This is a genomic window from Idiomarina sp. OT37-5b (assembly GCF_002968395.1).
GTDB lineage: Bacteria > Pseudomonadota > Gammaproteobacteria > Enterobacterales > Alteromonadaceae > Idiomarina > Idiomarina aquatica.
In genome coordinates, this window is sequence record NZ_CP027188.1 from 2,684,559 (window position 1) to 2,742,229 (window position 57,671).

Annotated in this window: 52 protein-coding genes (2 of these 52 cut by a window edge); 23 read left to right on the forward strand and 29 right to left on the reverse strand. The window is 48.3% G+C overall.

Annotation, left to right across the window (positions count from 1 at the left end):
• Nucleotides 1–351 carry the 5' portion of an AAA family ATPase gene (locus C5610_RS12625; protein WP_105307471.1) on the reverse strand. It extends 912 nt beyond the left edge of the window, so only the first 351 of its 1,263 coding nucleotides appear in the window; its start codon is at nucleotides 349–351; its stop codon lies off the left edge, out of view.
• A gap of 82 nt (nucleotides 352–433) precedes the next feature.
• Nucleotides 434–1,123, reverse strand: a complete 690-nt coding sequence (locus C5610_RS12630; RefSeq protein ID WP_158682699.1) for a serine protease — start codon at nucleotides 1,121–1,123, stop codon at nucleotides 434–436.
• Nucleotides 1,124–1,907: 784 nt separating this feature from the next.
• Between C5610_RS12630 and C5610_RS12635 the strand changes: the two genes are divergently transcribed.
• Nucleotides 1,908–2,360, forward strand: a complete 453-nt coding sequence (locus tag C5610_RS12635; protein WP_105307473.1) for an antitoxin Xre/MbcA/ParS toxin-binding domain-containing protein — start codon at nucleotides 1,908–1,910, stop codon at nucleotides 2,358–2,360.
• Nucleotides 2,361–2,433: 73 nt separating this feature from the next.
• Here the strand turns inward: C5610_RS12635 and C5610_RS13635 are convergent, their stop codons facing one another.
• Both C5610_RS13635 and C5610_RS12640 read right to left on the reverse strand, forming a co-directional pair.
• On the reverse strand, nucleotides 2,434–2,580 hold the full coding sequence (locus tag C5610_RS13635; protein WP_187346272.1) for a hypothetical protein: 147 nt from the start codon (nucleotides 2,578–2,580) through the stop codon (nucleotides 2,434–2,436).
• Nucleotides 2,581–2,928: 348 nt separating this feature from the next.
• Nucleotides 2,929–3,480, reverse strand: coding sequence for a hypothetical protein (locus C5610_RS12640; RefSeq protein ID WP_158682700.1), 552 nt, complete (start codon nucleotides 3,478–3,480; stop codon nucleotides 2,929–2,931).
• Between the two features lie 825 nt (nucleotides 3,481–4,305).
• Between C5610_RS12640 and C5610_RS12645 the strand changes: the two genes are divergently transcribed.
• The 7 genes from C5610_RS12645 to C5610_RS12675 all read left to right on the forward strand — a co-directional run bounded on the left by C5610_RS12645 (nucleotide 4,306) and on the right by C5610_RS12675 (nucleotide 14,413).
• A complete protein-coding gene (locus C5610_RS12645; RefSeq protein ID WP_105307830.1) occupies nucleotides 4,306–5,199 on the forward strand; it encodes a WYL domain-containing protein in 894 nt (297 codons plus the stop codon).
• Between the two features lie 27 nt (nucleotides 5,200–5,226).
• The gene (locus tag C5610_RS12650; RefSeq protein WP_105307475.1) at nucleotides 5,227–6,942 is read left to right on the forward strand and encodes a type I restriction-modification system subunit M; all 1,716 of its coding nucleotides are present in this window, start codon (nucleotides 5,227–5,229) and stop codon (nucleotides 6,940–6,942) included.
• Nucleotides 6,932–8,350, forward strand: coding sequence for a restriction endonuclease subunit S (locus C5610_RS12655; protein ID WP_105307476.1), 1,419 nt, complete (start codon nucleotides 6,932–6,934; stop codon nucleotides 8,348–8,350). The genes C5610_RS12650 and C5610_RS12655 overlap by 11 nt, the downstream gene beginning before the upstream one ends.
• Before the next feature lie 19 nt (nucleotides 8,351–8,369).
• The gene (locus C5610_RS12660; protein ID WP_158682701.1) at nucleotides 8,370–9,419 is read left to right on the forward strand and encodes a DUF4917 family protein; all 1,050 of its coding nucleotides are present in this window, start codon (nucleotides 8,370–8,372) and stop codon (nucleotides 9,417–9,419) included.
• A complete protein-coding gene (locus C5610_RS12665) occupies nucleotides 9,419–10,012 on the forward strand; it encodes a DUF6933 domain-containing protein (RefSeq protein WP_105307478.1) in 594 nt (197 codons plus the stop codon). Before C5610_RS12660 ends, C5610_RS12665 begins: the two co-directional genes overlap by 1 nt.
• A gap of 136 nt (nucleotides 10,013–10,148) precedes the next feature.
• Complete coding sequence (locus tag C5610_RS12670) at nucleotides 10,149–11,114, forward strand: Abi family protein (protein WP_105307479.1); 966 nt, start codon at nucleotides 10,149–10,151, stop codon at nucleotides 11,112–11,114.
• 128 nt (nucleotides 11,115–11,242) lie between these two features.
• Nucleotides 11,243–14,413 carry a type I restriction endonuclease subunit R gene (locus tag C5610_RS12675; protein WP_105307480.1) on the forward strand — a complete coding sequence of 1,057 codons (3,171 nt, stop codon included), beginning with the start codon at nucleotides 11,243–11,245 and terminating at the stop codon, nucleotides 14,411–14,413.
• A 28-nt stretch (nucleotides 14,414–14,441) separates the two neighbouring features.
• Here C5610_RS12675 and mcrC read toward each other — a convergent pair whose 3' ends face one another.
• From mcrC to C5610_RS12690, 3 genes are all read right to left on the reverse strand, one after another.
• On the reverse strand, nucleotides 14,442–15,551 hold the full coding sequence (gene mcrC / locus C5610_RS12680; RefSeq protein WP_222842998.1) for a 5-methylcytosine-specific restriction endonuclease system specificity protein McrC: 1,110 nt from the start codon (nucleotides 15,549–15,551) through the stop codon (nucleotides 14,442–14,444).
• Entirely contained in the window at nucleotides 15,544–17,760 is a 2,217-nt protein-coding gene (locus C5610_RS12685; RefSeq protein ID WP_105307481.1) for an McrB family protein, read from the reverse strand. Before C5610_RS12685 ends, mcrC begins: the two co-directional genes overlap by 8 nt.
• Before the next feature lie 230 nt (nucleotides 17,761–17,990).
• A complete protein-coding gene (locus tag C5610_RS12690; RefSeq protein ID WP_105307482.1) occupies nucleotides 17,991–20,000 on the reverse strand; it encodes a hypothetical protein in 2,010 nt (669 codons plus the stop codon).
• Nucleotides 20,001–20,195: 195 nt separating this feature from the next.
• Here C5610_RS12690 and C5610_RS13765 point away from each other — a divergent pair, with 195 nt between their 5' ends.
• Together C5610_RS13765 and C5610_RS13605 are read left to right on the forward strand one after the other, a co-directional pair.
• Complete coding sequence (locus C5610_RS13765) at nucleotides 20,196–20,327, forward strand: hypothetical protein (protein ID WP_262339882.1); 132 nt, start codon at nucleotides 20,196–20,198, stop codon at nucleotides 20,325–20,327.
• Complete coding sequence (locus tag C5610_RS13605) at nucleotides 20,308–20,562, forward strand: helix-turn-helix transcriptional regulator (protein ID WP_158682702.1); 255 nt, start codon at nucleotides 20,308–20,310, stop codon at nucleotides 20,560–20,562. Before C5610_RS13765 ends, C5610_RS13605 begins: the two co-directional genes overlap by 20 nt.
• 43 nt (nucleotides 20,563–20,605) lie before the next feature.
• Here C5610_RS13605 and C5610_RS12695 read toward each other — a convergent pair whose 3' ends face one another.
• From C5610_RS12695 to smrA, 3 genes are all read right to left on the reverse strand, one after another.
• The gene (locus tag C5610_RS12695; RefSeq protein WP_262339883.1) at nucleotides 20,606–21,817 is read right to left on the reverse strand and encodes a tyrosine-type recombinase/integrase; all 1,212 of its coding nucleotides are present in this window, start codon (nucleotides 21,815–21,817) and stop codon (nucleotides 20,606–20,608) included.
• A gap of 197 nt (nucleotides 21,818–22,014) precedes the next feature.
• Nucleotides 22,015–22,878 (reverse strand): YicC/YloC family endoribonuclease, encoded by an 864-nt coding sequence (locus C5610_RS12700; protein ID WP_105307484.1) that lies wholly within the window; start codon nucleotides 22,876–22,878, stop codon nucleotides 22,015–22,017.
• Nucleotides 22,879–22,887: 9 nt separating this feature from the next.
• On the reverse strand, nucleotides 22,888–23,475 hold the full coding sequence (gene smrA, locus C5610_RS12705; RefSeq protein ID WP_105307485.1) for a DNA endonuclease SmrA: 588 nt from the start codon (nucleotides 23,473–23,475) through the stop codon (nucleotides 22,888–22,890).
• A gap of 127 nt (nucleotides 23,476–23,602) precedes the next feature.
• On the opposite strand from smrA, the gene rph reads away from it, so the two are divergent.
• Together rph and pyrE are read left to right on the forward strand one after the other, a co-directional pair.
• The gene (gene rph, locus C5610_RS12710; protein WP_105307486.1) at nucleotides 23,603–24,316 is read left to right on the forward strand and encodes a ribonuclease PH; all 714 of its coding nucleotides are present in this window, start codon (nucleotides 23,603–23,605) and stop codon (nucleotides 24,314–24,316) included.
• Nucleotides 24,317–24,334: 18 nt separating this feature from the next.
• Nucleotides 24,335–24,976: an orotate phosphoribosyltransferase gene (gene pyrE / locus C5610_RS12715; protein ID WP_105307487.1), complete on the forward strand. Its 642-nt coding sequence runs from the start codon at nucleotides 24,335–24,337 to the stop codon at nucleotides 24,974–24,976.
• Nucleotides 24,977–25,176: 200 nt separating this feature from the next.
• Here the strand turns inward: pyrE and C5610_RS12720 are convergent, their stop codons facing one another.
• Nucleotides 25,177–26,856 (reverse strand): cyanophycinase, encoded by a 1,680-nt coding sequence (locus C5610_RS12720; protein ID WP_105307488.1) that lies wholly within the window; start codon nucleotides 26,854–26,856, stop codon nucleotides 25,177–25,179.
• Between the two features lie 409 nt (nucleotides 26,857–27,265).
• Here C5610_RS12720 and C5610_RS12725 point away from each other — a divergent pair, with 409 nt between their 5' ends.
• Together C5610_RS12725 and yfcC are read left to right on the forward strand one after the other, a co-directional pair.
• Nucleotides 27,266–29,863: a TonB-dependent receptor gene (locus C5610_RS12725; RefSeq protein ID WP_105307489.1), complete on the forward strand. Its 2,598-nt coding sequence runs from the start codon at nucleotides 27,266–27,268 to the stop codon at nucleotides 29,861–29,863.
• Nucleotides 29,864–29,874: 11 nt separating this feature from the next.
• Nucleotides 29,875–31,221 (forward strand): putative basic amino acid antiporter YfcC, encoded by a 1,347-nt coding sequence (yfcC, locus tag C5610_RS12730; protein WP_105307490.1) that lies wholly within the window; start codon nucleotides 29,875–29,877, stop codon nucleotides 31,219–31,221.
• Nucleotides 31,222–31,263: 42 nt separating this feature from the next.
• On the opposite strand, the gene C5610_RS12735 is transcribed toward yfcC, so the two are convergent.
• On the reverse strand, nucleotides 31,264–32,796 hold the full coding sequence (locus C5610_RS12735) for an integrase catalytic domain-containing protein (RefSeq protein WP_105306620.1): 1,533 nt from the start codon (nucleotides 32,794–32,796) through the stop codon (nucleotides 31,264–31,266).
• A 207-nt stretch (nucleotides 32,797–33,003) separates the two neighbouring features.
• Here C5610_RS12735 and iadA point away from each other — a divergent pair, with 207 nt between their 5' ends.
• The gene (gene iadA, locus C5610_RS12740; RefSeq protein ID WP_105307491.1) at nucleotides 33,004–34,176 is read left to right on the forward strand and encodes a beta-aspartyl-peptidase; all 1,173 of its coding nucleotides are present in this window, start codon (nucleotides 33,004–33,006) and stop codon (nucleotides 34,174–34,176) included.
• Nucleotides 34,177–34,226: 50 nt separating this feature from the next.
• A complete protein-coding gene (locus tag C5610_RS12745) occupies nucleotides 34,227–35,582 on the forward strand; it encodes a transporter substrate-binding domain-containing protein (RefSeq protein ID WP_105307492.1) in 1,356 nt (451 codons plus the stop codon).
• Here the strand turns inward: C5610_RS12745 and trmL are convergent.
• Nucleotides 35,514–35,978 carry a tRNA (uridine(34)/cytosine(34)/5-carboxymethylaminomethyluridine(34)-2'-O)-methyltransferase TrmL gene (trmL, locus tag C5610_RS12750; protein WP_105307493.1) on the reverse strand — a complete coding sequence of 155 codons (465 nt, stop codon included), beginning with the start codon at nucleotides 35,976–35,978 and terminating at the stop codon, nucleotides 35,514–35,516. The genes C5610_RS12745 and trmL overlap by 69 nt on opposite strands.
• Before the next feature lie 78 nt (nucleotides 35,979–36,056).
• On the opposite strand from trmL, the gene C5610_RS12755 reads away from it, so the two are divergent.
• A complete protein-coding gene (locus tag C5610_RS12755) occupies nucleotides 36,057–36,971 on the forward strand; it encodes a cation diffusion facilitator family transporter (RefSeq protein WP_105307494.1) in 915 nt (304 codons plus the stop codon).
• Here the strand turns inward: C5610_RS12755 and C5610_RS12760 are convergent.
• From C5610_RS12760 to glnA, 6 genes are all read right to left on the reverse strand, one after another.
• Nucleotides 36,958–37,935 carry an alpha/beta fold hydrolase gene (locus C5610_RS12760; protein ID WP_262339885.1) on the reverse strand — a complete coding sequence of 326 codons (978 nt, stop codon included), beginning with the start codon at nucleotides 37,933–37,935 and terminating at the stop codon, nucleotides 36,958–36,960. The two genes, C5610_RS12755 and C5610_RS12760, sit on opposite strands and share 14 nt — an antisense overlap.
• A gap of 28 nt (nucleotides 37,936–37,963) precedes the next feature.
• Nucleotides 37,964–39,319: a sensor histidine kinase gene (locus C5610_RS12765; protein WP_105307496.1), complete on the reverse strand. Its 1,356-nt coding sequence runs from the start codon at nucleotides 39,317–39,319 to the stop codon at nucleotides 37,964–37,966.
• On the reverse strand, nucleotides 39,316–39,993 hold the full coding sequence (locus tag C5610_RS12770) for a response regulator transcription factor (protein ID WP_105307497.1): 678 nt from the start codon (nucleotides 39,991–39,993) through the stop codon (nucleotides 39,316–39,318). Before C5610_RS12770 ends, C5610_RS12765 begins: the two co-directional genes overlap by 4 nt.
• 79 nt (nucleotides 39,994–40,072) lie before the next feature.
• The gene (gene ntrC, locus C5610_RS12775) at nucleotides 40,073–41,485 is read right to left on the reverse strand and encodes a nitrogen regulation protein NR(I) (protein WP_105307498.1); all 1,413 of its coding nucleotides are present in this window, start codon (nucleotides 41,483–41,485) and stop codon (nucleotides 40,073–40,075) included.
• Nucleotides 41,469–42,551, reverse strand: a complete 1,083-nt coding sequence (gene glnL / locus C5610_RS12780; protein WP_105307499.1) for a nitrogen regulation protein NR(II) — start codon at nucleotides 42,549–42,551, stop codon at nucleotides 41,469–41,471. The genes ntrC and glnL overlap by 17 nt, the downstream gene beginning before the upstream one ends.
• Nucleotides 42,552–42,633: 82 nt before the next feature.
• On the reverse strand, nucleotides 42,634–44,043 hold the full coding sequence (gene glnA, locus C5610_RS12785) for a glutamate--ammonia ligase (protein ID WP_105307500.1): 1,410 nt from the start codon (nucleotides 44,041–44,043) through the stop codon (nucleotides 42,634–42,636).
• 381 nt (nucleotides 44,044–44,424) lie between these two features.
• Between glnA and typA the strand changes: the two genes are divergently transcribed.
• Nucleotides 44,425–46,263, forward strand: a complete 1,839-nt coding sequence (typA, locus tag C5610_RS12790) for a translational GTPase TypA (RefSeq protein ID WP_105307501.1) — start codon at nucleotides 44,425–44,427, stop codon at nucleotides 46,261–46,263.
• Between the two features lie 47 nt (nucleotides 46,264–46,310).
• On the opposite strand, the gene trhA is transcribed toward typA, so the two are convergent.
• Together trhA and C5610_RS12800 are read right to left on the reverse strand one after the other, a co-directional pair.
• Nucleotides 46,311–46,976, reverse strand: coding sequence for a PAQR family membrane homeostasis protein TrhA (gene trhA / locus C5610_RS12795; RefSeq protein ID WP_105307502.1), 666 nt, complete (start codon nucleotides 46,974–46,976; stop codon nucleotides 46,311–46,313).
• A complete protein-coding gene (locus C5610_RS12800) occupies nucleotides 46,973–47,254 on the reverse strand; it encodes a DUF3081 domain-containing protein (protein ID WP_105307503.1) in 282 nt (93 codons plus the stop codon). The genes trhA and C5610_RS12800 overlap by 4 nt, the downstream gene beginning before the upstream one ends.
• A 195-nt stretch (nucleotides 47,255–47,449) precedes the next feature.
• Here C5610_RS12800 and C5610_RS12805 point away from each other — a divergent pair, with 195 nt between their 5' ends.
• A complete protein-coding gene (locus C5610_RS12805; protein ID WP_105307504.1) occupies nucleotides 47,450–48,073 on the forward strand; it encodes a TetR family transcriptional regulator in 624 nt (207 codons plus the stop codon).
• 2 nt (nucleotides 48,074–48,075) lie between these two features.
• Here the strand turns inward: C5610_RS12805 and C5610_RS12810 are convergent, their stop codons facing one another.
• The 5 genes from C5610_RS12810 to C5610_RS12830 are packed head-to-tail and all read right to left on the reverse strand — an operon-like array spanning nucleotide 48,076 to nucleotide 51,227.
• Nucleotides 48,076–48,588: an NADPH-dependent FMN reductase gene (locus C5610_RS12810; RefSeq protein ID WP_105307832.1), complete on the reverse strand. Its 513-nt coding sequence runs from the start codon at nucleotides 48,586–48,588 to the stop codon at nucleotides 48,076–48,078.
• A gap of 47 nt (nucleotides 48,589–48,635) precedes the next feature.
• A complete protein-coding gene (locus C5610_RS12815; RefSeq protein WP_105307505.1) occupies nucleotides 48,636–49,277 on the reverse strand; it encodes a DUF2959 domain-containing protein in 642 nt (213 codons plus the stop codon).
• Nucleotides 49,274–49,516 (reverse strand): YqaE/Pmp3 family membrane protein, encoded by a 243-nt coding sequence (locus tag C5610_RS12820; protein WP_105307506.1) that lies wholly within the window; start codon nucleotides 49,514–49,516, stop codon nucleotides 49,274–49,276. The genes C5610_RS12815 and C5610_RS12820 overlap by 4 nt, the downstream gene beginning before the upstream one ends.
• A gap of 18 nt (nucleotides 49,517–49,534) precedes the next feature.
• A complete protein-coding gene (locus C5610_RS12825) occupies nucleotides 49,535–50,533 on the reverse strand; it encodes a carbohydrate porin (protein WP_105307507.1) in 999 nt (332 codons plus the stop codon).
• Nucleotides 50,511–51,227, reverse strand: coding sequence for an SDR family NAD(P)-dependent oxidoreductase (locus C5610_RS12830; RefSeq protein WP_105307508.1), 717 nt, complete (start codon nucleotides 51,225–51,227; stop codon nucleotides 50,511–50,513). Before C5610_RS12830 ends, C5610_RS12825 begins: the two co-directional genes overlap by 23 nt.
• Nucleotides 51,228–51,312: 85 nt before the next feature.
• On the opposite strand from C5610_RS12830, the gene C5610_RS12835 reads away from it, so the two are divergent.
• The 3 genes from C5610_RS12835 to C5610_RS12845 all read left to right on the forward strand — a co-directional run bounded on the left by C5610_RS12835 (nucleotide 51,313) and on the right by C5610_RS12845 (nucleotide 53,577).
• A complete protein-coding gene (locus tag C5610_RS12835) occupies nucleotides 51,313–52,167 on the forward strand; it encodes a virulence factor BrkB family protein (RefSeq protein ID WP_105307509.1) in 855 nt (284 codons plus the stop codon).
• 64 nt (nucleotides 52,168–52,231) lie between these two features.
• The gene (dtd, locus tag C5610_RS12840) at nucleotides 52,232–52,672 is read left to right on the forward strand and encodes a D-aminoacyl-tRNA deacylase (RefSeq protein ID WP_105307510.1); all 441 of its coding nucleotides are present in this window, start codon (nucleotides 52,232–52,234) and stop codon (nucleotides 52,670–52,672) included.
• Nucleotides 52,672–53,577, forward strand: a complete 906-nt coding sequence (locus C5610_RS12845) for a bifunctional GNAT family N-acetyltransferase/hotdog fold thioesterase (RefSeq protein WP_105307511.1) — start codon at nucleotides 52,672–52,674, stop codon at nucleotides 53,575–53,577. Before dtd ends, C5610_RS12845 begins: the two co-directional genes overlap by 1 nt.
• A gap of 9 nt (nucleotides 53,578–53,586) precedes the next feature.
• On the opposite strand, the gene hutH is transcribed toward C5610_RS12845, so the two are convergent.
• Genes hutH through hutC form a run of 3 tightly spaced genes read right to left on the reverse strand, consistent with a single transcriptional unit; the run spans nucleotide 53,587 to nucleotide 57,516 of the window.
• Nucleotides 53,587–55,116 (reverse strand): histidine ammonia-lyase, encoded by a 1,530-nt coding sequence (hutH, locus tag C5610_RS12850; protein ID WP_105307512.1) that lies wholly within the window; start codon nucleotides 55,114–55,116, stop codon nucleotides 53,587–53,589.
• A gap of 9 nt (nucleotides 55,117–55,125) precedes the next feature.
• Nucleotides 55,126–56,802 carry a urocanate hydratase gene (gene hutU / locus C5610_RS12855; protein WP_105307513.1) on the reverse strand — a complete coding sequence of 559 codons (1,677 nt, stop codon included), beginning with the start codon at nucleotides 56,800–56,802 and terminating at the stop codon, nucleotides 55,126–55,128.
• 9 nt (nucleotides 56,803–56,811) lie between these two features.
• Nucleotides 56,812–57,516, reverse strand: coding sequence for a histidine utilization repressor (gene hutC / locus C5610_RS12860; protein WP_105307514.1), 705 nt, complete (start codon nucleotides 57,514–57,516; stop codon nucleotides 56,812–56,814).
• Nucleotides 57,517–57,631: 115 nt separating this feature from the next.
• On the opposite strand from hutC, the gene hutI reads away from it, so the two are divergent.
• Nucleotides 57,632–57,671, forward strand: the start of a protein-coding gene (gene hutI / locus C5610_RS12865; RefSeq protein WP_105307515.1) for an imidazolonepropionase. It continues 1,181 nt past the right edge of the window; 40 of the gene's 1,221 nt are visible here — the first part of the coding sequence; its start codon is at nucleotides 57,632–57,634; its stop codon lies beyond the right edge, outside the window.

Consider the following 57,671-nt stretch of genomic DNA (forward strand, 5'->3'; position numbering starts at 1 on the left):
GCCAGCCCCTCTCGCCAACTCCAATTCGTAAGGTGACTGACTGTATTCGGCAAGCCTGTTAGAGTTGATCAGTCTTTTTTCATGGGGATACAGGCATATATGACCTGGATATTCTGAGGCATCGAAGGACTCAAGTATTTTTTCCTTTGGGATGTTTGAAAAAGCTCTGATATGAGGATTACCATCAACTCTGGCTGTCAGGATGTCATCTTCGATTCCTTTCCGAACCGACGTTTTAAAGGCTTCACCATTAATGTCGAAGTTGCCTTCAAGGCCGTAAATAGGCATTCCATTAAAGTCACCAGACGAAAAATATTTTTCTTCGACGGCTGTGTATATTTCTTCGATCATCTTAGTATTCCGATACTTCTTTGAGTGCTAACGCCCCAAACAGCGGAGAGCGTAGCAATCCGACTGATTTGGTTTGTTAGCACTAGCTTAAATCCTCTATGAACTGGATCAAATCTTTAGCAGAATGAGCCAATCCTAGCTCGATGATTCTATAAATACTCTCTTTAAATTGTTCACCATTATCTTCTACGTCCATAAAAGAGTGGACTTCTATAGATGACTCATGATTACTAAATAACATACCAACTAGCGCGCCATTCTCTTCGCTTACCAAAGGGCTACCGCTAAACCCTTTGAGGGAAGGAAACGAAAGCTCATTCGTAGTTCTTGCTTGAGGGTGTCCTGATTCGTCCGCATGACTGACAATATACCCCTTTAGCATACGAGCGTTTACTCTAACATTACTGCCTTCTCTTCCGATATTAGTAAAACCGAAAGCCCTTACATCATGTCCAGGGTTGTACTCTCTATCCAATAGTGGAAAGGTTTTGTATGAATGATGCTTTATAAAACTAGCTGTAGCAAAGTCGTATAAGGGATGTGTTTTGATATTGTATATAACATCTACTTCACCAGAAATAAGATTTTTGCCAAGTAAAACCTCTCCCTCTTGAACCATTTCAACAATATGCTTGCAAGTGACAATCTTACCGTGTTCACCGTCAATGAAAAATGCCACCCCAGCATATCGATCTACGTCGATATGTAGTGTGTTACCTTCGTCACGCCTTTTTCCTATCAATAGAGGAATTTCATACTCACCGTAATTCATATGCATCCTTGAGTGCTAACATTTGTATATTGTGCGTGCACAGTTAGAAACTCGTCCAATTGATAGTTTCCAGCCATTAACTTACTGATAAATCAGTGATTTATAACTTTACAGTTCCCGAGTTAGCAATGGCAGTTTGAGCATGCTCAGTAACACTCTAGCGAGCGCACAATATTTAACCTTTATTTTTTGTTATGTCATTGACAGTAAACGACTTAAATGCACAACACAACAACAAAACGCGCAATATTGCCGGAGTAAATGTGCCGTGCATCGCTAGCAACGCTCACACTTACTAATAACAAGACCGTTAATCAGGAAAGGTTCTTTATAACATGGTTAAAAATTAAGCCAAGTTGAGAGTTACACGCTGCCTTTGAGCTTTCAACGGGGCTAACAGACATTGCGTATTTTGAGTCCGTTAGTGTCTTTTTCTTCCGCTTACCATTTTGCTCTGTTAATATGCTCACATCGCTAGCCTCTCACACTTGGCAATCAGAGCCGCAATGTCATGCTATGCGATACTTCCTAGCCACCGTCACCGGTGGCTTTTTGTTTCTCTGCCACACGCGTCCGAGTTCTCGACCCCATAGTGGCTGTAAATCCAACAGAAAATGCTATTCTTAGTACCTGGTTAACTGGCTGGAGTATCTGATGGGCGACGAGTCATTATTAATTTGGGTAGCGGTGATGCCGGTCGTTATGCTGGGTGTTCACTTGCTTGTCACCTATATTCAAAGCAAGAAGAAAGGCTCTGAGTGAGCTTTCACTGTGAGGCACTCAAATGCACCACGAACACTACATCCCCAAGACTGCACAACAGCCTTTAAAGCTGACTTTAAAGCAAAAGCTAGGACTACCTGAAGACTACCCGGCAATGGGTGATGCGATTGTGCAAGGTTTCACTTTTGACGTCGTCGCTTCCCTCGCGCACGAAACGGAGCTGTCAGAAACCGAAATCTTGAATGCGCTTAATCTTCCTGACCGAAATAAAGTACAGAGAAGAAAGCACAGACGCTTTACCAGAGTAGAAAGCAACCGTATCTATGCGTTAATTGAAGCCATAAAGGCCTCTGAGTCGCTTTTCCAGGGCAAGGCATGCGACGCTATTAACTGGCTTAAAAAGCCTTGTAGAGGGCTCGGTGGGCGCTCGCCTATCGAAAACCTGAACTCATTCTTAGAGCTTCAGCAGGTACTCGCCCTAATTCATCGCCTGGAGTACGGTGTTTTCAACTAGCGGCAAACGTTAAAGTTGCGGACTAACATCAAGCCAGCCCGCAACAATGTTTCAGCCTAACAATTAAGACTGACTAATCCTCTTCGTCGGCTTGCCAGCCTCCACCATACTCGTCGTGATTCGGGTTCAACTGGTTAGCATGGTTGTCCAAACTATCCCAGTAGGCGTCGTTATTTGGGTTCATTGAATCTGAACGGTCATCATTTGATGTTCTGGCCATTTTTTTGTCCTCTAAGTCTTAAGTTAGTTAATTTGCTGAAACAGCAAAGAGGATGTTTTCACGGCAACTCACCTATGAGGAGGACACCTGAATGGAATTTTAAAGTTTAGCCGAATCAGCCAGTGAATCGCTCATAAATTCTCGGATAAACGGAAAACATTTTTTCAATGTCCACTGGCGTGCAATTATCTTTGAGCATCGCCACTTGCTTTTTCGTCATCACTTCACAGAACAGTGCAATCAGCTCAACCGACTGCATGGAGGCTTGCCTTAATTCGGTATCCAGGACGCGGAAATTATTCGCATAGTTTTTTCTGTTTAACCGAGTCTTACCAGCGCGAATTCTTTTTACCGCTTTTCGACAGCAGCTTTCGGGTCTTCACCCTCACTCGAATAAATAGAATCTTTCGCTTCCGTTATTTTTTCATAAAACGAGACCCAACTGCCTTCAGTGCCAACCCATTTTTGTTTTATCGCTGATACATATCGCTCATTACTCAATATCAATTTATTGTTTTCGACAACAGGCAAAAACATTTTCATCATACCCTGCTCTGGAAAGCGCTCATCAAAACTTTCTGTCGTTACACGAAGAAACTTTTCAAAAAAGGCGAGCCATAAAAGTATTTTTCTGATTTCAAATTGCAGCTCTGGCTGTTTCGATAAAAATAAATTCAGAACAACTTCTAAAAGCCACCAGGCACCCAGAATCTCCTTTTCGTCAGGCGTTTCAGAATTAATCCAAGAATTTTGCAACTCAGGCGTATACTTCAAACTCAACGCTTTCATTTTTTCCGGCGTTACCGCTTCTGGATTCGAGCGAAGCTCTTTAAATAATTGCAGGTCAGAAGTAATTGCCGCAGCACCATCTTTATTTTGCGTCCGCGGAAACTGCATCACCAAATCGCTGAAACTTTCAAACCAACCTGATTCAAACAGAAGTTCACTGGCATACCCGCCAGTAAGATAACTCTATTGGCAACTGAGTTAACATCCATTTCAACCCTCCTGTTTCAAAATCACCCCTCGCTAAAGCGCCGCAAAGCAATGCTCACGTTAACGGTATTTCGTACTAAATACCATCTGGTGTACGGCACATTGTGCTGGTTCGCAAAATACCATCGGCTTATATCGCCAGCGCAACTTGCCGTACACCAGACTATTGGTACGACACTTGTTCTTAATTTTTTGCGTATTTGTGACTGCCAAAGCGATAGGAGCCTGCCATTGCTAGCCAGTATCATTAAAAACGGTATCCGTACTAAATATCATCTGGTGTACGGCACATTGTGCTGGTTCGCAAAATCCTTTCGGTTTATATGGGCAGCGCAACTTGCCGTACACCAGACTATTAGTACTGCACTTGTTCTCAGTTGTTTGTGTGTTTGCGACTCCCAGTGCGACAGGAGCCTAACATTACTAGCCAGTATCAATAACTATGTTTAGTAATAAATACTATCTGTTGTACGGAACCTAGTATGTGGTGGCAAAATACCTGGTTACCGTAATTTGCCAATGCAACCATCTGTACAACAAAGTGGTGACTGATCCTTTTTTGGACACGTTGATGCCAGAGGAAGTGCTCGAAATCCCGCTTCTGTCACCACTCTGTTGTACAAATCCCCGTCCTGACACATTTTTACGCTCCACCACTCAACCACTTTACATGCACACCAAAATGAACCACACTAAGCCGAAAATAACGATAAAAAGTGGCCACGGATGATGCTGGAAAAACTCGCCTTTTCGCAAAAACAGCGCTTAGCGTACATCGATTTTTGTTTACTTTTTAAAGGCTCGATTTACCGCCAGGACTTAATTAAACGATTCGAAGTTGGGCTATCGGCAGGCTCCCGTGACTTTAATCTCTACAAAGAATTAGCACCGCAAAATCTTGAATACGACGTTAAGCAAAAACGTTACTTCCAGACCAGTGAATTTAAACCGCTTTTCGACCATGACGCCAAACGCAGTTTAATTAAATTAGCGAATGATATTTCCGATGGTTTTGACGCCATTGGCGATTTACATTTTCCTGTTGAAGCACCTTCCAGTTTGAATGTTCCGGACATTTTTGTTGTAGCAAAAACCGTGCAGGCCATACTTAATGAACGCGCACTCGAAATTAATTACACATCGCTTAGCAGCGGTTCCGGCAAACGAGAAATTGTACCGCACTCAATTGTTGATAATGGCATGCGCTGGCACGTTCGCGCGTTTGATCGAAAAACCGAAAGTTTTCGCGATTTTGTATTAACCCGAATCAGTAATGTGAAGCTCATCGGCAATTACGAATTTGGCGAAGACAGCGATTCCGATACCGAATGGCAACGGATGATTTCCCTGCAATTAACACCGCACCCTAACAACGTTAAATTTCCCAGGGCCATTGAAATGGATTATTGCAACGGAGGGGACATGAAAAACGGTTTACTAACCATTGATGTTCGCGCTGCCATGGCCGGTTATTTATTACGTCGCTGGAATGTCGATTGCACCGAAGACGCTGCCTTAAAAGGTCCCGAATATCAATTGTGGTTACGTAACCGCACAAGTTTAATGAACACCAGTAATTTAGCGATAGCGCCGGGCTTCGAAAACAATTCGCCCGCCCGCTAAAATTCATTTAAAAGGACGTCGTAAAACATGGACAACACCGAGCAAAAATTCTTAAAACAACTCGATGACAAACTCTGGAAAGCTGCCGATAAACTGCGTGCTAATTTAGATGCCGCCAACTATAAACACGTCGTGCTGGGGCTTATTTTCTTAAAGTACGTATCAGACGCCTTTGAAGAGCGTCAGGAGCAATTACTTGAGCTTTTCAAAACCGACGACGAAGACAACCTTTACTACCTGCCGCGCGATGACTTCGACAGTGACGAAGAGTACCAGGAAGCCTTAACCGAAGAGCTGGAAGTGCTCGATTATTACCGTGAAGCCAACGTGTTTTGGGTACCCAAAGCGGCCCGCTGGAGCACATTAAAAGAAAAAGCCGTACTGCCTATTGGTAGTGTTTTGTGGCAGGACGATGCCGGTAACGACGTGAAATTGCGCTCTGTGTCCTGGCTTATCGACTACGCCTTGGAAGAAATCGAGAAAAGTAACAGCAAGCTCAAAGGCATTCTTAACCGCATCAGCCAATATCAGTTAGAAAACGAGAAGCTCATTGGTCTTATTAACACCTTCTCGGACACCTCATTCACCAAACCAGAGCTCGGTGGTGAGCGCCTTAACTTACAAAGCAAGGATATTCTCGGTCACGTTTACGAATATTTCCTGGGTCAGTTCGCACTCGCTGAAGGCAAGCAAGGCGGCCAGTACTACACGCCAAAAAGCATCGTGACGCTGATTGTCGAAATGTTGCAGCCCTATTCCGGTCGTGTGTATGACCCTGCTATGGGCTCTGGTGGATTTTTTGTGTCCAGTGATAAATTCATTGAAGAGCACGCCAAAGAGCAACACTACGACGCCTCCGAGCAGCGAAAGCATATTTCGGTCTACGGCCAGGAGTCCAACCCGACCACTTGGCGCTTAGCGGCCATGAACATGGCCATACGCGGTATCGACTTTAATTTTGGTAAGAAAAACGCCGACAGCTTTTTAAACGATCAACACGCTGATCTTCGCGCCGACTTTGTCATGGCCAACCCACCGTTCAACGTAAAAGACTGGTGGAACGAGTCGTTGGCTGATGATGCGCGCTGGAAATACGGCACGCCATCCAAAGGCAACGCCAACTTTGCCTGGGTACAACATATGTTGCACCACCTGGCACCAACCGGCAGCATGGGTATTTTGCTGGCTAATGGCTCCATGAGCTCGAACACCAACAACGAAGGCGAAATTCGTAAGCGGCTCATTGAAGAAGACTTAGTGGAATGCATGGTTGCCCTGCCCGGCCAGTTATTCACCAATACCCAAATACCGGCTTGTATCTGGTTTTTAACCAAGGACAAAGCCAACGGCATGGTTCGCAACGAGAAAAAACGCGACCGCCGCGGCGAGTTTTTGTTTATTGACGCACGCGAACTCGGCTACATGAAAGACCGCGTATTACGCGACTTTACTAACGACGACATTGCCAAAGTTGCCGATACATTTCACCAATGGCAGCAAGGTGAAGGCTACGAAGACATCGCCGGCTTCTGTAAATCCGTTAACTTAGACGACATTAAAAAGCACGATTTTGTGCTTACCCCAGGCCGCTACGTAGGCGCAAAAGAACAGGAAGACGACGGCGAACCCTTCAACGAAAAGATGGCACGCCTAACCGCACAATTAAGCGAACAGTTTGCAGAAAGCGAGCGCTTGGAGGCTGAGATTAAGCGTAATCTTGGAGGGCTTGGGTATGAGCTGTAGGAGTTTCCCGACACATTGGCAATTGCTGCCGCTAGCCGACGCTTTAGATGCGCTTATTGACTACAGAGGGAAGACCCCCAAGAAAACAGATACGGGCATTCCTTTAATTACGGCTAAAATCGTAAAAAATGGAAAAATATTGCCCGTTTCCGAATTTATCGCTGAAGAAGATTACGACGAATGGATGGTTCGTGGGCTGCCCCAGGTTGGCGATGTTGTAGTAACAACCGAGGCTCCACTAGGAGAAGTTGCCCAACTGGAAGATTGTAACGTTGCTCTCGCACAGCGTATAGTGACACTTAGAGGCGCAAAAGAGATTTTAGAGAGTGATTATCTACGCTATGTCATGCAAGGGCCTTATGTCCAAGGACAGCTAGAGGCTCGTGCCTCAGGCTCAACCGTAAAAGGCATTAAGCAAAGTGAATTGAGAAAGATTTTACTTCCAATTCCACCAAAACAAGAACAGACAAAAATAGCCAAAATACTCAAGTCTATTGATAATAAAATTCGGATTAACGAGCAAGCAAGCCAAACCCTAGAACAAATCGCCCAAGCCATCTTCAAAAGCTGGTTTGTCGATTTCGCGCCCGTTAAAGCCAAAATAAACGCACTAGAAGCCGGCGGCAGCGATGAAGACGCCCTACTCGCCGCCATGCAAGCCATATCCGGCAAAGACAAAGCGCAACTAACCCGGCTCCAAACCGACAGCCCGGAGCACTACAACCAACTCCGCACCACCGCCGAACTCTTCCCCTCCGCCATGCAAGACAGCGAACTGGGTGATATTCCAGAGGGGTGGGATATAAACTGTATTAAAGACGTTGCCGAAGTTGTTAAAGGAAAGTCCTATAAAAGCGCTGAATTGGCTCCATCTAATACAGCTCTAGTTACTTTAAAATCGTTTAATCGAGGAGGAGGCTACAGGTTGGATGGGTTAAAGCCCTATACAGGTAAATATAAACCACAACAAGAGGTTCAAGTAGGCGATTTAATCATAGCTTACACAGATGTAACTCAAGCGGCTGATGTTATTGGAAAGCCTGCTATGGTTGTTGGTGATGATAACTACTCCAGTCTCGTAGTCTCTCTTGATGTAGCCGTAGTTAGGCCAAAGCTGCAACCTTTAAAACCGTTTCTGTACGGCCTAACGAGATCGAAATCGTTTCAGTCCAAAATGCAATCTCATACGACGGGAACGACTGTCCTTCACTTAGCAAAAAATGCGGTGCCAGAGTTTGAATTTGCGTTACCATCACAAGACCTAATTGCAATTTATGAAAGTCAGGTAAAGCCAATATTTAACTTGGTGAATGAAAACATCCAAGAGAACCGGAATTTAGAACGAATAAGAGACACGTTACTTCCCAAGCTGCTGTCTGGCGAGATAGATATCGACGAGAATGGTTAAAAGCAAAAAGGTTTTAGGAATGAAACAAACAATTTATCAATGGAGTGATATTTCGAGCGAGTTTGGAGATAACTTGATTGTTGGTAACGGCGGTTCTATCGCGGTTGCCAGTAACAGGTTTTCCTACTCTAGCCTTTACGATAGAGCCATACAACATGGTTTTATCAATAAAAAGGTACAGAATGTTTTCGAAGAGTTCAGTAAACAATATCGCGATTTCGAATTCGTATTAAGTAACCTCATAACAGCGGACCATGTAAACGAATGCTTATCGAGTGGTTACAACAAACGAGATAATGACGTTCGTAAAGCCTACTTGGATGTAAGAAATAGCCTGATAAAAACCGTGCGAGACTTACATCCATCCACTGATGAAACATGGTCAAAAGTCGCTAATATCGGTCACTTCGTAAGTCGTTTTAAAAACATATTCTATCTTAACTATGACTTGCTTCTGTATTGGGCAACTCTAAGCCAAAAGCTCAAATCTACTCACAGTTTTTCCGATGGCTTTAATGCCTTGATAAGTGATGACGCATTAGACAAACATATGCTTTGGGAATTTAGTAGTAACTCGTTAAAGGGTGGAGAAAGGCCTTTATCAAAGATTTGGTATCCGCATGGTAGCTTGATGCTATACAAAACAAAGTTGGGTAATTACGAACGAAAAATATCTTTGCCAACGGCTAATGAGTTAAGGCAGCTCGAAACGTTTTGGCGTGATAGTGAAACTGTTCCGTTATTCATTTGTGAGGGTTCCACATCAGAGAAAGTTCGACGAATAAGGAAGTCAAAATACCTTTCGAGAGTTTTAAATATGTCTTTGCCAAGTATAGAAAAAAGTCTTGTTATCTATGGATGGTCGCTTAGCGAGCAGGATCAGCATATAGTAGAACAACTCCAGAAAGCTTCAATCAGAAAAATAGCGATATCGATACACAAAGGCGACAAAGACCAAACACAACTTCAAGAAGAAATAGACAAGGTTCATAAAAAACTTATTGTTCTCAACAATCGCGCTGAAATTTTCTTCTTTGATGCGCAAAGTCCGGGCTGTTGGTGCCACTAATGATAAAACTCCACGCTACTCGCAAACTTTTCGACAAACTGACGCTTACCAGCGAGGGTACGCTACCCGTCACTCCAATGAGCAAGTGGCTGTATGAAAAGCCCAACCTTGATATCAATCCTTTAAGCGGATGGCATGGTCATCTGGTGACGCTGCAACGCAGAAACTGCGTGTTAATAGCGCATGACAGCACACGCTTCCCGCTGGTGTTGCCGGCGCTGACTAAGTCGGACTTCGCTGAGCTGAACGACCGCTTTGTCGATACCTTTATGAATACCCTGCTTAAATGCGGCGCTAATGAGGTTCACCTTGAAACGGCCGATAAATACCTTCGCCCACTGCAAGTTGATAGCGACTGTAGCCGCTCCGTTCAGGGCACGCTGAACCGAATGAAAGACGAGTTCGAGCATCAACTTTATTACGATCGACTGAATATAGCCGACATTACCGGCTATAACGCCGGTGCCTGGCTCGCCGACACGCCACGCTCCGTAAAAGGTCAAAAGACAGTGTTATGGCCAAAAGATGCTATGTTGACTCTGCTGGAGCGATTGGCAGACCAGAACAGATTCAAGGAGGAAAACCCGCGATGATCGGCGTCGAACGAGGAAAAAGGTCAAGTATCGAGGATTTCTCGGTAGTTTGTTACAAGGCAGAACACCTGCTTACCACGTGGTTTTTGTCACCGTTCCTGTTGTCCATACTTGACTCACACAGAGATTGCTAAATATGCCACGACAGCAAAAACCATGGATATCATTAGACCAGCAGTTAGGGCTTCTTACTGATCGTGGTATGACGATTGATGAACCTGAAATCGCAAGAAGTTACTTGGAAAAACTAGGTTACTACCGGTTAAGCGGGTATTGGTATCCCTTTCGCAAAATATCAGCGCACTTCAACCCAGAGTTGGATATACCTATCCGTCATGATGAGTTTATTAACGGTTCGCACTTTCGGGATATTGTTGATTTATATATTTTCGATAAGCGACTCCGGCTTCATGCGCTAGATGCCTTAGAACGAATAGAAATGGCAGTACGAGTCGACATTGCTCACTTACTAGGCGAAATAGACTGTTATGCGCATGAGAACCCAAAATGCTTGCATGGCCGCTTTAGTAAACAGGCTAAAAAGAAAGGGCCTGCAAAAGGTAAAACGGAGCACCAAGTCTGGTTAGAAAAGTACGAAAGAGCCATATGGCGAGCTAGACGAGAGCCATTTATTGAACACTACAAAAAGAACTATGAAGGAATACCAATTTGGGTTGCTATTGAAGTGTGGGACTTCGGCATGATGTCGATGCTTTACTCAGGCATGAAGGTACAGCATCAAGATAAAATAGCTGAGAAGTATGGTGCTCCCAGTGGCCATGATTTTAGTAAATGGTTAAGAAGTTTAAACTTTATACGTAATGTTTGCGCTCACCACAGTAGGCTTTGGAACATCAACGTTCTCGAGCGAGCTCCCGTTCCTCATTACGAACATTGGCAAAAGATAAATAACTCACGACCATTCTTCTACTTTTGCCTTATGCAAAAACTGCTCGCAGTAATAAGCCCTAATTCAGCATGGAATAAGCGCTTTGAGGCTATTGTTGAAAGCTTCCCCGAACCGGAAAATAACGCAATAAGAATTAGCGAGTTTGGGATAGTTGATGACTGGGAGTCTTGGCCAGTGTGGGGCCTGAAATGAGAGCCGACGCGTACACAACAAAGTTGCGAAGAGGCGCCGGGCGTATTACGGATAAGTATAAACAAGATGTTTTACCTGTCAATTACTTTAAGGTAATTTAGGCAAAGTATAGTTAAAGGACTAATGGAATGACCGAAGACCAGTTAGAACAACAATGCCTGGAATGGTTTGCCGAGGATGGCTGGGAAATTGCCCATGGTCCCGACATTGCCCATGACGGCCCCTACCCGGAACGGGTCGATTATAAGCAAATTCTGTTGTTCGCTGATCTTGAAGCCGCTTTACGCCGCATTAACCCGCACCTACCCGAAAGTGCCATCGAGCAAGTTGTTGCGGTTGTCCGCAAGCCCGACAGCCTGGACTGTGTTGTTAACAACCGTGAGTTTCATCGCTTGCTTATTGACGGCGTACCGGTTGAATACAAGAAGCAGGATAAAGTCATTCATGACCGCGCGTTTTTAATGGATTTTGGCGACCTGGAAGCCAATCGCTTCCGGGCCATTAATCAATTTACTATTGAAGGTTCAAAACAACTGCGTCGGCCGGACATTATCTGTTTTATTAACGGCTTACCGGTAGCGGTTATCGAGCTTAAAAGCCCCAGCGCCGAAAACGTCGATATCTGGGACGCGTTTAACCAGATACAAACTTATAAAGACGAAATTCCGGAACTGTTTGCCTACAACGAAGCGTCGATTATTAGTGATGGATTTAATGCCCGTGTCGGCTCACTCACCGCAAATCAGGAACGGTACATGCCTTGGCGCGTTGTCTTAAACGAAGACGATAAGCGCCCGTTAGAGCAAGAAATGGAAACCATGGTGCGCGGCTTCTTCAAGCGCGAACTGTTTTTAGATTACATTCGCTATTTTGTGATTTTTGAAAACGACGCTGACAACCTCATTAAGAAAATAGCGGGTTACCATCAATTTCATGCAGTACGCGAAGCCGTTCGTGCCACCATTGTTGCAGCAGAGCAGCAAAGTCTGGATGAAGTTGCGGAGAAGCGCGCAACCTACGCGGATGAAGTAGTTCCCGGCAGTAAAAAAGCCGGTGTTGTCTGGCACACACAAGGCTCAGGCAAAAGCATTTCCATGTGTTGTTACGCCGGAAAATTACTGCAACAACCGCAAATGAATAACCCGACGTTGATTGTCGTTACCGACCGCAATGACTTAGACGGTCAGTTGTTTGCAACGTTCAGCGCCGCTAAAGATTTGCTCAAACAAGAGCCGGTGCAGGCAGATAATCGGGACAAACTTCGACAGTTGTTAGCCGAGCGTGAGTCCGGTGGGATTATTTTCACCACGGTACAAAAGTTTGCGCTACTGGAAGATGAAAACGGCCATCCTATTTTAAATGATCGCCACAACATTGTTGTGATTTCGGACGAGGCACATCGCAGCCAATACGGTTTAAAAGCTACGTTGAAGAAAGATGGCAAATATAAGTTTGGTTACGCCAAGCACATGCGTGACGCATTACCCAACGCCTCGTTCATTGGCTTTACCGGCACACCCATTGCCAGTGAAGATAAAGACACCCGCGCCGTTTTCGGTAGCTATGTGTCTATTTATGACATTCAGGACGCGGTGGACGACGGCGCTACGGTCCCCATTTATTACGAATCACGCCTTGCCAAGTTGGACATCAATCAGGATGTTATCGAAGAGCTCTCCGAGCAGGTCGATGAGGTAGTCGAAGACGAAGAAGACGTGAGTGCCCGCGAGAAAACCAAAAGCGAATGGAGCCGCTTGGAAAAACTGGTGGGCTCTGGCCCTCGTTTGGCGCAAGTAGCTGAAGATCTGATTAACCACTACGAAACCCGCGCAAAAAGCATTGAAGGCAAAGCCATGATTGTGGCGATGAGCCGCGATATTTGTGCGCATCTGTACAACGAAATTGTGAAGTTACGCCCTGACTGGCACGACCCTGACCCTGAAAAAGGCGCGATTAAAATCGTCATGACCGGCTCTGCGTCAGACAAGCCGTTGTTGCAGCCACACATCTACAATAAGCAAACCAAAAAGCGGCTGGAGAAGCGCTTTAAAGACATTAACGATCCGCTGAAACTCGTCATTGTGCGTGATATGTGGCTGACCGGATTCGATGCGCCTTGTTGCCATACAATGTATGTCGATAAGCCAATGAAAGGGCACAACTTGATGCAGGCCATTGCACGGGTAAACCGCGTATTTAAAAACAAACCCGGTGGCTTGGTGGTTGATTACATCGGTATTGCTAACGAGCTGAAACAAGCGCTGAAAACCTACACCGATTCGCAAGGTAAAGGGCAACCGACACACAGCGCCGAGGAAGCTTTTGCACTGCTCCTGGAAAAGCTGGATGTCATTCATGGCATGTTTGCCAAAGGTCCGAACGCGGACGGTTTTGATTACACCAATTATAACGGTAAGAGCTACGAAGACGACCCAAACCAATTGCTGCTGGCAACGGCAAACTATGTACTCAGTCTGGAAGATGGCAAAAAACGCTTTCTGGACACGGTGCTGGCCATGAACAAGGCATTTTCATTGTGTAGCACACTGGACGAAGCGCAGAAATATCAAAAAGAAGTGGCGTTTTTAACGTCGGTAAAAACCGCCATTACTAAGTTCACCAGTGTCGATAAAAAACTCACGCAAGAAGAGAAGAACTCAGCGTTGAAACAAATTTTAGACAATGCCGTTCGCGCTGAAGGTGTGTCTGATGTCTTTGCCATGTGCGGGCTGGACAAGCCCAACATCGGTCTATTGTCTGACGAGTTTCTGGAAGATGTGCGCCAGATGCCTTACAAGAACTTTGCTGTTGAGCTGCTAGAAAAGCTGCTGAAAGACGACATCAAAGCCAAGACACGTAACAACGTAGTGCAGGAAAAGAAATACGCTGAGCGCCTGCAAGAGACATTGCGAAAGTACAACAACCGAGGCATTGAAACAGCTCAGGTCATCGAAGAGCTAATCGCCATGGCCAAGCAATTTCAGGAAGAGCTGGCTCGTGATGAAGCCTTGGGTCTCAACCCTGATGAAATTGCGTTCTACGACGCCCTCGCCGAAAACGAAAGCGCTGTTCGCGAACTTGGCGACGACACACTGAAGAAGATTGCCGTCGAAATTACGGACAAACTACGAAAATCCACCACGGTAGACTGGCAAGTCAGGGAAAGTGTCCGGGCAAAACTTCGAATTCTGGTACGCAGAACCTTGCGCCGATACAAGTACCCACCCGACCGCGCACCAGCCGCCGTCGAGCTGATTTTAAAGCAGGCAGAAGTGCTTTCTAGTAGTTGGACTGGGTGACCAAGAAAATTTCTATTTTGTACCAGGATTAAGCTAACAATAAGGTTAGCTGCTCCGTTATAGTACTGCTCTCGGCCCCCAAATCTACCGTCATAAAGCGCATCCGGTGCCCTTGAATTAAAACAAATTCATCAATATCAACACCGGTACTTGGGTGTAACAGCACGCCTTCACTATTGATGGAAAGGGGGTCTTCGTTTTGCTCTTGGCTACGCAAGTATGTATACAACTGATACAGGTAGCCTGATCGCAATGTCTCTGCCCTATGATAGCCTGGCCGCAGTAAGCTATTAAATTTTGTATCAATTATAATGCGTCGCCGTTCTTGCTGATTTTCTAACACAATATCTGTTTTCATTCCTGGGAATATCGAATCGGCTCCTGGAGATCTGTCATCGATCTGCCATGATAATTGTTTACCCGCATGCACCTGCCAGTTTGTTTCAGATAAACGTACATTAAAAAAGCCAGCCACAGCCTTCTCAAAAAGATACCTTAATCTCTGCTCATCACGAGTAGGATTGTGAAGTTGATAACTACCTTCCAACTCTGTCGGAATTCGTAGTTGGTAAGCCAACTTAGCTGCGAAAAACATGACTCGGTCCGCTTTATCATGTCGGCCGAACCACTCCTTCCAAACTTGTCTAAGTGACGGAGCATTACCAATAACCCCGCGCAAACGCATTTTTTTACTTAGTTGAATACAACGTTTAGCGAGGCTCTTATGGGTTAACAAGTTACTCAGATGTTCAAGAGCACCGCGAACAAAACAGTTTCTGGGCGTATTCAGAGTCAGCGTCTCAAAGGTACACATTACTTTACCCTGACGCAGTAATTGTTGCTGCTCCGTTCTTAAAAGTTCAACACGACCTCTAACCCGCGTTAGCGACTCGGTGCGAGAAACATAGGTTTTAGTGAGCGAGTTCCGTAATCGTTGCTCAACTTGGCGACATAAAATTTCAGCAATAAGTTCAGACGTGTCATCACCAACACTTTCAAGATCGACAGACTGCAAATACCCGGCACGGTAGAACTCCGATGCATAAAGTACCAGAAGCCAGATATTTCTGATTGGAATACCGTGCTGTGTTAGCCGTGGTTGATAACCGTCTGGGTTAGTCAAAGGTTTACTAATCACTGTTCCCTCGAAGGAGTTTTAAACCATCGTCTACTCGTTCTGGTCGGTCAAACCAATATTCTTCCAATAGTGGTCTCAACTCGGTTTGTATAACCTCTTCGAACCACTCGTTGACATCAGCCAAGGCTTGTTCTTTTGGCGTTACATAACTGTGTCCAATAAGAAAATCTTTTCCCAATGCATCGTCATCTGCAATCATTTGGTTCAGTGCTCGCATCCGCTCACCGATGCTATAAGCGTCTTGTTCTTTTATTTTTGCTTTTTGCACCAACCAGTGAATCCAGCGTTGATTAAATTCCGGCTCCAAATCAAAAAAGCTAAATCGCCTGCGAAGCGCATAATCCATCATCGTTAATGAACGGTCAGCGTTGTTCATTGTGCCGATGATATAAAGATTGGCTGGGATATAGATCGGTGCTTCTTTTTCACGCATATGGCTTAGCTCTAGACCATAAAGGCGCTCACGTTTATTTGCTTCAATCAACGTAAGCATTTCTCCAAATATCTGCGCTGGATTGCCTCGGTTAATTTCTTCAATAACGACTACGATATGCTTCGTGGGATTTCGTTTGGCCGTTTCTACAGCTCTCATCAATGGCCCATCGACTAGTTGAAGTTTGCCATCAGCACTTGGTCGCCATCCCCGCACGAAGTCTTCATAAGATAGTGTCGGGTGAAATTGCAATGCGACAATATTGTTTAATCGCTGTGCACCCATTAAGCAAAACGCGAGACGTTTCGATAACCATGTCTTTCCGGTGCCTGGTGGGCCCTGCAGGATTATATTCTTTTTAACTCTAAGCCGTTCAACCATCCTATTTAACGTGTCGGCAGCTATAAAACATCCTTCACCAACCAGGCGCTCAACATCATAAGGCTCGGCTTCTGGCTCTATATCACCGTCATCATCGCAGATTGAATCGAGCGGGTCGTGCTCATCATCTACATCGTTCCAAGCCTTATAAGAGAGCTCGACGAAACTCTTTGCGATAGCGTCACTTTCAGTGAACCAGGCTTTTAGCTGGTCTAACAAATTTAGATAATCTTGGCCTGTAAAGTCCTTGTACTTTGAGTCGATAGGAAACTCTATATCAAGCTGTTCTTGCAGTAAGCGTCTCGTATTTTGATCGAGAGGAACAAAGTGGTTAGGTCTAGCCCAGTAAAAGCCAAAACTCGGTGTCCAGCGAAGCCCTCTCTGCTGTATTACCCGGTCAAACTTCTTCCCAAAAGCCGGCTTTAACTCATCTTCACGACCTTCGTCACAAGCCTCCGCGTAATTGATCACTGACTCAAAAATATCCCACAATCGATCAATATCGCCAGGATCACGCTTATCCTTTGACGAAAAGAACCACGACTTCTGATTATTCATAATGGGAATACCATCAAACCCATCTGGTACAGGCGCTTCCACTCCTATGAGCTCACCTAAGGCATTACATATTGCTTTACGGTTCTCACTCGTTAGCGAGCGGTTAAAAGACGCCATGACTGTAAATGGGCAAATATCATCCAGAATTTCTCGAGTTCCATCTTCATTTGGAGTCGATAGAATTTCCAGGTATGGCGTTTCTTTTTGCTGGATTAGCCTATCAATGCCTGTTAGCAAGGTTTTTCGATCGTTCTTAAAGCGGAGCAGTTTGTTAGCGAACTCCTCGTAGAAGGGTACCCACGAAAACTGCGGTAATTCTTCAACTAGCTGATCAGTCGCACTTGGTTGATAGCGTTTACCCCAAAAACTCTTTTCTAGGAAATAATCTAGATCCTGTGGCTGACCATGAAACACAAAGTCGATTAACTGCTCGGTCATCTCACCCCGTCTTGGGTGATTAAAGTCAGGCTTCCAGATCGACTTTTGGTATGTGTAAAAGAACCATTCTTTAGGTGGCTCGATCCGTTGTTCCCAGTCAACTTCAACAACTCGCCCGTCTCCACGATTTTTCGTAATTGTGCCTACCGCCTTAATCCCCATCACCGAGACCGGCTTATTATGGTTATCGAATGGTAGGTCTTTTTTGCGCACATATGACGCTTTGATCGCAATTCGATCGCCGGGTTGCATAGACTTTATTGTATCGGCGTAACGGTTCGGGCTTTTTTGTGAAGGCCAAAATTCCCAAATGCCGTTCTCAACCAAATAATCCGTCATATCCTCACTATGTCCGCGTGAGGCTCCGACAAGCCAGTAGTTAATGTTCTTTTCTTCCACGCTCTGTCCCTGCACTTAGTTGAATCTAGGTGATGCAAACTACAATACCAGTAACGACTTAAAATAGAAGGTCACCGGGCAATGAAGTGAATATGAACAAGACTAAATATGATACAACCGTACGCGAATTCTTGTCCTCGGGGGGAAGGATCACTATTCCAACAGCATTTGAATCTGCTGGCGATTCACGTTGTGAATGAATCGCCAGCGATCTTAATAACGTCCAAAATTCACGAAGTCACTGAGCCCTTATTACTTTCACTAGCATGCAACTCCTTTAGACGGGCAGCATATTGTGACAGCGGTTGCCGCGGGATAGTTTCTCTAGCCCGCATATTTAGCTTTTGCCAGATCGTTCGGATACGGTGTTCTGTAATTTTATAGCCTTCATTGTTTAACATCCGGACCATTTTTTTACGATTCATTTTCGGATGCTCGAGCGTATACTCTAACAACCTGAACTCTCCATCACGCACCATTTTTTCAAGTTTTTTTCTGCGCAAAATGGCAGGTTCCACCACTTGTCGAATCATTTTGGAGTTGTATTTCCAGCCGTCCTTCTGCTTCTCGTAACAGTCCAATAGTTCCTGCTTGTCTTCAAAGCACGTGCAAAGTCCGAATTTTCCGTTTTTTAAAGCATTGATTGAGGCAGCATTAGAGTATTTCTGACCGCACTTACAGGTTATTGAAAACTCTGTTGTAGCACGAATTCTCTCGTCGTTAAGCTCCATTTGACTGCGTGAAAAGTCAATCAAATAGCCCCGGTCTGCCGCCAACTCAATCGCACGAATAACAGATGCTTTAGTTCCTTTCGCCGAAACTCTACAGCAATGTTTACCCATGCCGGCCATGATATCTACAGGTCGGCGTTTTCTTGTATGTTCGTGTGGACACCAAACCTCTATCTCAAAAAAATCGTTCACATACTCGCCAACCACGGTAATTCCAACTTTGTCACAAAATTCAAAAAAAGCTCTCTTTTTGCGCGCATACACATTGGGAACGAGTTCTCTGTTTAGCCTTGCATAGCACTCGTATACCGCCTTTTTAAAGCCTTCTTTACTCTTAGCAATCTTATCTTTTGCCGCAAACACATCTGGCGCGGCTTTTGCCAGAATAGGTAAGAAATGTGAAATTGCTGTTGCTACTTTTTTCCTGCCTGAACAACTCGCCAGAGCGCTTTGTATTGGTTTCAGGTCTATGCGAATTAGTTGAACTCCATGCTCTTCTAGGAGTTGGTTTTTCCGTGCGTCGCGCCTTAGGTTTTTAGTGTTAAAATAATACTCGTTTGGATCTGAATGGTGAGCACCATCGATTTCAATCGCCAGCTGAAATTTTTCTAAATAAAGATCTAAGTGCATACCTTCGAGCCAATGTGGTCGAGCAAATATTTTGATTTCGTCCTCAGACACAAACTGGCTCACTATCGCATAGCCGATCATCTCAACGTGGTTAACGACGGCTGCACAATAGGGACAACCAGTAGCGCCATACAGCAAGGTGGAAACGCTTACGGTTTTCTGCCATCGTTTTTGATGACCGGCATACCCGCAGGTCACCGCACACTTATAACCAGAACTTACTTTGGTTGCTAAATTGTCCCTCCCCGGCACAAGCTGACCCTGCTGCCTTGTTTTCACAGATAGTAACTTTATACCTCGTACCGCGGCCGCCCTCTGCAAGTCTTCTAGTGTGTATTTCCAATGTTCCGTGCTCATAACGCATGAGCACGATTTACAGACAGCAAAACCATGCTTTAAACGATAACCATTCACAACATCTGCAACTGTCTTCGTATGGGGCTTAGAGCACTCAACACAACATAGATTAAGCTTTAACTCTTTGTCTGTCATGCTACTTCTGTCTGGTATGTGGAAGCATTCAATCTTACTCGCCATGGGGTGGGATCTAATCGCTTGATAAACTCGCGCACCAAGGTGGCCGACCGCCTTTGTGACTTGGCTTTGCTCACGAAGACATAGTGCGCAGAAGCACTGAGACTTCTCAATGCGCCGATACAACGTTGCTGTTGATATTTTCCCGGCTGCTGGATCATCCATTGAATATGCAAATTTGTGCTTTTCGCAGCCAACAAGATAAAGATTTTTAACTGTTTTAAAGAATTTTTCTGAGCAATCATTAATTGAGATGAAATTACCGTCCGGCGACGCAGCAACAATTTTCACTTGTTGCTTTGCAGCATCTGCTATTAGTTCAGTCAATTTTAAACTTGCTGGCATAAAACACCTCTCACTCTAAAACTACTTATAAAAAGCAGTGCTCTCTAAAAGCCATCAACTTGGTTAATAAATAGCCAGACTCAGCTGATTTATCAACATTGATCATTTAGACCCTGCGAATTCGGGGGTTCTGTTCAAATCACTCTCGTTTTTTTCGTTCAAAATTATTTCTCCTGTTAATGAGGAGAAGCGCCTATGCGACGTGTAAACGAAATACTTGATGAACTTTTATACATTTTCGAAAACCGCGAGTTTCATGACGAACTGGCTTTTGACGACTTTGATGAGCAGAACTGGAGTGATGAATATGACAACGACGAAATTTAAAAATCGTGCGCCTGTAATTTTTGATGTTTCGCCAGAACAGCGAGCTGATGCTTTGCGGCGGCATGAAGTTAGCGAAAAGCTGCTCGACGAGAAGCAAAGGCGAGCAGCGACAGGAATCAGCAGATCAACTTGGTACCGGTTAACAACGCAAAACAGAGCTCCTAAGCCGCGAAAAATCGACAATAAAAACAGGTACTTGTTAAGTGACTTGATTCTGTTTTTTGAGCTTTCGTGATGAATTCGGGGGTGGTAACACCCCCATTTTTTCGTTATCAACATTACAGTATCGGCTTTAAATGTTTCGCCAATACTTCTAATGCATCACGGCGTTCGTTAAAGTAGTCGTGCCTGTTGTAAACATGCTCAACACCTCGCAGTTTGTGATTTAAACATCGCTCCGCAATATGCGTTTGTACCCCCAGTTCTGCGAGTAATGACCGGCATGTTCTTCTTAAATCGTGTACTCGAAAGTACTCTACGTTCTTAATTTTCGCCTTAACCTCACGTCCCCAATAAATTCCGAAGAGCGCAGCAATTGCTCTATTCAGCGTATCCCCGCTGACGCATGCTCGTTTCGATGAGCGACGCGCGGGAAAAACATAATCACTATTTGCAGCCATGAATTTTAACCGATTTAGCAGTTCTAATACTAAATCCGACAATGGAATTCGAATCGAAACTCCTGTTTTACTTCGGTTCGAAGGTAACACCCAAACGCTGGTATCCAGATCGAACTCTTCCCATTTAGCTTCTAATAGTTCACTTTTTCGAACTCCTAAAAGTAACAGCAAACAAACCGCTAAATAATTAGAATGCCCAAAACTCGCTTGGTTCTCGCGCATAACGCGTAAAACCTCTTTCAGTTCGTTATAACTAAGCACTCTGTCTCTACTTTTTTCCACGCCGCCTGCATCGCTGATTCGAAACGCTGCAGCCGGATTGTTTTGTGTGAGGTCAAGGCGGATTGCATGATTAAAAAATTGTTTTGCATACATCAAAACATCATTTGCGATTGAAGGCCGACCGGACTCACGCACTCGCCGAATGATTTCGCGTATATCTCTCGCCGTAACCTCACCAACCGCTAATGTACCGATCACCGGTGAGATTTCTTTGGAGTAAAGGCGTTTGGGAATATTTGGATGTTTCAGCCGAACATTCAAATCATTCTCATACCAGTCCTTGAAAACGTCGTCGCAAGTCTGTAAATGCAGCCACTTTTCTCGTTGCGCCTCAACAATAACGTCCTGACCCTGCCTCACTGCATGTCGATGTTCCTCCGCAACATTACGAGCTTGCGCAAGTGAAAGAGCTGGATACTGACCCAGGGTCATTTCACGCCGTTTTCCTAAGTGATTCGTAAACCTGAAGCTGAAATAGGGCTCTCCTCGCTTGGGAATCACAAAGTACAAACCTCGCCCGTCGGAGATCTTGATTTGATCTCCGATCCTTACCAAACGATCTAATTGTTTAACCGTTAACGCACCCACACCTGTCTCCATACGCTAGCTATGCAGACAATAATGTACTCACCAGCAAATTGAAGTCAATAGGTGGTGAGTACTAACCATTGTACTCACCATTAATTCGGAGAAATTACGAAATGACTGAATAGGATTGAATAGCCAATTTTTATTTTATCTTTTATTTTCAGCATCTTAAGTTAACAATGAAAAAGACTAGAAAATCACTCTATGTTTTGGATCTGCTCACGCATCTGCTCAATCAACACTTTCAAATCCACGGCGGCGGCGGTGATGTCGGCGTTAATGGATTTAGAGGCGAGGGTGTTGGCTTCGCGGTTGAACTCTTGCATCATGAAATCGAGGCGACGTCCGCACGGCCCACCTTTTTTGAGGATTTTGCGGGCTTCTTCTACGTGAGCGTCCAAACGATCGAGCTCTTCAGCAACGTCGACTTTTTGCGCCAGCATGATCATTTCCTGTTCAAGGCGCTGAGGGTCAAGTTCGATTTTCGCTTCTTCGAAACGGGTTAGTAAGCGCTCACGTTGCCATTTCATCACTTCTGGCATACGTTCACGGACAAAAGTTACTTGTTTACTGACACCATCAAGGCGTTCCTGCAACATCCGGTCAATGGCCGCGCCTTCGCTTTTGCGGTTATCAATAAAGTCAGCGGTGGCTTTATCCAGCGCCTGCAAGATTTCATGTTGCAAAGCGTCCATATCCTGCTCTTCGGCGCTCACCACGCCGGGCCACTTTAATACGTCAATCGGGTTGAGTTGTCCGGCCGCCGCGTGCTGACTGACCCATTTAGCACCGGCAATAACACTTTTCGCCAGCTCTTTATTGATCGATAGTTCGGTCTGACGTGTTTCGTCCATGTGGACATACAGCTTGCATTCGACTTTGCCGCGCTGCAGTTTTTTACGGAATTGATCGCGCAGGGTGTTTTCCAACGCACGGAAGTTTTCCGGCAAGCGGAAAAAGGTTTCCAGATACCGCTGGTTTACCGAGCGTATCTCCCACGTTGCGGTACCCCAATCTGCTTTATGTTCGTAGCGAGCATAGCCCGTCATACTTTGAATCATGGTCTTTCCTTATTTTTTCGCGTGTTTTTCGCGATTTTTTTGTTTCTGTTCGGCGTTTTTCTTCAGCATCACATACACTGCACCGCGGCCACCGTGCGGTCGTTGCGCGCTGTGAAAGGCTAATACCGGCGGCATCTCGCGCAACCATTTGTTGGTGTAACTCTTTATTAATGCCGGATGCGGCTTGCTGTGTTTGCCCTGGCCGTGAATCACCAACGCGGTACGGATACCAGCCTGGTGACAGTCCTGAATGAAGTTAAACACCGCTGTACGGGCTTCCCGTAGTGTGTGGTGGTGCAAATTCAGGCTTGCCTCCATCGCATAACGGCCTTGTTTAAGGCGTTTAAAAACACCGGTTTGCACGCCATCACGTTGATATTCAATCACTTCGTCCGGCTCAACCAGCTCAACGTATTCGGTCGAAAGAAAATTCACATTTTCCTGTTCTTCCGCTTCCGCCGCCCGACGCCGCTCCTTCTGCGCTAATGTCGGCTCAAACGCTGTGCGGATATCGGCCACCTCATCGCCGACTAAGGGCGTTACATCGTTCATTTCCTGGCGGAACAATTCAAACTCTTCGTCATCTGAACGCGACATACTGCCTCCCGCTCATCGTTGCTTGTCGTATAGTGTAATACGTTGATGGAGGTTAAGCGATCCATTAACTGCACGAATTTGCTACAATACGTGCTCATAAACCTTCAAGCCAATCACAGGAGATGCCATGCGTCCAAGCGGCCGTACTGCCCAACAAATTCGTCCGGTTACCATTACTCGCAATTTCACCAAACACGCGGAAGGCTCAGTACTTATCGAGTTTGGCGATACCAAAGTACTTTGCAATGCTACCGTTGAAACGGGCGTACCACGTTTCTTAAAAGGTCAGGGACAAGGCTGGGTAACGGCTGAATACAGTATGCTGCCACGCTCGACGCACACTCGTTCGCAGCGCGAAGCTGCACGTGGTAAACAAGGCGGCCGCACCATGGAAATTCAACGGCTGATCGCCCGTTCTCTTCGTGCCTGCCTCGATTTAAAAGCGCTGGGTGAGAACACCATTACGTTGGACTGTGATGTGTTACAGGCTGACGGTGGTACCCGTACGGCGTCGATCACCGGTGCCTGTGTGGCGTTGGTCGATGCAATTAATTACATGCGCAGCAAAGGCTTAATTAAAGTGAACCCATTAAAGGAAATGGTTGCGGCCATTTCTGTCGGCATCGTCAATGGCGAACCGGTCAGCGACCTCGAGTACATTGAGGACTCAAAAGCAGAGACCGACATGAATGTGGTCATGACCGAAGCCGGCAAGTTTATTGAAATTCAGGGCACCGCCGAAGGCGAAGCCTTCAGCTACGATGAAATGCAAAGCCTGGTGGAAATTGCCCGCCACAGCATCAAAGAGCTGATTGATATCCAGAAATCGGCATTGGCGTAAGCGGTCAGGAGTCACACAGTGAAAGACTATCAAAAACAGTTTATTGAGTTTGCCATCGAGCGAGGCGTGCTAAAATTTGGTGAGTTCACGTTAAAATCAGGTCGCACCAGCCCGTACTTTTTTAATGCGGGTTTATTTAACAAAGGTTCGGACCTTGCCAAGCTGGGACGCTTCTACGCGGCCGCACTGATGGATGCAAATGTCGACTTTGATGTGCTCTTTGGCCCAGCCTACAAGGGCATTCCCATTGCTACGGCAACCGCTGTAGCATTATACGACCATCATCAGAAGGACACGCCGTACTGTTTTAACCGTAAAGAAAAGAAAGACCACGGCGAAGGCGGTAACCTGGTCGGCGCTGAACTGACCGGCAAGGTCATGCTGGTGGACGACGTCATTACCGCCGGCACGGCCATTCGTGAATCCATGGAAATTGTCGAAGCCAATGGCGCCAGCCTGGCCGGTGTGCTGATTGCACTGGATCGTCAGGAAAAGGGCAAAGGCGAATTGTCCGCCATTCAGGAAGTGGAACGCGACTTTGGTGCGACCATTATCTCTATCGTTGGCCTTAATGACATCATCGAATTCTTGAAAGACGATCCGGAGTTCAACGAGCACTTACCAAAAGTACAAGCCTACCGCGAGCAATACGGCGTGTAGGTTGCGCCTTTGGCGCAACACAAAAGCGGACGGGGGAGGATTGCTGGGCATCTTAACCCCTTTTTCAAAAGACGCCCGCAAGTACGTCCCTGTAGGGCTTGACTGGCGCCATCCCTGGCGCCAGACACTTTTGAAAAAGGGGGTTTTCGATGCCTTAACGCAATCCACCCCCGCCCACTTTTCAGCGCGATTAACGCAGGTTATAGCTGCTCTTCTGGTTGGTAAGCAATACCAATTTTGCCGTTAATGATTTGACATTCACCACCTGCGCTGGCCGTACGGCTGCTGTCATCGATGCGTGCAACCAGACGGTAGTCGTTATTTAATAACGTCATTTCTTTACGATCGCCACACAATACTCGCATCGAATCGATTAAGCCGCGGTCACTCAAGAAGTTGGTGGTTGGCTCGGTTTTAACGATGTTGCTGCCTTTCGAAAACTCTGCCGTTTGCAGGCCAAACGGGTTCATCATACCGGACGCTCCAGCGACCAAATAATGAAACGTTGCCGCGACGGCGTTTGCTGCACCTTGCGCATGTTCAACGAAGAACACCCCACGTTCACCGATGATATCGAAATCGCCTTTTTCCAGATTTACCAGCATGGCGGTATTCTCATCAATACCGATGGATAGTGGCGTAGTGCTGTCAGCAGCTAATCGAATTAAACGGCCCTGCCGGCCACGCTCTGAGAAGTGTGTATCCAGGCTGGCAAAATGAAACAGTGCCAGGCCACCAAACGGGTGATAAGTCAGCGTATCAGGGCCGGTATTAGCCGGGCACGTGTTATCCAGGTCACAGCCGAACGGCGGTGGATTGGTGGCGACGCTGCCATCTTTAATTGCCGATGCTGTGGTACCGTTGGAAATCATTGGTTTTGCGGTTAACACCGCAGTACCTGCGCTGGTTCCGCCGACCACCAGCTTCTTCTGCTGGACTCTGGCGACGATCATACGCAGTAGATCTGATGGGCTGTTATCGTCCTTGACGAACGTATTACGTGTCAGGTTCTGGTCACCGCCATTAAAAAATATCGCGTCGGCATTGGCGAGCATTTCATACTCTGCTTCCGCGGACTTACAAAATTCTACCTGTTGCTGGTAATCGTCACGATGGACCCGATCCCGATCGTACGCACCGAGCACTTCTTCCTGAACCTCGTTGAGTTCGTCACAACGGCCTTCTGCGCGCGCTTCAACCACCGCTGAATCCAACGGCAACCAGCGTGCATCGGCGCCAAGCTGGGTAAATAAGCTGTGATAGAAATCGATGGCTTCATATGGGTCACGAGAGGCTGAGGTTGAAAAGTAAACGACCGGCTGCTTACCTTCTGCGACATTTTGAGCGGCAATGTCCATGAAGCGGCGGTACAGTGATGCAGCCTCTTGGTTCAATGATTCGTCGACATTGACCACTTCCGGGAAGTCACTCGACATCGGTACTTCCAGCAGATCAATGATCTTCGCATACTCGGCGTCAGACAGCAGGTTGTACGTTGGCAGTGTCGCCCGGCGGGTAAACTCGCGTTCGAAAACACGCTCGGAGATGATGTCTTCATTCACCCGTTCGTGAATCAACTCCAAGGCATCGACGACTTTCTTCCGGGTTTCCTCACGGTAGGCGCTCCAGACTCGGTCAGAGGTGGCCTCAAGACGAAATTTCTCGGATAGATTCAAATAACGGTCAGTGCGCATTTTTTCGCTATCAATCCAGTCAACCTCATCACAGTTGTTGGAATTAAAGCTTGAGCACAACGTCAGTGCACCACCTGCCATGAATAAATGGCGATAGTTGTCGTCATTTTCCTGAGCTACCGCGCTCGACATTCCGGCTGCCGTTAATGCAGCGAACGCAAGACTTTGAGTAACGCGCTTGAACATAAATTCAGACCTCTGTTGATACATCACCGCATACGTAGAGCGACACTACTATGCTATTTAGTAAAATTGACAGCCTTTCACGCTAATGCTATCCCTATAAAACAGTCAATGCTGACTGCGATAATAAGAACATTATAACGACTATGCTGAAAAAAGCTTATCAACTATCCAGCTATCACTACGATAGCTTCTACTTGTCAGAATGGTTTGACGAATAGGCCACGGTAACCGCCCGGTTACTGCGGCGAGCGTGTGTCAAATCACCTCTTCCGCTTTGGCTATCTAGCCAACTCATCGTTATTCATGAGCCGCCGTCTGTCCGATTTGTGACAGGACTCGTGACATAAAATTCCCTGCCGTTGAGCAGGTTTCTCTAAAAATAATTAAAAAACCACAAAGGAGATTTATTATGTCCAAGTGGAGTCTGATCGTACCCGTAGCGGGTCTGTGCCTATCCCCGATCGCGGCTGCTATGCAGCAAGCGCAGGACGCACAACAAACAGAACAACAACAAGACGTTGAAACTATCCAGGTCACCGGTTCACGCCTAAAAGGGGTGGACATGGAAGGTGCTAATCCAGTTCAAGTATTTAGCCAGGAAGATATTGTCGATCGTGGTCACCTTACCATCGGTTCGTTTCTGCGCGATTTACCTCAGGCGGCAACAGCCGGCACGTTTACCACCAACGGCAACGTCGGTGGTGCTGATGGTGCGCCGGCGGGTTCAGCCGGGGTTAGTTTACGAGGTTTAGGAAGCAGTTCGACATTGGTGCTGGTTAACGGTCGCCGTGTTAACGTCAGCTCGTTTGCCAATGGCTCCGATTCGTTTGTCAATGTGAACAACATCCCTATGGCGGCGATTGAACGGGTGGATGTACTCACCGACGGCGCGTCCAGTGTCTACGGTTCTGATGCCATCGCGGGTGTCATTAACTTTATTCTACGCGATGACTACGAGGGCCACGAACTCTCGCTGATGTACGGTGATGACACCGCCAGTTCCGATGCCAGCCGTGTCAATGCCACTTATGTCGGTGGTTTCTCCACCAAGAATTCAAACACCACGGTCATTCTTGATGTGGTCAAACAAAATGCTCTATTTAACTCAGACCGCCCCATCGATGTTACTTATGAGTCAAATACCTTTGTTGAAATCGACGGCACCGAATACGCCGAACCGTACTGCAACGACGGTACCGCGGTAGCCGGCGAGCGTTGTGATTATGACTACGTCATACAGCGTGCGATCCAACCGGATTATGACAACATGGGGGCTACGCTCAGTCACATTTATCGTATCGACGACACCACTGAGTTTTTTGCTGAAGCGATGTACCAACAGAATGAAGGGCACGCCTACGATTCGGGTGCGGCCTTTTCGGTTACCGTTCCTGCTGACTCACCGGTGATTCCCGATTGGGCTAAGCAAATCGATCAGCAGGACGGCAGCGAAGACCCTATCTATGTTGATTCCCGTTTTCCGGATCGCCGAACACAGAGTTACACCGATGAATCAATCCGGGTATTGGCCGGCCTGCGTGGTGAATTCGATTACTGGCAATGGGAAACCGCGTTAGCCTACGGCAAGACCGAAAATGAAATTCTGCATACCGGTGGCTTTTATTCAGTAGCCGCGGTCGATGCGGCAACGGCGGCTGGCGAGTTTAATCCATTCAACTTGGGGCGTGACAACAGCGAGGCTGTGCTGGCATCGCTACGCACATTAGCGCCTCGTCGTGGTGAATCGGAGCTTACCTCTTTTGATTTTAACCTCAGTGGCGATCTGTTCCAATTACCCGCCGGCTACGTTAAATCCGTCTTTGGGGGCGAATATCGTACCGAAGAAATTTGGGATAATCCCGCTGATATTGCCGCCAACAACGGTGTGTTTGCGTTAGGTGCGAGTCAGGCCGCTGCCGATCGTGACCAGTATGCTGTTTACGGTGAGTTTCATGTGCCGTTAACCGATACCATTGATACCATTTGGGCGTTGCGCTATGACCATTATTCCGACTTTGGCGGCGACACCAATCCAAAAGTATCGATTCGCTGGCGTGCAACCGATGATCTTGTCCTGCGTGCTTCGGCAAGTACGGGTTTCCGCGCGCCATCGCTTAACCAGTTGGGTGCCGGAACGTCATTATCCGCGGCCTACGTTGACTGTGAAGCAGGTTCTCCGTATGCCAGCTTATGTGGTGACAATGGCGCAGCGTTGGGCGAATTAGAGCTGGATCAGGAAACCATCGGTAACCCTAATCTCAAAGCCGAAAACTCAACCGCCTATAATACCGGTGTGTCATGGAACATTACTGAAAACTGGCAAGTTACCGCCGATTACTGGCGTTACGACCATGAAGATATTGTCGATATCGATGCCAATACAACGTTGGACGCCTGTGTTGCCGGTAACGCGCCTGTGGTCAACACCATTGCTGAATTAAACGGTGAGTTTGGCTGTGTGGTCGATGGTGACGGTGATATTTTTTATATGCGCACCGGCTACTTTAATGTTGGTGAGCAAACCACCGATGGCCTCGACATCAACACCAATTACGATCTCGACACAGACGCTTATGGCCAATTCAAATTGTTTGCAACGGCCACAAAGACCTTCAGTTATGAGCGTAAGGCCACCGAGGATGCCGAACCCGAAGACTTACTCGGTCGTTTAAGCGGGGCTGCCGAAATTGCCCGTCCTGATTTTGTTGCCGACTTCGGTGTGCAGTGGTATCAAGGCGCAATTGATGCCAGTCTGATCGGCCATTATGTCAGCAGTATGGGCGACGGTGACTTCCAGTGGGGCGGCAACACTGAGGTCGATTCCTGGCTAACCTGGAATGCCAGCTTTGGTTATCAAATTATGGACAACCACAAACTGTTGTTAACGGTCAGTAACCTGTTGGACGAGGAGCCACCTTATGCGTCATCGCCAACCAATGGCTATGCGTCGTCAATTCATGACTGGATGGGACGTGAAGTCGGTTTACGTTACACCGTTAACTTCTAACGGCAAACGCGATGACAAATCATAACCAAAAGATGGCCATGCCCGATGCGCTGGTCATCTTATTCTTCGTTTCATTGTTCGCAGCACTAACCGCCTGGTTAGTGCCTGCGGGCGCTTTTACGGTACAAACCGTTGAGCAAGACAGTGCCAATGGCACAACCTCAAGAACCGTTATCGAACCCGGAAGTTTTCAATACGCCGACGAAGCATCCAGTGCACCACCGCTATTTGCCGAAGGTGGTGACATGGGCCTGGCTAATGTTGCCTTCGAAGGGTTGGTGTCCGGCACCAAATGGGGTTCTGCCATTGGCGTTATTGCCTTCATTCTTATCGTTGGTGGCTCCTTCGGTATCATTTTAAAAACACAGGCCATTGAGAATGGCGTATTGCGTCTGATTCAAAAAACGCAGGCCTTTGACCGCGCGTTTTTAGTCGCCATGTTTCTCTTATTTTCACTGGGTGGCGCCATTTTTGGCATGGGAGAAGAAGCCATCGCATTTTGCCTGGTGCTGTATCCGGTGATGCGATCGTTGGGCTATAACGCCGCCACGACGGTACTCATCACCTATGTTGCCACACAAATTGGCTTTGCTACGTCATGGATGAACCCATTCAGCGTCGCCATCGCTCAGGGCATCGCCGAAGTACCGCTGTTGTCCGGTGCTGCATACCGCGGTTTATTGTGGTTCTGCTTTACCTTGCTGGGATTGGTTTTTACGCTGCGGTACAGCGAACGAACCAAATCACAGGCGGCGAGAGGCCAGGCGGGAACCATCAACGCACGCTTTAGTGCCACCGACGGCAGTATTTTATTGGTGTTCTTGGTTGGCTTAATTTGGGTTATCTGGGGCGTAACCACCCGTGCCTATTACATTCCCGAAATTGCCGCACAATTTTTTGTTATTGGGATTATTGCCGGTCTCGTAGCCATAGTCGGTAAACGCTTGACAGCCAATGGTGTCGCTGACGCGTTTAATCAGGGCGCTAAAGACTTGTTGCCGGCGGCTCTAATCGTAGGCTTTGCTAAAGGGCTGGTTCTGCTGCTTGGCGGCGACGACCCGGCTACGCCATCAACACTAAATACCATTTTGCACCATACCAGTAGCGCCATCGGTGATTTTTCAGCCGCCAGCAGTGCGGTGTTGATGTTGGTCTTCCAGTCGGTATTTAATTTCTTTATTGCATCCGGTTCGGGTCAGGCGGCACTTACCATGCCGCTGATGGCACCGTTATCGGACCTCGTCGGTGTCAGTCGTCAAATCGCCGTACTGGCCTTTCAACTTGGTGATGGGCTGACTAATATTGTGATTCCAACGTCTGCTTCATTAATTGGCTGTCTCGGCGTATTGCCTCATTAAAAAATAACACTTTGCCAATCGTTCGGTTATTTCAGTCTAAAATCATTCTGCTTGCATTAATTCGGTTAGTTTAGACTGATAAGTCTGGTCACGTAAACGCAACGCTGAAATACGTCTTTGCAGGGTCCTAACTTGCCCCATATCGTGGCGGTCAGGATAACGAACTGAGAGCCATTCAATAATTTCAGGGGCTGTGCAGTGAGGCTCTAGTTGGAGTTTAAATTTTATATCATCCCAGGCGTGTTCAAACGGGTCTTTGCGAGTCCGCCAGGTTCTCGGAAGGCTCCGTTTGTCTTTTGGCTTTTCAAAACGAAAGTAATCGAGAACGTCTGACTCTGTGGGTGCTGTATGACTCTGATTCAGTTCAGCCGGCTTATCAGCATACTGCTCGGTTTTGGCTGTGCCGTTAATATTCCAGGCAAAGGTCATTAGGTTATTTTGCAACACTTTTAACTCAGACATTAACGTCACCGGATCGAGTTGTAAGTACATTGCGGTCAAATCATCTTTGACGCCTTGCTTTACGTGCGGACTATTTAAAATACGTTGGTAAGGGGTCAATGCTTTGTCATACTGTTTCGCCACTTTGGCACCGGTACGTGTTTTTTTAAGTAGCTTTACTGACGGCTGAAAGAAGTTTACGTATTTCCGTAACACACGATAGAACTTCGCGAGAGCTGCCCACGCTTTAGGGCCCTCGAAGCGGTCGTAACCGACTAAGCGCCGAACAACAGAGCCGTTTTTCTCTTCTACAAAAGCCTGGTCATTCTTTTTATAAGCCCGTGAACGAGTAAATGTGATTTTGTTTGACTCACAGTAATCCAAAACTTCGTAATTAATAAATTCTGAGCCGCCGTCTGTATCAAGTCCCAACAACGGAAACGGCATAAGAGAGCGAGCAACGCTAACGCCGTTGATGACATCCGCCGCACTTTTTCTTAACAACGGCATGCATTCAAGCCAACCGGTGCTTACGTCTACCATCACTAGCGAGTTAAGAAACGTGCCATTTGCATCATCTCCACAATGGGCAACTAAATCAACTTCATAAAACCCGGGTACTATGTCATTCCAGTCAGCGAAAGTTCGCACCTGAATTTTACTCTTTAAAAGGGCTCCTGCTTTGGTTTGGCTCAGTCCCTGAACTTGTCGAGAGCGTTCAGGTTGAAGTATTCGATCAACAGTGGCAGCGCTCACTGTCATAAGTTTTTTTCGTATGTCGTCTGATATTCGCAAGTGGCCGTGTCGCTCCATCGCCGCAACCAAATCAGGTATAAAAGGAACAAAGCGCTTTGAGCACACTTGATTCGCGGTATTCCAGACTTTAATGAGCACGTGGCGAAACTGATCATCATAAACCTGAGCCCCGGGTCGGGATTTAGGTTTTAGCGATACGATGTCGATTGGTGAACTCTTTTTGCACAATAGAACGAGCGCATATTTTCTGTCGTAACCGGTTGCCGCCACAAAGCCATCGAGGATCTTGGTTTTTTCTGGGCGTTTTGCTGCTAAGTACCGCTGCCGGATGCTTAATAACATTTCGCGGCGAGCGGCAAGGCTCATAGTAGTCGTCATAAATCACCTAATATCATTCCCGTAAAGTTTGATTTTAGATGAGGCAACCGAGCTTGCTAGGTTTGATTCTTAGTGAGTCAATGCGTCGGCGCCGTCAAATTAGGCTGGGGTGACTGGCTGAAAGTGATTTGGCGCTTCCAGCTTATGCTCATGTTAATGTCTGTCGCCGCCATCGTTATCGCTGTACTGATAGGATTTAAGTAGTTTATGTTAACACTGATTAAAAACGCCCGTGTTTTTTCACCCGCCGATCAGGGCCTAAACGATGTTTTGATGGCCAACGGTAGTATTGCCGCTATCGCACCTGAGCTGACCTTAACCGGTTCCGGCGTTGACGTCGAAACGATAGATGCAGAAGCACGCTGGCTGGTGCCGGGCTTTGTTGACCCGCTCGCTCACTTTAACGGTGGCGGTGGCGAGGGTGGTTTTCACACTCGCACGCCGGTTATGCCAATTACCGACGCCATTGAGGCTGGTATCGCAACCATGGTATCCGGGCTTGGCACCGATGCGTCGACCCGCACCTTAGAAGATATGCTGGCGAACGCCCATGGTTTGTCCAACCTGGGCTTAACCACCTATTGCTATACCGGCAGCTACCAGTATCCGGTCGTGACCGTGACCGGCAGCATTCGCAATGACCTTATCCTGATCGATAAGATGATAGGCATTGGTGAACTGGCGATCGCTGACAAGCGCGGCTCACAGCTTACTGCTGCCGAACTCGCCCGGGTCGCCAGTGAAGCAAAAGTTGGTGGTTTGCTGAGCGGGAAAGCCGGCGTTACCTTTTTGCATGTCGGCGACGAACAAAGCCAACTCTCTCTTATCGAGCAGGTAACGCAGGACTTCGACGTTGACGTTAATCAGTTCTATCCAACTCACATTAATCGCCACACCGGGCTTGTGCAGCAGGGAGCTCACCTTGCCAAGCAAGGTATGATGCTCGACCTTACCTGCTCGACGACACCCGAGCTTGTCGCTGAAGGGGAGATCCCGGCCGCTAAATGCGTCGCGAAACTGCTTGATCTTGGTGTCGCTGTCTCACAGATCAGCATCAGTACCGACGCCAATGCCAGCCTGCCGGACTTTGACGCCCATGGACAATTACGAGGGTTAAAGGTTGGTCGCGCCGTCAGTCTGCTAGAAACCGTACAGGAATGTCTGCGTGACGACATTCCACCGGCAACGGTTTTTGCTGTGGCGGCCAGCAATGCGGCTAAGCGGCTTAAGTTAGACCACAAGGGAACCATTGAAATCGGTGCTGATGCCGACCTCAACTTGCTGTGCCCGGACAGCTTCACACTCACCGATGTCTGGTACCGGGGTCGTAGGATGATGAATAATGGCGAAATTTTGCAACGTGGATATTTTCAGCCGTAAACTGGTATACTGACTCGGTCTTATTCTGTCATCCAAAGACCCGTTGTTGTATGAAATTTATTGTTTTACTTGCATTGTTGAGCACCCTGCTATCGGTGTTCTCTGCCGGAGCTCAACAATCACTGACTTTTCGCGAGCCTACCCCCGGGCCGATGGTGAATTATGTCACTGCGGTACTGGAAGAGGCGTACGCCGATTTAGGGGTAGAGCTTAACTATCAGCCTCTGCCTCGTTTGCGTGCGGAACAACTCGCAGATAGCGGTGAAATTGCGGGTGAACTTGGCCGCCTGGCCAACTTAGAAGAACAACTGCCGTCGTTAAACCGGGTACCCTTTCGCTTGTACGAATTTTCCATTGTGCTTGTGGCGAAGCGCAGCGAGTGTGGCCTGTGCACAATAAAAGCGATTGATAGCGTCGCCCACGTAAGCGGCATGCGAGCTGCCGAAAAAGTACTGGAGGATGCCGACTTTGACCGGCCGGTATTTCAACAAACGAAATTCGAGCAAGTCGCGAAACTGCTCAATTCAGGGCGCATCGATGCCGCGTTAATCGCCGATTTTCAATTACGCAACCTAACCTTGGAAAATCCCGGCGACTATGTGATTTACCGTTTACGAGATGAAGCCGGGTACCATTACCTGCATGACAGCTATAAACACTTGATTGAGCCGCTCTATCAGCGCCTCAGCGCAATGAAAGCATCTGGTCGATTGGCGGCGTTGAAAAAACAGTATCAATTGGAGCTACCTGATCAACTGCGCCCGATCGATATGCCAACGCAATTCGTCGCCGCCAGTTCCATTCAGCCGGGCCTGACCAATGCCGACGGCAGCGGCAGTTTATGGGAATTGATAAGCCAACTGCTGGCCAATGCCGTAGACGAGCTTGAAACCTCAGCCAGTAATTGGCCTCGCGCACGCAATTTGTTACTGGAGCAACGCGCGCACCTGCTGGTTGGTGTACAGAAGCATCAGTTCGAGGCTGATTTCATCTATTCTGAGCTGCCCATCGCAATGGACGACGCTTTATACCTGTTCACAACGGATGACACGGTCGAGCAAGAACTGCTCAGCGGCAACCAGGACCATACCGTTTGTTATTCGGGCAGTGACGTACAGCGCACATTTTTGCCCAAGCACGTGTCCTATTATAAAGCCAATGCGCCATTGGACTGCTTTGCTATGCTGGACTTAAATCGTGTCGATGGTGTTATCGACTATAAACACAACTTGCCTGACTGGACTGAAAAGCCATATCGGCGCGAGCGTCTGAGAGATCCCGTACCGCTGTACCTGGCATTTAATAACAATGAAATCGGGCAATTGCTAAAGGCGCACTTAGATCGCGCCCTCAAATCCCAACTGCCGCCAGGCCTCGTAGGCGAAAATCGCAACACAATTCGATAAGTTCAGGCTACGGCTGTTACCCGCCATAGGTAAGCGTAACCATTGTTGTTGATCAAAGGTCTGCAACACCTCCATCGGTAACCCGCGCGTTTCCGGTCCAAACAATAACACGTCGCCGGCTTGGTACTGCACGTCGGTGTAACGTGTCGAACCACGTGTTGTGCAAGCAAAGATGCGGCCATGTTCAACGTTTTCTAAAAACGCCGACCAATTCTTATGAATACTGACATTGGCCAGATCTCGATAATCGAGGCCGGCTCGACGTACTTTTTTTTCATCGAGTTCAAACCCCAGCGGCTCAATCAAATGCAGTTTCATATTGGTATTAGCTGCCAGCCGAATGGCGTTACCGGTATTCGGCGGAATTTCGGGTTCAAATAGGACTAAATGCAACATGATAATTTTATTAACAGCCTAAAGAGCGCTAGAATATCAAAATAACGCCCGCCGTACTCGCAACTTTTTGGCTGTAACGTGAAACCAGAAAAAAACTATCAAAACCAGTATTCTTTTTGGGTCAAGCTGGCCAGTACCGCGTCGGTTCTGGTTGCTTTTACGCTTATCGTCATGAAGCTACTGGCGTGGTTACAAACCGAGTCGGCCAGCATGCTGGCATCCATGACCGACTCGATTCTTGACAGTGGTGCATCCGTTTTCAGTTTTTTTGCCATTCGCTATGCCCTTCAGCCTGCGGATGAAGAGCATCGCTTTGGTCACGGCAAGGCCGAATCTTTAGCGGCACTGGCGCAGAGCGCGTTCATCTCCGGTTCAAGCATGCTGTTGATTTTTCACAGTGTCGAACAGCTCATTCAGGGTCCGCAATTGCCATCGATTGATCTCGGTATTTGGGTATCCGTTGTCGCGATTGCGTTGACGTTAGCGCTTATTACCATCCAAAGAATGGCAATAAAGCACACCGATTCACAGGCGGTTAAAGCGGATCACCTGCACTATCAGTCGGATATCCTGCTTAATGTCGCGGTGATTGTCGCGCTGTTGCTGAGCGGGTGGGGACTACTCTGGGCGGACAGCGTATTCGCTATCGGTATCGCCATCTATTTAATCATCGGCGCAATCCGCATTGGCTCGGAGGCTTTCAACTCACTGATGGACAGGGAATTGCCAGAGTCCACACAGCGTCAGATCGTCGACATCGTCACTGCCGTCGACGGGGTACTTGGCATTCACGGATTGCGAACACGCGAGGCGGGTCCAACCCGTTTTATTCAGTTACATATTGAGCTCGACAACCGCCTGTCCCTGCTTAAAGCCCATGCCATTTCTGATGTGGTCGAGGCAGAACTGATGAAGCACTTCCCTTATGCCGATATTATCGTGCATATGGATCCGGAGATTGTTGCCCAGGTCGAAGGCTCTACTCACCCGTAATGGTGAGTAACTTGTCGACCACGGGCTGACGGTAGGCATCCGCTTCCATCAACAGCTCATGCCGAGCGCCCGTAATGACGATTTTTTCCACCCGCGCATTCTGCTCGGCAAAACGATTTTGCCCTGCGGCTGAAACAACGGTATCGGCACCCGCCTGAAACAAGGTAACCGCGCAGCCGGTATCCATCGCACTCGCGGTCGTTTGCTCACAAGCCATCAAAGCCTGATGCAACCAGTTAAAGGTTGGTCCGCCAAGTTGCACCGTGGGCTGTTGTTCATACACTTCACGAAAAACGCGATAGCGATTACGGCTATGGGTCAAATCATTTTTTTCGAAACTGAGCGGGGCATAATCGCCCATACCAAAAAAGTACCAGGGTCTGTTAGGCATCAACGTGCTGTTCAACCAACTTCCCGCTGCCGCGATGGCTTTAGCAACCGCAACCGGAACCCCTGCGGTGTTGATGGAAAACATCGGCGAACTCAAAATCAGTTCATCAAATTGACCGGGATGGTCCTTTAAATAGAGGGTCGCAATGGCGCCGCCCATAGAGTGCGCCAATAGCCAGCGTTTTTGACTGCGCGGGAATACCGCGCTGAGCTGCGCTTCAAACTCTCCAAAGTCGTCAACGAAGTCGCGGAACCGGTGCACATGTCCCTGCTGTGGGTTAGCGCTCAAGCGCTGCGATTCGCCTTGTCCGCGGTGGTCGAGAACCGCGCAGGAAATGCCCGCCTGAGCCAGCTCCCAAACCAGTTCCTGATATTTCACGGTCGCTTCAATACGGCCTGGACTGATAACAATCAGCGGCGCCTGCTCACTGACTTTATAAAAACACCAGTGTAACTCGGTGTTATCAAAGCTGTTCAATGAGCGGTGCTCGACCCGCTGCCAGAAAGGCTTTACGGTATCCCGATAAAACGTTAGCCAGTCAGAATTGCCGTCATTTGGGCGGTTAATGATCACAAGTTGTCTCAGGTTTGTTACGAAAGCATCAATAGTGCGGCAATAGTAACACAACCTCAAGACCGCCTTCATCGCGATTGAAGGCCGACAATTCACCGCCTAACACGGCCGCCGCTCGTTGACTCAGGGCAAGACCCAGGCCGACACCGGATTTGTGGGTACGGGAGGGATCCCCTCGATAAAAGGGCTCAAACAGTTTTTCTAACAACTCCGGAGCAACTCCCTGACCGTGATCCCGAATAGCAATACGGTGCTGGTTACCGACGCTACGATAGTCCAGCTCAACCGGACCTTCTGTATAGTGCAACGCATTGCGCACCAGGTTCTCCAGAATCATGCGTAATAACTCAGGATCGGTTTGCAATATCGGCCAGTCGCCATCGTGCTGTTGCAGCCGCTGACCGAGCTCCGCGTTGGCATAATGAATGTCATCAACCAGCTGCGTAACCAACTCACCGACATGAACGTCCTCACGGTTTAAATTCACCAGACCATTTTCCAGCTTAGACAAGGACAGAATGCGCTCGATGATGGAGTTGAGGCGCTCAGTGTCCCGCCGCAATTGCTGCATGTGCCGATCATCAGCCGCGGCATCGGTTAAATCCAGCGCCACTTGCATGCGCGCCATGGGCGAGCGCAGCTCATGGGATACATCGCTCAGTAATCGCCGTTGAGCATCGCGGGAAGTGGCCAGATCTTTGGCTGTTTGTGCGAGCGAGCGTGCTAACTCACCAATCTCATCACGTCGCTGAGGTAGCTTCGCTAAATGGGGTTCCGCACTGCCCTCGGCAATTTCACGAGTCGCCGCACTCAGCCGCCGAATCGGTCGAATGAGCCAAATGCCCAGTAAAATCGCTATCACCAAACTGCCGCTCAGAATGGTCCAGGCGCGGGCGCGGGTGAGTTCACGTTCGGCTTTGGCTTGATCTTGCCACTCTTGGGCTTGTAGCGGTCTGGTTATCAATACCTTATTACCACCCAACTCAAACGGCCCAATTAACAGCCGGTCATCCAGCGGCATTTGCATGGTTTTGTCGTAGTTCAAAAAGCGTAACAGGGTTTGGCTGTAACGCTCCCCTAAAAAGTCATCCAGCATCAGTTTTTGCTGGCCACTCTCCAACACTCTGGCTGCCACACGATAATCCCCGGCCAGTAGCCGTCCTGGCTGCAAGCTTAAAAAGGTCGCGGGGTCTTCTAATAAGGGTTGCAGTGTGCGGCGAATGGGTTCCGCTACGGGTTTAGGCTCCGGCGCTGCACGATTCCAGACAGCAAGAAAATAACCGCTACTGGCGGTAAAAAAGAGGAGCGCCCAAAATAACAGTAAAAGCCGCCAAGTGAGCGAGTGATACCAGCGGCTTTTCGGCCGTTTACGGGCTTCATTCATACTTGTGTCGTAAGGCGGTAACCGCGACCACGTACCGTTTGAATGCGCTCAGGTTTGCTTGGTAATTTCTTACGAATATTACTGATGTGCACATCAAGGCTACGGTCAAAAGGTCCCATTTTTCTTCCCAGTGCAGCGACTGACAGCTGATCTTTGCTGACCATTTGCCCTGCTTGTTGCATTAAGCAACGTAAAATATCAAATTCCGTGGGGGTAATCACCAACGACTGACCATCACAGCTGACTTCAGCTTTTGCCGGGTCCAGTTCAAAGCCACCGGCAACCAGCTTTTCAGCCTGCATCGTGGTGTTTGCGGTACGGCGCAATAACGCCCGCACACGAGCGATCAATTCCCGCGGATTGAACGGTTTAGGTAAATAATCATCGGCCCCCAACTCCAGCCCCATGACTCGATCGTCGTCATCGCCACGAGCTGTCAGCATCAGTACAGCCGTATCGCGGTGCTGCTGACGCAGGCGTTGTAACAATTGCATACCATCGATGCCCGGCAACATCACATCCAATAGAATCAACTCATAATCGCCATTTAACGCAGCATCAAGACCCTTTACGCCATCATCGACGACACTGAGCTCGACTGATTCGCGTTTGAATAGCTCCGTCAGCATCGCTGACATTTCGTGATCGTCATCAATCAGTAGTACAGAGTGCATGGTTAGCCTTTTGGTTTAGAAAACATCGCTCTTATCTTCTACAAAGCTCGGCGTAAGAGCGATGCCTTTTACAAAAGATTTACGTTAATAATAGCTTCATTTTGCGGGTTAGGGTATTTCGTCCCCAGCCCAGCCAGCGCGCCGCCTTTTGCTTATGTCCATCAAATTTTTGCAAGGCAAAAACCAACGCTTGACGCTCCAGCTCTTCGCTCATTTGATTTAACACATCGTGCTGGGTTGTCCGACGTTTGAGCTCCCTTTCAATACTGTCTGACCAACCATCTGAAGTGTTGACCACCGATTCGGGCTGGGGTTCCGAAACCACCGTAGCCGGCACCAAAATATCTTCCGGTAGCTCACTGCGTTGCACCGTCTGCCCCGGTGCCATGACCGTTAACCAGCGACAAACGTTTTCCAGTTGCCTGACGTTGCCCGGCCATTGGTAATCCATCAACGCCTGCATCGCATCCGCACTCAACACCTTAGCGCTGATATCGAGCTCCTGTGCCACGCTTTTTAAAAAATACTGAGTCAGTTGACGAATGTCGTCACCACGTTCTCTTAGCGCCGGTAATTTCAGTTGAATCACATTTAAGCGATGATAAAGATCTTCACGAAATTCGCCCCGTTGCACCGCCAACTTTAAGTCTTTATGCGTGGCCGCGATAACCCGCACGTCGACACTGACTGGCTGGTGCGCACCAACCGGATAGAACTGTCCTTCAGCCAACACCCTGAGCAGTCGGGTTTGCACGGTCAACGGCATATCACCGATTTCATCCAAAAATAAGGTGCCATGGTTGGCCTGCTCAAAACGCCCGGCGCGACGCTTATCCGCTCCGGTAAAAGCCCCTTTTTCATGCCCAAACAGCTCCGATTCAATCAATTCGTTTGGAATCGCCGCCATGTTCAGTGCGACAAACGGTTGCTTTGCCCGCGGGCTGTGCTGATGCAGCGCTCTGGCCACTAGCTCTTTGCCCGTTCCGGTTTCGCCGGTAATGAGTACACTGACACTGGATTTCGATAACCGCCCGATAACCCGGAACACATCCTGCATCACTGCCGAATCACCAATCAGTTGGGTCTCGGCAGTGGTTCCCGTATCGGCAATCGGCGTTGCGCGGGCATGTTGCAGTGCCTTCCGCGCCATCGCTAAAGCTTCATCAAGATCGAACGGTTTGGCCAAATACTCAAAAGCCCCACCTTGAAAAACGCTGACCGCGGTGTCTAAATCGGAGTGAGCCGTCATAATGACGATAGGTAGCTCAGGTAACTGTTTTTGCAAGCGACGCAATACCTCCAGCCCATCATCTCCGGGCATACGGATGTCGCTTAACAACACATCAGGTTGCTCCGTTTCCAGTGCCTGATACAACTCGCCCGCCTGTTCAAAGCAACGTACCTGAAACTCTGTTTCAGCAAAGGTTCGCTCCAATACCCAACGGATTGAAGCGTCATCATCCAACACCCAAAGCTTAGCGGTTTGTGCCATCGCCATGCTCCTCTAATTCTCGATAGGGCAAATAGATTTGAAACCGTGTCGCGCCGGCGTTGGATTCAAACTCGATTTTACCGCCATGCTGGTGCACTAGACTGTGTGCCAGCGACAATCCCAGACCGGTGCCGCCGGTACGACCGCTCACCATCGGGTAAAAAATTTGTGCTTGCAGTGACTCGGGGATACCGGGGCCATTGTCACTGATAGTAACCACCGCGCATTGCCGGTAACGCTGACCAAATAGGGTTAACTGATGCTCCACGCGGGTTTTTAAATGAATCTCGCCGTCACCATTCATCGCCTGCGCGGCGTTTTGGGCAATGTTCAGAAATACCTGCTCGAGGGAATCCGAGATGCCACACAACATCGGCAGCGAAGGGTCATAGTCACGCCGTAACTTAAGTGTCTCCTCGTATTCGTAGGACAGTGTTTGCGCAACACGCTCAAGCAGCTCATGCAAATTGACCGGCTGAGGTTGTTCCAGTCGCGCCGGCCCTAACAATCGGTCAATGAGGCTCCGCAAGCGATCCGATTGCGCAATAATTAAATCGGTATATTCGATAAGATCCGGTGCCGTCAGTTGTCTTGCCAACAGCTGTGCAGCGCCACGCAGCCCACCAAGGGGGTTCTTTATTTCATGCGCCATGCCACGCAACAGACTCTGAGTTGCAAAAAGTTGCTGACGCTGCGAATTTTCCCGTAAAATTTGCCGTTGCAGGTCAACTTGCCGCAGCTCTAACAGCAACTGAAGCTGTTCCGCCCCTGTCAATGCGATACATTGCACACTGACTTCTACCGTCACTTTCTGACCGGAGTGCAGCACGAATTCTGCTTCCGAGTTGACCACCGTTTGCTGATCAGTCAGGCAATCGTCGAGCTGTTCCATCGCTAATGTTGTCGACACATAACTACTGGCAAATGGTTCATTCACCAGCCGTCGGGCACTGTGATCAAGCAAAGACTCAGCCGCCGCATTGACGTACTGAATGTTCAATGAGTCATCCAACACGACCACCGCGGTCATTAGCGCATCCAGGATCTCGTGACTCTGTGGCGACATAAGCTGTCCTCAACTCAGTACTGCACCAAAATAGTGCACATTGATCGCTAAAAAAGGGAGGGCGAACCCTCCCCCAAAGCCTTTAGCAGCTGTAGTACATATCGAATTCAACCGGGTGGGTTGTCTTCTTAAGTGTTTCAACTTCGTTGTACTTCAGCCCAATATAAGCATCGATCATGTCATCATCCATGACACCGCCTTGTTTCAGGAAGTCACGGTCTTTATCCAGCGCTTCCAGTGCCATTTCCAACGAGTGACAAACGGTAGGAATATCACGTGCTTCTTCCGGCGGTAAGTTGTACAAGTCTTTGTCCATCGCATCGCCCGGGTGGATCTTGTTACGAATACCATCAAGGCCGGCCATTAACAGAGCGGTAAAGCATAGGTATGGGTTGGCACTTGGATCCGGGAAGCGGACTTCAATGCGGCGTGCTTTTGCACTTGAAACCAATGGAATACGAATCGACGCAGAGCGGTTACGCGCTGAGTAGGCCAGCATCACCGGTGCTTCAAAACCCGGAACCAAACGCTTGTACGAGTTCGTCGATGGGTTTGAGAACGCATTGATGGCACGAGCGTGCTTGATGATACCACCGATGTAATACAACGCGGTTTCACTCAGACCGGCATACTGGTCACCGGCAAACAGGTTTTCACCGTCTTTTTGCAACGACATATGAACGTGCATGCCTGAACCGTTATCACCGACTAACGGCTTTGGCATAAAGGTCGCTGTCATGCCGTATGAGTGCGCGACGTTGTGCACAACATACTTGTAAACCTGCAATTCGTCGGCTTTCTTGGTCAGTGAATTATACTGCGTCGCCACTTCATTCTGACCAGCGGTTGCCACTTCGTGGTGGTGTGCTTCAACCACCAGACCCATGTCTTCCATGACCAGACTCATGGTGCCACGGATATCGTGTGCCGAATCAACCGGAGGAACCGGGAAGTAACCGCCTTTGACGCCTGGACGGTGTGCCAGGTTACCTTCCGAATATTCACGGCCTGAGTTCCACTTCGCTTCTTCAGCATCAATTTTGTAGAACGAACCACTCATGTCGGTGTGGAAACGTACATCATTAAACAAGAAGAACTCAGGTTCCGGACCGAAGAACGCATTGTCAGCAAAGCCTGATGCTTGCAAGAACTCTTCCGCGCGTTTTGCGATGGAGCGTGGGTCGCGGCTGTAACCCTGCATGGTTTCTGGTTCAAGGATGTCGCAACGTACATTCAGCGTCATTTCATCAGTGAACGGATCAAGAACCATAGAGTCGGCGTCTGGCATCAACACCATGTCAGACTCATTAATGCCTTTCCAGCCGGCAATTGATGAACCATCGAACATCTTGCCTTCTTCGAAGAAATCATCGTCGATTTGCGACACCGGAATCGTTACGTGCTGTTCTTTACCTTTGGTATCGGTAAAACGCAGGTCGACGAACTTGACGTCATGCTCTTTTATGGCGTCGAAAATCTTGCTTGCTGACATGTTTTCCTCCAGCGGAATCAATGAATAAAAACAGAATAACTGTAGTTTGTATCTATACGTTTGACAGTATTGATCACTTTTGGCGTGATGTCTGTCATGATCTTTTCTAGCTTTTCCAGTTAGAGCAAGTTGCGTACCAAAAATGCATTTTCTTTAATATCAAACACTTACCATTAACAAGAATACCGCAACCGATTTTAATTGCACCATTATGGAACATTATAAACCAATTTGGTGCAAACCAGCTAATTTCTATTATGAATCTTTTGCGTAAAAAACGAACAAGGCCTTTTTAATTGCCAAGCAAACAGGTAGAATACGGCGCTCTTTTTTATCAACCCTCTGTCGGAGGGTTTACTCCGACAAACACAGGCTTTCTTAATGACAACTCAGGCATTTGATATCAATAAACTTCGCAACATTGCGATTATTGCGCACGTTGACCACGGTAAAACAACACTGGTCGACAAACTACTTCAACAATCAGGCACGTTAGAAAGTCGTGGTGAGCTCGAAGAGCGCATCATGGACTCCAACGACCTGGAAAAAGAACGCGGCATTACCATCCTGGCAAAAAACACCGCGATCAACTGGCAGGACTACCGAATTAACATTCTGGACACGCCAGGACACGCGGACTTCGGTGGTGAAGTAGAACGTGTATTATCAATGGCTGACTCTGTCCTTCTGTTGGTCGACGCGGTCGATGGTCCTATGCCGCAAACCCGCTTTGTAACGCAAAAAGCGTTCGAGCACGGCTTGAATCCGATTGTTGTTATCAACAAAATTGACCGTCCGGGCGCTCGTCCTGACTGGGTTATGGATCAGGTTTTCGATTTGTTTGACAACCTCGGCGCTACCGATGAGCAGTTGGACTTCCCGGTTGTTTACGCATCAGCATTAAACGGTTGGGCGACGCGGGAAGAAGAAACCGTCGGCACCGACATGACGCCGCTGTTCGAAACCATTGTTAACCAAGTGAGCCACCCTGACGCTGATCCAGACGGTGATTTGCAAATGCAGATCTCTCAGCTTGACTACTCAAGCTACGTTGGTGTTATTGGCATCGGTCGTGTGACACGCGGCAGCGTTAAAGTTAACCAGCAAGTCACCATTGTTGGTGCCGATGGTGAGAAACGTAACGGTAAGATCGGCCAAGTATTTAGCTACCTTGGCCTGGATCGTTTTGAAACCACATCGGCTCACGCGGGTGACATCTGCGCCATTACCGGTTTGGGTGAATTAAAAATCTCCGATACCGTTTGTGCGTTAGGTAAACCAGAAGCATTGAAGCCGCTGACCGTTGACGAGCCAACAGTGACCATGACCTTCCAGGTCAACACCTCACCGTTTGCCGGCAAAGAAGGTAAATTTGTGACCTCTCGTCAGATCCTTGAGCGTCTGCAGCAGGAGCTGGTCCACAACGTTGCGTTGCGCGTTGAAGAAACGGACAACCCGGATAAATTCCGCGTTTCTGGCCGTGGCGAATTGCACTTGGGTGTTTTGATCGAAAACATGCGTCGTGAAGGCTTTGAGCTGGCGGTATCGCGTCCGGAAGTTATCATCAAACACGAAGATGGCCAAAAGATGGAACCGTACGAGTCACTGACCGTCGACATCGAAGAACAGCACCAAGGTGCGGTGATGGAAAAACTTGGCTTGCGTAAAGCCGAGATGACCAACATGACTCCGGACGGTAAAGGTCGTGTGCGTATCGACTTTGAAGTACCAAGCCGCGGCTTGATCGGCTTCCAGACCGAGTTCATGACACTGACTTCAGGCACCGGTTTGATGTACCACACGTTTGATCATTATGGTCCGCACAAAGGTGGCACCATCGGCCAACGTGTAAACGGTGTTCTTATCTCGAACGCTCAGGGTAAAGCGTTGACCTACGCCTTGTTCAACCTGCAGGAGCGCGGCAAGCTGTTCGCTTCTCACGGTGACGAAGTGTATGAAGGCCAGATCATCGGTATTCATAACCGTTCGAACGATTTAACCGTTAACTGTTTGAAAGGTAAACAGCTGACGAACGTTCGTGCTTCAGGAACGGATGACGCTCAGGTATTGAGCCCACCCATTCGTTATACGCTGGAGCAGGCCCTGGAATTCATCAACGACGATGAATTGGTTGAAGTGACACCAGCTTCTATCCGTATCCGTAAGCGTGCATTAACTGAAAATGAACGTAAGCGTCTGAGCCGAGAGCCAAAGAGCTAAGCCTCTGAACGACCATAATTGATTGCCCGCCTCGTGCGGGCAATTTTTTATCCGCTCAGTGTCAGCAGGTCCGGCTGCGGTAATACGTAGTAAAAAATTGAGAAAAAGTGCAGCACACTGCCACCCAGCACAAACAAATGCCAGATGGCATGATGATAAGGTAGCGACTTCCAAACGTAGAAAACCACACCGAAGGTATAAGCCAATCCTCCCGCAAGCAGTAACAGCAGTCCCGCAGGAGCAACATTATCCAGCATCGGTTTGATGGCGACCAGTGCCATCCAGCCAAGACCAAGGTATAGCGTCAACGAGAGCCACTTAGGCGCCGTCTTAACAAACAACTCTATGGCCACCCCAATCAGGGCGATGCTCCAAATAACCGCCAGCAGGCTCCAGCCCCAGGCTCCGCGCAAATTAATCAGCAGGAACGGCGTATAGGTTCCGGCAATCAATAAGAAAATGGCTGCGTGATCCAGTTGTTGAAAATACCCTTTCAACTTCGGCCACGGGAACGCATGGTATAACGTCGAGGCCGTGTACAAAATGATCAGGCTGACACCGTAAATGCTAGCTGCAACGATATGCCAGGTATCACCATAGGCCCCTGCCCAGGTCAACATGACCACCAATGCAGCAATGCTGAGCACCGCGCCTACTCCGTGCGTCAGGGCGTGTGCGACTTCCTCCCAGGCGGTATAACGTTTTTTGCTCATCCTCGCTCCAGGCCGGGGGTCTCATAACCCTCTGAAATATTTTTCAAGGCGCGAATAAACTTGTCCAATTGGTCGCCTTTTTCATAATCCAGATGATACTTATTATGGAATTCTAGCCGTAATTTAACGCCATGCCCTTCCAAAAACACCGTGTAGCCATCGTGATCCGTAAAAGCAGTAATGCCGTCAAGAACATGTTTACCTTGCTTGGCCTCTCCGTGTTCGTGAATTTTCTCGTACGCATCGAGAATGAGTCGAAAATCAATTTCGTTTTTCATAAACACCTCCAGTGATTTAGACAACTGCTGTTATCATTACGTATTATCGGCACAGCTAGACTATCACGACAAGGCTTTTTGCTACTAATTTAACCACTTGCATCAATAGACAGCTTACGTGCGCTGGTGCATGATTAATCAATTTGCGGTATACTTAAGCATAGTCAATGCAAAGAAGCTGAGAAGGGCGCTACTGTGGTTAGACGTACGAAAGAAGATGCCATGGAGACGCGGGCGAAACTGCTGGATGCAGCCGAGTATCTGTTTGGTAAAAACGGGGTTTCCCGTACTTCTATGGCGCAAGTTGCGGAACAGGCGGGGGTCACCCGCGGTGCGATTTATCATCATTTCAGTAATAAACAGGATCTGATTGAGTCGCTGATGGATCGTGTCCGGTTACCGATCGATGAAATGCGCGAGCAAATCGCCGAGCTGGATAACTACGATGCACTGGAAGAAGTGCGCCAGCGCACCATTGAATTTCTTACCCGTATAAAAACCAATGACCGTGTCCAGGCGCTGGCCAGTATCCTGCTGCACAAATGCGAATACATCGACGAAGTGAATCCCATTAAGTTGCGCCATGTCAGCGGCAGAAACGAGTGCATTGGTGACTTCGAACAGTTGTTCCACAAAGCACAGCGCGATGGCCAGTTAAAAAACGGTATTGATTCACGTATGGCCGTTATTGGGCTTTTTTCAATGGTGGATGGATTAATTTATAACTGGCTACTGGACAGTGATTATTTTGATCTGGTCGATTACGGTGAGAAGGCCATCACCATTTACCTTGATGGCCTTAATCAATCAAGCAACTGAGATTAGTCGCCCTGCAGCAAAAAGTTTTTCAGAAAGGTTTCATCCATTTGCGCAATGCTGGCATCGCTGGCTTTCGGGCATAATGCAAAATTCGGGGCTGTCCAGGCCTGCACATTGCCGAGAATATCGCGCAAATGCATGAGTCCGCGGATACCGCCTAAACCTCCCGGCGATGCCGCCCCCAGTAGCACCTTTTTATTTTGCCACGGTTGGTTTTCCAGCCGTGATACCCAGTCAATGGCGTTTTTTACCAGAGGCGATACCGAAGAGTTGTACTCCGGGCTGATTAATACCACTTTTGACGCTGCGTGAATGTCTTTCGCCAACGCCTGCATGGATGCAGGTACCCCCTCTGCGTCTTCAAAGTCACCGTGATAAATCGGCGCATCCAACGCATCAGCGTCTAACAGCTTGTAACGGATACCAAATTTGTCAGCCACTTCGGCGATTCGATGTTTTAACTTGCCATTCAATGAGGCTTTGCGGCGACTTCCGCCAAGTAATAAAATCGACATGAACATTTCCTTATTGATGAGTCATCGTTCTACTTACTACGTAACAATCAACCGCCTGAGTTCATTGCCTCAATAAACTTGTCCGATTCCGCTATGGCAAGTTCCATCTCGTCAATCAAGTCACGAATATCGACCTGCAGATTATCAAATTCTCCGCGAATCGCAGTAATCGCCCGCGCGTTCAGATTATGTTTCAGATACAGCACATTATCCTGGAGTTTCGCCAGTACAGGATCCATCTTACTTGCGGCTCGCTCCATGGAGCGAATCAAGTCGGCATAACGGCGCTCAGTCTCTCGCAATTGGCGTTCGCTTTGACGACGCATTGAATCGTTAGAATACTGTTCGAGCTCGTCACTCCATTCGTCAAACAGATCCTGAGCAACGTCATCCACCTCAGCGATACGTTCACGAACTCGTTCTGCTGCTGCTTTACTCGACTCGTAATCATCGCTCAACGCATTATACTGCTGCTCCAGTTCTCCACCGTCGATTTTGAGCATTGCATCAAGCCGTTCCAGCGCTGATCGAAATTCTTCCTGCGCTTCACCTTGCGAATCTTTCGCGTCATCAACGCGATCAACCAAAATGTCACGTTTTTCGATGCCGAATTTCTCCATCGTCGAGTAGTATGCCGTTTGACATCCTGTCAACAGCATCACTCCGAACAACAGCGTCAGCCATTTCATTTTCGGTCTCCCCGTACCGCACGGACTAACCGTTCATCACGTTTATCCTGACGATAACCGTGCACAACAATGATGGCGTGGATAATGGCCAATATGTAAACCAGGCCAAACGCGCCAAAGGTGACAATAGCCAGGATAACGCCAACGGCAGCCAGGATCAGGTTAAAAATAAACTGAAAAATTTTACCGGTGAACAGCACCGCCAGTGGTGGTAGTAATACAGCCAGGATATAAAGCATAATGCGCTCCTTAATTGGTTACCAAGTTAGAACCATTCGCATGGTGACTGCAACATCATCATCGGGATAGTCTGAACCAGTAACGACAACGTCATGGTCTGAGGTTATCCACTGCACATCAGGTTGCAGCGCAATACTATCTGTGACCTGCCAGCGGGCATATAATTCCCATACTTGCTCGGTAACATCGCGTTGCGTTTTTGCTGCGGTTGTTGCAAGCCCAAACGACAGGTCGTTTGTTGTGCTGTTAACTACAATACCCATACCAAGGTGGCGTTGGAAGTCTGCATAACGATTATTATCACCCCACTGCAGAAAACCGTGCCAATCCCAGGCTTCCATGCGCACCAGTCGTGTTTCCCCCACACCATACCAATGGCCATCGGATAGGCCGGCAACGATACGACTCCCGGCATTAGGCTGCCATTCGAATTCGGCATTGAGGTGTTGTTGGTCACCAAAGCTTAACTCTCGGGTCAAATAAGCCGCCTTGATGCTCGCGTTTGCCGACAGCTTCGAATCAATCACCAACCCTGTCGCTGCTTCGGGATACGAAATAAAATGCGTCAGTGTTGGGCTGTACCCCATCGATGAGTTCAAAAAATTTCCGGCAACATTAACTCCGGCAAATTCACTGTTTTCATCAAAGGCTCCGACCAGCACGCGAATGTCGTCATTGCGGTAAGTCAAATTGAACGCCGTTAGCGCCAGCGGATCCGAACTCTCAATATTGGAAAAGCCTTGTCGATCTCCGATAACCGCCGACGGATGATTGGTTGTCGCTAAAAACGCGCCACCGTTTAAGGTTAGGCGCTCGTTTAGTGTGTGACTGAGGTCAAATTGATACAATCCGTTCCAGTCGAACGCGTCATCATCATCGGTATTAAGGTAGTGCCCATCAACGGTCAGCGAGTGGCTGAGGTCGATATTGTCTGCAACCGCGTTGGACATCGCCAGTCCATGCAAGCCGATTAATAAGGTAAGTTGGCGATGCTTAGTAAGGTAATTTTTTTCCATCCCAGTGAAACAGTCCTCCTGACATACTTGGCTCTAAGCCATTAATAACATCCACAATTCGCTTTGCAGATAATTGGGGCTCATAGAGTTTATCCTCAGCAACACGCTTTTGAAATGGTTTTGATAACTTCGTGTCTGTTGTGCCCGGATGCACAGCCGCTAACACCAATTTTTTGTGGCTTCGTTTAAGTTCGATGGCCGCCGTTTTCAATAACATGTTGAGTGCTGCTTTCGAGGCACGGTAACTGTACCAGCCGCCGAGGTAGTTCTCTTCGATGCTGCCCACCTTGGCAGACAGTTGTACAAAAAACGCGTTTGTTTTTTTATCGAACAACGGCTGGCAATGTTTGAGTACCAACATCGGAATGACCGCATTCACATGGAACAGTTTTTCCAGGTTGCTACTGTGCAACTCACTCAATTGTTTTTCCGGGAAGGTTTCGTCATCATGCAGCATCCCGATGGTTGAAACGACCCCTTCGAGGGTGGCGCCACTGTTCTTAAAATCCTCGGCCCAACGCGACAGGGTTTCGTCGTCATAACAACCCAACTGGGTGTAACGCACACCCGGCAGGCGATTATCGAGTGGTTGCCGGCTCACTGCGACAATCTGTTGCTGCGGGTACACTTCCTGTAAACGTTGCGTCAACGCCTGACCTAAACCTCCTGCCGCACCAAACACCACCATTGCCATAATAAGAAAACTCCAACATGATAAGATAACAACCATTACGGAGTGGACATGATTTTAGCTCAGCCTCAGACACTAAGGATTGACGATGAACTGGCATGACTCGTTGCACCACAGCGCGCGTTTTTTTAAGTACTTCGGTAAGCGCTGCGCAGCCGATAAAATCAATGTGACCGCCGGCCATCTGACCTACGTTAGTCTGCTATCACTGGTACCGCTGATCGTGGTGATGTTCACGATATTCTCAGCCTTTCCGGTTTTTGAGGAACTGCAACGTAATATCGAAGACGCATTGATTGCCAATTTATTACCCACCTCCGGCGAACAGTTGAAGGAATACATTAACGAGTTCGTGGCAAACGCCTCGAAAATGACCGCGGTGGGTATCGCCTTTTTATTCGTCGTCGCTGTTATGCTGATTTCCGCCATAGATAGCACGCTCAATACGATTTGGCGCGATACCAGTAAACGCCGGCTGATGGTTTCATTAGCCATCTACTGGATGATCCTGACGCTTGGTCCGGTGCTGATTGGTTCGGGACTTGCCGCAACCTCTTACCTGATTTCCTTAACTCAGTTTGCCGAGGAGTATGTTTCCGGTGTTCGGAGTTTTGCGCTTTGGTTTGTTCCGGTGATTACCAGTTTCTTCGCGTTCGTATTGTTGTATCAGCTGGTACCCAATCGTCCTGTGAGATTTCGCTATGCCGCATTTGGCGCACTTATCGCCGCCGTGCTGTTCGAGCTGAGTAAACAAGTATTCTCGTTGTACATCACGCACTTTCCCACCTATCAGGCGATCTACGGGGCACTCGCTACGGTTCCTATTCTCTTAGTCTGGATATATTTATCCTGGAATATTGTCCTAGTAGGTGCCGAGCTTACGGTCAGCCTTGAGGAATATCAGTTCCTGAATCGCCGCAAAGGAAAACCTGACAGCGATTGATCTGTCCGTCAGTTTATACAACTATAGATAGCTTGCGATGATAAGACGGTAAAATCACAACATTATGATTGGCTTAATACAGCGTGTTACCCATGCACAAGTCGACGTTGATCGGCGAACCATTGGCCGTATTGACGGCGGCTTATTGATCTTACTGGGCGTCGAGCATCACGACGATGAGGCCAAAGCCCACAAACTTGCGGAGCGCATTGCGAACTACCGTGTGTTTGCCGATGACGACGGCAAAATGAACAACAGCTTGCTCGATCAGCAACTGTCCGCCTTAGTGGTGTCACAATTCACGCTTGCGGCGGATACCCGCAAGGGCAGACGACCGTCCTTTTCGTCAGCGGCGACCCCGGCTCAGGCGGAAGCGTTGTATGAGGAGTTCTGCCAGGCACTTGCCAAGCTCGGTGTACCGGTAGAAACCGGGAAATTCGCGGCGGATATGCAAGTTTCGTTGGTTAACGATGGTCCCGTAACCTTTCAGTTGAGGGTGGATTAATGTACAAAGTGATTACACCGACTACGCCGGAAGAGCTGGATAAATACTACGATTTGCGCTGGCGTGTACTGCGCGAACCGTTCCAACGCCCCAAAGGATCCGAACAAGACGAATACGATCAGGTCGGCCAACACCGTATGGTCATCAACCAAGCGGGTGACGCCGTTGCCGTAGGGCGGGTGCACTTTAACAGTGCGGAAGAAGCACAAATCCGCTTCATGGCGGTTGCGCCGGAGTATCGCGGCGAAGGCCATGGTGTCGCAATTATTTACGCGCTGGAATTGGCGGCTCGCAACGACGGTGCCAAGCATGTGGTGATAAACTCTCGCGATAATACCATTGGTTTTTATAAAAAATGTGGCTATCAGGTGGCCGAAGAAGCCGATACGGTAAATAATCCGATGGCCGAACATCAGTTACGGAAATCATTTAGTGAACAAAACCGTATCATCTATCGGCCAGAATGGTGTGCTGAACTCCAGCAAACATGGCAAAACGACATACCCATATCCGACGCCATGGGGATAAGGATCCATCAGTATACCGGCCGTATGTTCGAAACCCGGGCAACCCTATCCCGTAATATTAATGTCCATGGCACCATGTTCGCAGGCAGTATTTATTCCCTTGGCACACTGACCTGCTGGGGATTATTGCATTTGCAGTTACTGGAACGAGAGCTCGACGGCGCTGTGGTACTGGGCGATGGTAATATCCACTATCATAAGCCGGTTACCCAAGAGCCTCGTGCCATCGCCAGACTGAGTGATGTCACCGGCGATTTTTCGGCATTAAAAGAAGGCAAGAACGCCCGCTTAACCATGAAGTCGCAAATCCTCGATGATGACCGGCCAGTCGCGGAGTTTACCGGCCGGTTTGTGGTACTGGCTAAGCGCGAGCACTAAGCTCGCGTGTTAAACCAAGGGCGTAAAGTCGGCTAGCGTCATACCGAGCGCGCCCTCTTTAATTAAGCCACTGGCGGCTTTGATATCCGGTGCAAAATAACGGTCTTGATCGTAATACGCCACTCGCTCGCGCAAACACTGATAAGCGGCCTCGATTTTCGCAGAGGCCTTAAGCGGGCGACGGAAATCCAATCCCTGTGCTGCTTCCAGCCACTCGATAGCAACAATATCAGCGATATTGTCAGCGATATCACTTAACCGGCGTGCCGCAAACGTTGCCATGGACACATGGTCTTCCTGGTTGGCGGACGTCGGAATACTGTCCACCGAAGCCGGGTGGGCTAAGCTTTTGTTTTCTGACGCAAGCGCCGCCGCGGTAACCTGAGCCATCATGAAACCCGAGTTAACGCCACCGTCGTTAACCAGGAAGGCCGGTAAATTGCTTAAGTGCTTATCAATAAGCAGTGCCCCACGACGTTCTGATATCGCACCGATTTCACTGGCAGCAATGGCAATAACGTCCGCCGCCATTGCAACCGGTTCAGCGTGGAAATTACCGCCGGACAAGATATCCTGCTGTTCACTAAACACCAGTGGGTTATCGGTCACACCGTTAGCTTCCCGTTCTAATATCGTCGCTGCGTGCTGCAAGTTGTCATACACCGCGCCCATCACCTGCGGCTGACACCGTAAGGAATAGGGATCCTGAACCTTTTCGCAGTGTTCGTGATCTTTTGCAATTTCTGAGGTATCGGTCAGAATATCGCGGAATGCCGCAGCAACCTGTTGCTGACCGTGCTGGCCACGGATCTCATGAATCCGCGCATCAAAAGGTGAACGAGATCCCATCGCCGCCTCAACGGACATCGCCCCAATGATCAGCGCACTGTGGAATACCCGCTCAACTTTAAATAAGCCGGCCAAGGCCAATGCTGTGGATGCCTGAGTACCATTCAGTAACGCCAGTCCTTCCTTGGGTGCCAGCTCAAACGGTTCCAACCCGGCCAGCTTAAGACCCTCGGTAGCCGGTATAATCTTACCGTTAACCCGCACTTCTCCTTCACCCAACAGCGGCAACACCATATGAGCTAAGGGGGCCAAGTCACCGGAAGCACCCACGGATCCCTTACTTGGAACACACGGATAAACCTCGTGGTTGAGCAGGGCAATCAGCGCATTAATCACTTTTAGCCGAATACCGGAGAAACCGCGCGACAGTGAATTAATTTTCAGTAATAACATCAACCGCACGACGTCATCCGCCAATAATTCACCGGTACCTACCGAATGCGACAAAACGATACGACGTTGCAAATCGGTCAAGCGTTCTGGCGGAATACGAGTATTGGCCAATAAACCAAAGCCGGTATTGATGCCATACACGGTTTCACCCCGTTGCAACACGTTTTGCACGGTTTGCGCTGACTCATTAATCGCGCTGACGGCGGCTTCGCTTAAATCCAGCTGCTGCGGCTGGAAGTACCATTGGCGAATCGCGTTTAAACTTAATTGTCCCGGATTCAACGGAAAACGACTCATAACCACTCCTTATTCGTTTTCAAGCATGGGCAAATCAAGCCCTTGTTCTTTAGCACACCGTTTCGCGATGTCGTAACCTGCGTCAGCGTGACGCATCACACCGGTACCGGGATCGTTCCATAACACGCGCCCAATACGTTTTTCCGCGGCCTCCGAGCCATCGGCAACAATAACCACACCGGCATGTTGTGAGTAGCCCATGCCTACACCACCACCATGATGCAAGCTCACCCATGTCGCGCCGCCGGCGGTATTGAGTAATGCATTTAATAGTGGCCAGTCGGATACCGCATCCGAGCCATCTAACATACTTTCGGTTTCGCGGTTAGGACTGGCAACCGAACCTGAATCTAAGTGATCTCGACCAATAACAACGGGAGCCTTCAATTCTCCGCTTTTCACCATGTCGTTAAAAGCCTTGGCAATCCGGGCGCGGTCTTTCAGACCGATCCAGCAGATCCGCGCTGGCAGACCCTGGAAAGAAATACGCTCTTTCGCCATATCCAACCAATTGTGCAGATGCGCATTATCAGGGATAAGCTCTTTCACTTTCTGATCGGTCTTATAAATGTCTTCAGGATCACCGGATAACGCCACCCAACGGAATGGTCCGATGCCTTCACAGAATAACGGCCGGATATAGGCTGGGACGAAGCCAGGAAAATCAAACGCGTTCTCAACACCGACATCTTTCGCCATCTGTCGAATGTTATTGCCGTAATCGAGCACCGCTGCTCCTTGTTGCTGGAAAAACAGCATCGCTTTCACCTGTACGGCCATCGATACTTTTGCGGCCGCAACCGTTCCACTGGCATCGGCTTCTTGCTGTTGCTGGTACTGCTCGAGCGTCCAGCCTTGTGGCAGATAGCCGTGTAATGGGTCATGTGCCGAGGTCTGATCGGTCACCACGTCAGGGATAATCGCGCGCTGTTGCAGTTCACGGTAAACATCCGCAGCATTACCGAGTAAACCGACAGAGACCGCTTCACCACGAGCTTTAGCGTCGTTAATCAACTGCAATGCTTCATCCAGTTGTGTCGCTTTATGATCGACGTAACCGGTGCGCAAACGAAAGTCGATGCGGCTTTCATCACATTCAACCGCGAGCATACAGAAACCTGCCATGGTAGCGGCCAAAGGCTGCGCGCCTCCCATACCACCCAGTCCTCCGGTGAGAATCCATTTACCCTTAGCGTCACCATCGAAATGCTGCCGTGCGACGGCGCCAAAAGTTTCATACGTGCCCTGCACAATGCCCTGCGAACCGATGTAAATCCATGAACCCGCGGTCATTTGCCCGTACATCATCAAGCCCTTTTTATCGAGCTCATTAAAGTGATCCCAGGTTGCCCATTCGGGGACCAGATTCGAGTTAGCAATAAGCACTCGCGGCGCATCTTCGTGGGTCGGAAACACACCCACCGGTTTACCCGATTGAATGAGCAGCGACTGATCCGGCTTTAAGCGTTCCAGCGTTTCAATAATTTTGTCGTAACACGCCCAATTGCGCGCTGCCCGTCCGATACCACCGTACACCACCAGTGCCTGTGGGTGTTCAGCGACTTCTTGGTCCAAGTTGTTCATGAGCATGCGCTTCGCTGCTTCTATCTGCCAGTTCGCGGTGGTTAATTCACTACCGCGGTCAGCCCGAATGACTCGGGAAGTGTCCATACGTTGTTGACTCATGAGATGCTCCTAAGATGCAGAAAAATTTAGATGACCACCCAGTTTAAACCGCGACCCGGGATGCGTAAGAATGGCGTAACTGACGACACCACCCGAGCTCCAGGTACGGCGAATGATGCGCAAGCAAGGTTCGTGACGATCAATGCTGAGCAGGTGACAAACGGATGAAATTGGCAGGATGGCCTCGATTTGATGGCTGGCTTCCGTCAATGGCGTTACCACACACAAATACTCATGCGGCGTTACCTTGGTGAAATCCTGCTTAAGGTAATCGGGCACCAGGTTCGGGTTAACGTATCGTTCCTCTAATTGTACCGGTATATCATTGTCGTAATGCACAATGGTCGAGTGCAGCACTTCGTCCCCGGGAGTCAATGACAGCGCTTCAGCAACCTGACTGGAGGCATCCTGAGTACGCATATGATGAACCTTGGCGCGATAATCATGCCCACGGCTGCGTATTTCGTCGGCAATGTTCCGTATCGCCATAAACGACGTTTGCGACTTAATGGGCGCAACAAAGGTTCCCGCTCCCTGGGTTCTTATGACCAGCCCTTCGTCAGCCAATTCTTGCAGCGCTCGGCGCGCCGTCATACGGCTAACCGAAAACTGCTCAGCCAGCGCGTTTTCGGAACTGACCGGATGGTTTTCCGGCCACTCACCAGACTCGATCTTTTGGTAAATGTGCTGTTTGATGATAGAGAATTTTGCCACGTTGAACCCAACCCAATGTTGTGATTTGTTCAAAGTTTAGATCATTCCAATTGTCTATACAAGAGAGTCGGTGACTGCTATGCTAATAACAAAGCTTCAAACGGGGTGATAACCTATGCAACGTATTGAAAACATTAAATTAGCCACGTTATGTG

What these genes read in the sequence shown, in the direction of transcription:
- C5610_RS12645 (WP_105307830.1), top strand. Translation starts at nt 4,306, where the DNA reads ATGCTGGAAAAACTCGCCTTTTCGCAAAAACAGCGCTTAGCGTACATC.
- dtd (WP_105307510.1), top strand. Translation starts at nt 52,232, where the DNA reads ATGATTGGCTTAATACAGCGTGTTACCCATGCACAAGTCGACGTTGAT.
- C5610_RS12835 (WP_105307509.1), top strand. Translation starts at nt 51,313, where the DNA reads ATGAACTGGCATGACTCGTTGCACCACAGCGCGCGTTTTTTTAAGTAC.
- C5610_RS12800 (WP_105307503.1), bottom strand. Translation starts at nt 47,254, where the DNA reads ATGAAAAACGAAATTGATTTTCGACTCATTCTCGATGCGTACGAGAAA.
- C5610_RS12825 (WP_105307507.1), bottom strand. Translation starts at nt 50,533, where the DNA reads ATGGAAAAAAATTACCTTACTAAGCATCGCCAACTTACCTTATTAATC.
- C5610_RS13635 (WP_187346272.1), bottom strand. Translation starts at nt 2,580, where the DNA reads ATGGCCAGAACATCAAATGATGACCGTTCAGATTCAATGAACCCAAAT.
- glnL (WP_105307499.1), bottom strand. Translation starts at nt 42,551, where the DNA reads ATGTCGCCACAGAGTCACGAGATCCTGGATGCGCTAATGACCGCGGTG.
- C5610_RS12660 (WP_158682701.1), top strand. Translation starts at nt 8,370, where the DNA reads ATGAAACAAACAATTTATCAATGGAGTGATATTTCGAGCGAGTTTGGA.
- C5610_RS12830 (WP_105307508.1), bottom strand. Translation starts at nt 51,227, where the DNA reads ATGGCAATGGTGGTGTTTGGTGCGGCAGGAGGTTTAGGTCAGGCGTTG.
- C5610_RS13605 (WP_158682702.1), top strand. Translation starts at nt 20,308, where the DNA reads ATGACAACGACGAAATTTAAAAATCGTGCGCCTGTAATTTTTGATGTT.
- C5610_RS12845 (WP_105307511.1), top strand. Translation starts at nt 52,672, where the DNA reads ATGTACAAAGTGATTACACCGACTACGCCGGAAGAGCTGGATAAATAC.
- C5610_RS12810 (WP_105307832.1), bottom strand. Translation starts at nt 48,588, where the DNA reads ATGTCGATTTTATTACTTGGCGGAAGTCGCCGCAAAGCCTCATTGAAT.
- trmL (WP_105307493.1), bottom strand. Translation starts at nt 35,978, where the DNA reads ATGTTGCATTTAGTCCTATTTGAACCCGAAATTCCGCCGAATACCGGT.
- C5610_RS13765 (WP_262339882.1), top strand. Translation starts at nt 20,196, where the DNA reads ATGCGACGTGTAAACGAAATACTTGATGAACTTTTATACATTTTCGAA.
- yfcC (WP_105307490.1), top strand. Translation starts at nt 29,875, where the DNA reads ATGACAAATCATAACCAAAAGATGGCCATGCCCGATGCGCTGGTCATC.
- smrA (WP_105307485.1), bottom strand. Translation starts at nt 23,475, where the DNA reads ATGTCGCGTTCAGATGACGAAGAGTTTGAATTGTTCCGCCAGGAAATG.
- C5610_RS12725 (WP_105307489.1), top strand. Translation starts at nt 27,266, where the DNA reads ATGTCCAAGTGGAGTCTGATCGTACCCGTAGCGGGTCTGTGCCTATCC.
- C5610_RS12665 (WP_105307478.1), top strand. Translation starts at nt 9,419, where the DNA reads ATGATAAAACTCCACGCTACTCGCAAACTTTTCGACAAACTGACGCTT.
- C5610_RS12700 (WP_105307484.1), bottom strand. Translation starts at nt 22,878, where the DNA reads ATGATTCAAAGTATGACGGGCTATGCTCGCTACGAACATAAAGCAGAT.
- C5610_RS12765 (WP_105307496.1), bottom strand. Translation starts at nt 39,319, where the DNA reads ATGAATGAAGCCCGTAAACGGCCGAAAAGCCGCTGGTATCACTCGCTC.
- C5610_RS12650 (WP_105307475.1), top strand. Translation starts at nt 5,227, where the DNA reads ATGGACAACACCGAGCAAAAATTCTTAAAACAACTCGATGACAAACTC.
- C5610_RS12735 (WP_105306620.1), bottom strand. Translation starts at nt 32,796, where the DNA reads ATGACGACTACTATGAGCCTTGCCGCTCGCCGCGAAATGTTATTAAGC.
- C5610_RS12820 (WP_105307506.1), bottom strand. Translation starts at nt 49,516, where the DNA reads ATGCTTTATATCCTGGCTGTATTACTACCACCACTGGCGGTGCTGTTC.
- C5610_RS12720 (WP_105307488.1), bottom strand. Translation starts at nt 26,856, where the DNA reads ATGTTCAAGCGCGTTACTCAAAGTCTTGCGTTCGCTGCATTAACGGCA.
- rph (WP_105307486.1), top strand. Translation starts at nt 23,603, where the DNA reads ATGCGTCCAAGCGGCCGTACTGCCCAACAAATTCGTCCGGTTACCATT.
- C5610_RS12675 (WP_105307480.1), top strand. Translation starts at nt 11,243, where the DNA reads ATGACCGAAGACCAGTTAGAACAACAATGCCTGGAATGGTTTGCCGAG.
- glnA (WP_105307500.1), bottom strand. Translation starts at nt 44,043, where the DNA reads ATGTCAGCAAGCAAGATTTTCGACGCCATAAAAGAGCATGACGTCAAG.
- C5610_RS12690 (WP_105307482.1), bottom strand. Translation starts at nt 20,000, where the DNA reads ATGCCAGCAAGTTTAAAATTGACTGAACTAATAGCAGATGCTGCAAAG.
- C5610_RS12655 (WP_105307476.1), top strand. Translation starts at nt 6,932, where the DNA reads ATGAGCTGTAGGAGTTTCCCGACACATTGGCAATTGCTGCCGCTAGCC.
- hutH (WP_105307512.1), bottom strand. Translation starts at nt 55,116, where the DNA reads ATGAGTCGTTTTCCGTTGAATCCGGGACAATTAAGTTTAAACGCGATT.
- C5610_RS12635 (WP_105307473.1), top strand. Translation starts at nt 1,908, where the DNA reads ATGCACCACGAACACTACATCCCCAAGACTGCACAACAGCCTTTAAAG.
- iadA (WP_105307491.1), top strand. Translation starts at nt 33,004, where the DNA reads ATGTTAACACTGATTAAAAACGCCCGTGTTTTTTCACCCGCCGATCAG.
- C5610_RS12745 (WP_105307492.1), top strand. Translation starts at nt 34,227, where the DNA reads ATGAAATTTATTGTTTTACTTGCATTGTTGAGCACCCTGCTATCGGTG.
- ntrC (WP_105307498.1), bottom strand. Translation starts at nt 41,485, where the DNA reads ATGGCACAAACCGCTAAGCTTTGGGTGTTGGATGATGACGCTTCAATC.
- C5610_RS12630 (WP_158682699.1), bottom strand. Translation starts at nt 1,123, where the DNA reads ATGAATTACGGTGAGTATGAAATTCCTCTATTGATAGGAAAAAGGCGT.
- C5610_RS12770 (WP_105307497.1), bottom strand. Translation starts at nt 39,993, where the DNA reads ATGCACTCTGTACTACTGATTGATGACGATCACGAAATGTCAGCGATG.
- hutU (WP_105307513.1), bottom strand. Translation starts at nt 56,802, where the DNA reads ATGAGTCAACAACGTATGGACACTTCCCGAGTCATTCGGGCTGACCGC.
- C5610_RS12815 (WP_105307505.1), bottom strand. Translation starts at nt 49,277, where the DNA reads ATGAAATGGCTGACGCTGTTGTTCGGAGTGATGCTGTTGACAGGATGT.
- C5610_RS12670 (WP_105307479.1), top strand. Translation starts at nt 10,149, where the DNA reads ATGCCACGACAGCAAAAACCATGGATATCATTAGACCAGCAGTTAGGG.
- trhA (WP_105307502.1), bottom strand. Translation starts at nt 46,976, where the DNA reads ATGAGCAAAAAACGTTATACCGCCTGGGAGGAAGTCGCACACGCCCTG.
- typA (WP_105307501.1), top strand. Translation starts at nt 44,425, where the DNA reads ATGACAACTCAGGCATTTGATATCAATAAACTTCGCAACATTGCGATT.